General features: G+C 56.9%; 35 protein-coding genes and 1 pseudogene. 23 read left to right on the forward strand and 13 right to left on the reverse strand.

The features are described from left to right. Positions 1–732 precede the first annotated feature (732 nt). The 5 genes and pseudogenes from FHS27_RS28630 to FHS27_RS28645 all read left to right on the forward strand — a co-directional run bounded on the left by FHS27_RS28630 (position 733) and on the right by FHS27_RS28645 (position 3,642). Positions 733–930, forward strand: a complete 198-nt coding sequence (locus tag FHS27_RS28630; RefSeq protein ID WP_184309506.1) for a hypothetical protein — start codon at positions 733–735, stop codon at positions 928–930. Positions 931–1,024: 94 nt separating this feature from the next. Continuing rightward, positions 1,025–2,185 (forward strand): annotated as a pseudogene (locus tag FHS27_RS28635) (transposase). A gap of 14 nt (positions 2,186–2,199) precedes the next feature. Then, complete coding sequence (locus FHS27_RS31470; RefSeq protein WP_315854739.1) at positions 2,200–2,523, forward strand: crossover junction endodeoxyribonuclease RuvC; 324 nt, start codon at positions 2,200–2,202, stop codon at positions 2,521–2,523. Next, complete coding sequence (locus tag FHS27_RS31475; RefSeq protein ID WP_315854740.1) at positions 2,520–2,774, forward strand: crossover junction endodeoxyribonuclease RuvC; 255 nt, start codon at positions 2,520–2,522, stop codon at positions 2,772–2,774. Before FHS27_RS31470 ends, FHS27_RS31475 begins: the two co-directional genes overlap by 4 nt. A 172-nt stretch (positions 2,775–2,946) precedes the next feature. Continuing rightward, positions 2,947–3,642, forward strand: coding sequence for a hypothetical protein (locus FHS27_RS28645; protein ID WP_246421203.1), 696 nt, complete (start codon positions 2,947–2,949; stop codon positions 3,640–3,642). A gap of 340 nt (positions 3,643–3,982) precedes the next feature. Here the strand turns inward: FHS27_RS28645 and ftsH are convergent, their stop codons facing one another. Beyond that, positions 3,983–6,241, reverse strand: coding sequence for an ATP-dependent zinc metalloprotease FtsH (ftsH, locus tag FHS27_RS28650; protein WP_184309508.1), 2,259 nt, complete (start codon positions 6,239–6,241; stop codon positions 3,983–3,985). Positions 6,242–6,443: 202 nt separating this feature from the next. Between ftsH and dxr the strand changes: the two genes are divergently transcribed. After that, complete coding sequence (dxr, locus tag FHS27_RS28655; RefSeq protein WP_184309510.1) at positions 6,444–7,757, forward strand: 1-deoxy-D-xylulose-5-phosphate reductoisomerase; 1,314 nt, start codon at positions 6,444–6,446, stop codon at positions 7,755–7,757. A gap of 61 nt (positions 7,758–7,818) precedes the next feature. Then, positions 7,819–9,939, forward strand: coding sequence for a site-2 protease family protein (locus tag FHS27_RS28660; protein ID WP_009093447.1), 2,121 nt, complete (start codon positions 7,819–7,821; stop codon positions 9,937–9,939). Between the two features lie 17 nt (positions 9,940–9,956). Here the strand turns inward: FHS27_RS28660 and FHS27_RS28665 are convergent, their stop codons facing one another. Further along, entirely contained in the window at positions 9,957–10,424 is a 468-nt protein-coding gene (locus tag FHS27_RS28665; protein WP_184309512.1) for a hypothetical protein, read from the reverse strand. On the opposite strand from FHS27_RS28665, the gene FHS27_RS28670 reads away from it, so the two are divergent. Then, positions 10,392–15,071, forward strand: coding sequence for a DUF4332 domain-containing protein (locus FHS27_RS28670; protein WP_184309514.1), 4,680 nt, complete (start codon positions 10,392–10,394; stop codon positions 15,069–15,071). The genes FHS27_RS28665 and FHS27_RS28670 overlap by 33 nt on opposite strands. Before the next feature lie 50 nt (positions 15,072–15,121). Here FHS27_RS28670 and FHS27_RS28675 read toward each other — a convergent pair whose 3' ends face one another. Then, a complete protein-coding gene (locus tag FHS27_RS28675; RefSeq protein ID WP_184309515.1) occupies positions 15,122–16,654 on the reverse strand; it encodes a tetratricopeptide repeat protein in 1,533 nt (510 codons plus the stop codon). Next, positions 16,654–18,213 (reverse strand): sigma-70 family RNA polymerase sigma factor, encoded by a 1,560-nt coding sequence (locus tag FHS27_RS28680; RefSeq protein WP_009093450.1) that lies wholly within the window; start codon positions 18,211–18,213, stop codon positions 16,654–16,656. Before FHS27_RS28680 ends, FHS27_RS28675 begins: the two co-directional genes overlap by 1 nt. An 879-nt stretch (positions 18,214–19,092) precedes the next feature. Here FHS27_RS28680 and FHS27_RS28685 point away from each other — a divergent pair. Continuing rightward, a complete protein-coding gene (locus tag FHS27_RS28685; RefSeq protein WP_184309517.1) occupies positions 19,093–19,632 on the forward strand; it encodes a hypothetical protein in 540 nt (179 codons plus the stop codon). Positions 19,633–19,884: 252 nt separating this feature from the next. On the opposite strand, the gene FHS27_RS28690 is transcribed toward FHS27_RS28685, so the two are convergent. Beyond that, on the reverse strand, positions 19,885–20,154 hold the full coding sequence (locus tag FHS27_RS28690) for a hypothetical protein (protein ID WP_184309519.1): 270 nt from the start codon (positions 20,152–20,154) through the stop codon (positions 19,885–19,887). Between the two features lie 50 nt (positions 20,155–20,204). Here FHS27_RS28690 and FHS27_RS31285 point away from each other — a divergent pair, with 50 nt between their 5' ends. Further along, complete coding sequence (locus FHS27_RS31285) at positions 20,205–20,465, forward strand: hypothetical protein (RefSeq protein ID WP_184309521.1); 261 nt, start codon at positions 20,205–20,207, stop codon at positions 20,463–20,465. A 708-nt stretch (positions 20,466–21,173) separates the two neighbouring features. Here the strand turns inward: FHS27_RS31285 and FHS27_RS28700 are convergent. Beyond that, positions 21,174–21,803, reverse strand: a complete 630-nt coding sequence (locus FHS27_RS28700) for a hypothetical protein (RefSeq protein ID WP_184309523.1) — start codon at positions 21,801–21,803, stop codon at positions 21,174–21,176. Between the two features lie 311 nt (positions 21,804–22,114). Between FHS27_RS28700 and FHS27_RS28705 the strand changes: the two genes are divergently transcribed. The 4 genes from FHS27_RS28705 (at position 22,115) to FHS27_RS28720 (ending at position 31,409) form a co-directional block, all read left to right on the forward strand. Then, on the forward strand, positions 22,115–26,071 hold the full coding sequence (locus FHS27_RS28705; RefSeq protein WP_221225469.1) for a protein kinase domain-containing protein: 3,957 nt from the start codon (positions 22,115–22,117) through the stop codon (positions 26,069–26,071). 207 nt (positions 26,072–26,278) lie between these two features. Next, a complete protein-coding gene (locus FHS27_RS28710) occupies positions 26,279–29,458 on the forward strand; it encodes an NAD(P)-binding protein (RefSeq protein WP_184309524.1) in 3,180 nt (1,059 codons plus the stop codon). 54 nt (positions 29,459–29,512) lie between these two features. After that, positions 29,513–29,983, forward strand: a complete 471-nt coding sequence (locus tag FHS27_RS28715; protein WP_246421205.1) for a DUF3237 domain-containing protein — start codon at positions 29,513–29,515, stop codon at positions 29,981–29,983. 235 nt (positions 29,984–30,218) lie between these two features. Continuing rightward, on the forward strand, positions 30,219–31,409 hold the full coding sequence (locus FHS27_RS28720) for an OmpP1/FadL family transporter (RefSeq protein WP_184309529.1): 1,191 nt from the start codon (positions 30,219–30,221) through the stop codon (positions 31,407–31,409). A gap of 176 nt (positions 31,410–31,585) precedes the next feature. On the opposite strand, the gene FHS27_RS28725 is transcribed toward FHS27_RS28720, so the two are convergent. Then, entirely contained in the window at positions 31,586–32,869 is a 1,284-nt protein-coding gene (locus tag FHS27_RS28725) for a glucose-1-phosphate adenylyltransferase (RefSeq protein ID WP_184309531.1), read from the reverse strand. Positions 32,870–32,896: 27 nt separating this feature from the next. Further along, positions 32,897–33,976, reverse strand: a complete 1,080-nt coding sequence (locus FHS27_RS28730; RefSeq protein WP_221225470.1) for a ferredoxin--NADP reductase — start codon at positions 33,974–33,976, stop codon at positions 32,897–32,899. A gap of 176 nt (positions 33,977–34,152) precedes the next feature. Between FHS27_RS28730 and FHS27_RS28735 the strand changes: the two genes are divergently transcribed. From FHS27_RS28735 to feoB, 4 genes are all read left to right on the forward strand, one after another. Next, complete coding sequence (locus tag FHS27_RS28735) at positions 34,153–35,709, forward strand: hypothetical protein (protein WP_184309533.1); 1,557 nt, start codon at positions 34,153–34,155, stop codon at positions 35,707–35,709. A gap of 2 nt (positions 35,710–35,711) precedes the next feature. After that, entirely contained in the window at positions 35,712–37,241 is a 1,530-nt protein-coding gene (hemG, locus tag FHS27_RS28740) for a protoporphyrinogen oxidase (protein ID WP_184309535.1), read from the forward strand. Positions 37,242–37,636: 395 nt separating this feature from the next. After that, positions 37,637–37,867 (forward strand): FeoA family protein, encoded by a 231-nt coding sequence (locus FHS27_RS28745; RefSeq protein ID WP_009093466.1) that lies wholly within the window; start codon positions 37,637–37,639, stop codon positions 37,865–37,867. After that, positions 37,864–39,924: a ferrous iron transporter B gene (gene feoB / locus FHS27_RS28750; protein ID WP_184309537.1), complete on the forward strand. Its 2,061-nt coding sequence runs from the start codon at positions 37,864–37,866 to the stop codon at positions 39,922–39,924. The genes FHS27_RS28745 and feoB overlap by 4 nt, the downstream gene beginning before the upstream one ends. A gap of 171 nt (positions 39,925–40,095) precedes the next feature. Here the strand turns inward: feoB and FHS27_RS28755 are convergent, their stop codons facing one another. The 3 genes from FHS27_RS28755 to FHS27_RS28765 form a co-directional block, all read right to left on the reverse strand. Continuing rightward, positions 40,096–41,406, reverse strand: a complete 1,311-nt coding sequence (locus FHS27_RS28755) for an HD-GYP domain-containing protein (RefSeq protein WP_315854743.1) — start codon at positions 41,404–41,406, stop codon at positions 40,096–40,098. A 625-nt stretch (positions 41,407–42,031) separates the two neighbouring features. After that, on the reverse strand, positions 42,032–43,870 hold the full coding sequence (locus tag FHS27_RS28760) for a sulfatase (protein WP_315854744.1): 1,839 nt from the start codon (positions 43,868–43,870) through the stop codon (positions 42,032–42,034). A 125-nt stretch (positions 43,871–43,995) separates the two neighbouring features. Then, positions 43,996–45,432, reverse strand: a complete 1,437-nt coding sequence (locus FHS27_RS28765; RefSeq protein WP_246421207.1) for a sulfatase family protein — start codon at positions 45,430–45,432, stop codon at positions 43,996–43,998. 799 nt (positions 45,433–46,231) lie between these two features. Here FHS27_RS28765 and FHS27_RS28770 point away from each other — a divergent pair. Then, the gene (locus FHS27_RS28770; RefSeq protein WP_246421209.1) at positions 46,232–47,662 is read left to right on the forward strand and encodes a sulfatase family protein; all 1,431 of its coding nucleotides are present in this window, start codon (positions 46,232–46,234) and stop codon (positions 47,660–47,662) included. Between the two features lie 282 nt (positions 47,663–47,944). Here the strand turns inward: FHS27_RS28770 and FHS27_RS28775 are convergent, their stop codons facing one another. Next, positions 47,945–48,931, reverse strand: a complete 987-nt coding sequence (locus FHS27_RS28775) for an alpha/beta hydrolase (protein WP_184309546.1) — start codon at positions 48,929–48,931, stop codon at positions 47,945–47,947. A gap of 372 nt (positions 48,932–49,303) precedes the next feature. Between FHS27_RS28775 and pflB the strand changes: the two genes are divergently transcribed. The 3 genes from pflB (at position 49,304) to FHS27_RS28790 (ending at position 54,445) form a co-directional block, all read left to right on the forward strand. Further along, positions 49,304–51,619, forward strand: a complete 2,316-nt coding sequence (gene pflB / locus FHS27_RS28780; protein ID WP_184309548.1) for a formate C-acetyltransferase — start codon at positions 49,304–49,306, stop codon at positions 51,617–51,619. 164 nt (positions 51,620–51,783) lie between these two features. Beyond that, the gene (gene pflA / locus FHS27_RS28785) at positions 51,784–52,656 is read left to right on the forward strand and encodes a pyruvate formate-lyase-activating protein (protein WP_184309550.1); all 873 of its coding nucleotides are present in this window, start codon (positions 51,784–51,786) and stop codon (positions 52,654–52,656) included. Positions 52,657–53,305: 649 nt separating this feature from the next. Next, on the forward strand, positions 53,306–54,445 hold the full coding sequence (locus FHS27_RS28790; protein ID WP_246421212.1) for a tRNA-uridine aminocarboxypropyltransferase: 1,140 nt from the start codon (positions 53,306–53,308) through the stop codon (positions 54,443–54,445). Here FHS27_RS28790 and FHS27_RS28795 read toward each other — a convergent pair. Further along, a complete protein-coding gene (locus tag FHS27_RS28795) occupies positions 54,396–55,133 on the reverse strand; it encodes a thioesterase II family protein (protein WP_184309552.1) in 738 nt (245 codons plus the stop codon). The genes FHS27_RS28790 and FHS27_RS28795 overlap by 50 nt on opposite strands. A 305-nt stretch (positions 55,134–55,438) precedes the next feature. On the opposite strand from FHS27_RS28795, the gene FHS27_RS28800 reads away from it, so the two are divergent. Beyond that, the gene (locus tag FHS27_RS28800) at positions 55,439–57,655 is read left to right on the forward strand and encodes an AMP-binding protein (RefSeq protein ID WP_246421214.1); all 2,217 of its coding nucleotides are present in this window, start codon (positions 55,439–55,441) and stop codon (positions 57,653–57,655) included. The last annotated feature ends 16 nt before the right edge of the window (positions 57,656–57,671 follow it).

The raw sequence follows: 57,671 nt of genomic DNA on the forward strand, positions 1-57,671 counted from the left end.
GAACAGCTCCTCCTGAAAGGTTGCTTCCAACAATCCGTCACGCGTCCATTCCACCACCAATACAAAACCGCCGCGCTAGCGGCTTACTTGAACCAACGGATGCACACGGAGCGGCGGTGGCTAGTTTTCACAAGTGGTTGCCGTGTCGCCGCCGCCCGGTGATCCTGGTCGTTACCCGAATTGACCGCTGATACACGCTTTGAAAGGAATCGAAATGAAGACTGAGGGGTCCACGCTAACTGCAACAGGCAAGTGCCTCGCCTTGATATGCGTGTCATTGCCAATGGCTTCAATTGGTCTGGAACTTGCCTATCGATCTTCGACGGGCGATGATCGCTCGCCAGCTCTACCGGTACTTGTCTTGCGAGACTCCGTAGGCGGGCTTGTTGCCTTCCAGTTTTTTGCGTTTCTAGCCCGCCGATTTGGATTCGCAATTCGGACGAATGACATTGCAAGTGAGCGCGGGGCATTTGCTCCGAAACCTCGACCAGATTTTGCAGACGTGTCCGTTGATGGTAAGCGAACCTACTACTGCTCAATCTGCAGTAAGGATATGGAGATCGACGATGACGATCGATGCGTTGGATGTCGCTATGCTGTCTAGGTCAATCGTACATCGATCCGGGTAACCATGTCGTGCAACGGAGCACGGCATAACGCGTTTACAAATGGAAAGCACATTGGCCGTGCCCGCTGACGACCACCGTTACATCCACCGAGGAGCCTCTCAATTTGACACGTCCCTTTTCGATTGTTGGCGCTCTTTGTTTTTCACTGCTCTACGCTTCGATTGGGCTAATACCGGAAAGCACGCACCTGCTTCCGCCGAGCGGAATCCTGCTGCTCGCTGTCATCCCATTGATGCTAATTGAGATTCCGTTTGCGGCCTGGCTCCCACACGCTCGCGCGGGATTCATGGCGGACATCTAACCATTAAACGGTGCCACCCACCATCCGGTTGACAGTGGTGGGTTTTTGGTTAGGTTGGTCTTTGTAATCAGGACACCCTTTCGGGATTTGACGTATGCCCAGGCCGAAACGAGAAGAGCAGTTTGCAAACAGTGAAATATGCATTGTGCATGCGGTTCAGAGGTGTGTGCGCCGCGCGTTTCTGGCTGGCGTCGATCGTGAGTCAGGCAAGGATTATTCGTTCCGCAAGGAGTGGATTCGCCGGCGAATGGAGGCTCTTGCGTCGGTTTTTGGTATCGATGTGCTTTCTTACGCTGTCATGAGCAATCACTTGCACGTGATTTTGCGCAATCGGCCTGACGTTGTGGCTAGCTGGAGTGATGGGGAGGTTGCGATTCGCTGGCTGCGAGTGTTTCCTGGCCGGAGGATGGAAGAGCATCTTGCCGAGCCGACCGAACATGAGGTCAAAACGCTGGCGGGAAACGCCGAGCGAATCGCGGAGATTCGTCAGTGAATGTCAGATATTTCTTGGTTCATGCGGTCGTTGGCGGAACCGATTTCTCGGATGGCCAACAAACAAGATGAATGCACCGGTCGGTTTTGGGAGGGGCGCTTCAAGGCCCAACGAATTGTTGATGAGGCGGGATTGCTCGCGTGTAGCATGTACGTCGACTTGAACCCGGTGCGTGCGGCGATGGCGTCGGATCCCGAGAAGGCGCCGCACACCTCGGCGTTCGATCGTATCCAAGCCGGTCACGGGAAGCGAATTGACTCAGCTGCGTTCGACCTCAAGGCAGTTCCTACCGAAGAGGCGGCAAAGCGAATTCGTGAAACGCCTGTCGATGAGCTTCGCGTCAAGCAGAAGGCTAAGAAGCGGAATCCAACGGGGAAGCGAATTCGTCGTGATGCTTGGCTGGCGCCTTTGACGCTATCGCCGGAAAAACTGTCCACTGACGCAGAATTGAATCGTGATGGCTTGCGAGCGAGCGATAAGGGGTTTCTGCATGTGTCGATCCGTGACTATCTTCGGTTGCTCCGTTGGACTGCAAAACAGGGCATTGCCGAAGCGTCGGAGAAGCTTCCAAAATCGCTCGCAACGACGCTGAGCCAGATCGGGATTGACGCATCGATGTGGCGTGATTTGGTATGGGAGTGGCAGAGGTATTTTGGGAAATCGATCTGCGTGGGGTCTCCAGCCGCAATGCGCCAGGATGCTGAGCGATGTGGCAAGCATCACTATTCAGGTCAGGCGGCGGCATCAGCCTGCTTTACTTGAGGCTTGTGCCATTCGTGCTGTCACTCGTAACACCCACCATCTGGTTGTTGGGAACGCAGCACGTAGTCGATCGTCCCGATGTTGCCCAGTGCATATTAGGTATCGATCCGAGGCTCAGCGCGACCGGTTACGCGGTGATCCGCCGCGACGGTGGCAGCCTTCTGCTGATCGAAGCGGGGGTGATTCGCAGCCGTGCTCGCGATCGGCTGGGGGCTCGTCTTAAGGAGCTCAGCGATGGGGTGCGTGAAGTCATCGCGGCCCATCCGATCGACGCGATGGCCCTCACGCAATTGTTCTCGAGCAATTGTTCTCGCACTACGAGCGACCTCGAACCGTGATACTGATGGGGCACGCTCGCGGTGTGATCTGTTTGGCCGCGGGCGAAGCCGGATTGCCGATCGCCAATTATGAGCCGACGTGTGTGAAGAAAGTCGTCACGGGCAATGGCCGCGCGAGTGAAACGCAGATGCAACAAGCGGTGAAGCTGCAGCTTGGGCTCGAAAATGTCCCTGAACCAAACGAAGTCGCTGATGCCATGGCCATCGCCCTCACCGGGCACTGCCTCACCGGCAATCCGTTGAGCGTTTGAGCGACAAATTGACGCGGCTGCTTTGCCTTCCTCATTTCTGGGGTGTCAGAGGCAAATTCGATAGCGGTTTTCGCTGCAGAGGCACTCGATTCAATTAGGATGGTAAGAGACGATCAGGCGATGCCCATTGCGTCGCTCCCACCCCATTCCCCCGCCTTTGAGAGTCCCTCCCATGATGAAGATGCGCACGACGGCCGTGCTGGCCATGGCCATTTCCTTTGCGTCCCCCGCAATCGCCGGTAACTGCTTTCAGAAAGTCACTTGTTGTCCCTCTAGTCAGAGCCAGCCAACGTGTGCGTCGGCGCCGGTAGAGTCATGCATGCCGATGGGCGGCATGTCCGCTCATGATATGGGGAGTGTTGATAACCCAAGCGAGCTGAACGTCGCTCTGACAACGGAGTTGGTCGCTTTGCGAGAGCAGGTCGCCATCGCCAATGAATCGCTCGCCGAGAATGAGTCGAAGATCGACGAAGCCAACCAAACGATCGCTTCGATGCAAGAAGAAATGGCGTCCGTTAAAGCGAAGTTGGCTGCTCAAACTCAGCGAGCCGACACGGCGGTGGCCAGTCTCGCTGCGGCGGAGATGGCATCTCAAGAAACGCAAGATGCCGCTCAGGAGCAGCAGAAGAACCTGCAGCAGCAACTCGCCAATGTCAGGAAGAACATGCAGGCGAAGAATGCCGAATTGAGAAAGCAGCTCAAGGCCAGCCAAGACGATCTCGCGAAAGCGAATTCGGAGCTCGCCAACGAGCGAAAAGAACGTGAGGAAGAACGACGGCAGCAACAGGTGGCCGCCGAAACGCCTCCCGTCACCCCTAAAGAAGATGAAGCGATCGAAGGCGAAGCACCCGCGGACGACCAAGGTTAAGGCTTCAGGCCGTTCGGTTGATTGATATTCCGAGGCCAGTTGTAATCAATTCTGGTCCCTGATCATGCAAAGCTCGATTCGGGGCCAGTCAGCAGGCTCGCGACTTGGGAATCAACGCGTCGGATGGACGATTCCCAATTCATAAGTGGCAATTCTACTGTTGCCGCCGGTCGGGATAGCCGCTCGGCGTTTTAGCCTACCCGAGCGGATTCTGTTCGCTAGCAACTCTGTTGGCGGCATGCCGCGACGGCGTTGCTGTTGATCCTGTGACACTTCCGTTGTCGAGTTATGTTCGGCGGTGGAAGTGTCGGGGCGGTGCTGGCGTGTTGAGAGCGGAGGCTTAACTCGACTGAACGCTGTCGTCGGTTTTGCGTGGCACGATTTTGGCCTTCGGTTTTTCGTTGACCGTACCTGGAACCAGCCAGGGGCCTGCGCTGTGTTCGCGGATCAGTCGCATCAGTTCTTCGCTGTCGATCGCTTCGACCTCGAGGAGTCTCTGTGTGACGGCTTCGAGAACTTCGCGACGTTGTTGCAAAATCTCGCGAGTCTGGACGAGCATGTCTTCGACAATTCGAGAGACTTCCTTGTCGATCATCTTCGCCATCTCTTCGCTGTGCACGACTTGGTACTCACCCATGCCGCCGTTGCTCAGGAAAGGTGACCGCGTGCTGCGCCGGAGATTGATCCGGCCGATCCGACTCATCCCGTAATCCATCACCATGCTGCGTGCCGTTTCGGTGCAACGCTCGAGGTCGTTTTGGGCCCCGGTGCTGATGTCTTGGAAGATCATTTCTTCGGCGAGCGTTCCGGCCAGCATGACTTTCATCTGGCTCTCGAGTTCGCTCTTGGTCATCAAGAATCGTTCCGACTCAGGGCGCTGCATCATGTAACCGAGCGCGGCGAGTCCTCGCGGGATGATGCTGACTTTGTGCACCGGGTCGGTGTTGGGGAGTGCCGCGGCGACGAGCGCGTGTCCGGATTCGTGATAGGCGACTCGAATCTTTTCGTCTTCGTTCATCACGCGGTTCTTCTTTTCGAGTCCCGCGGTGACTCGTTCGACGGCGTCGTTGAATTCTTCCATCCCAACGGCAGGCCGTTCGTTGCGTGCGGCCAGCAACGCTGCTTCGTTGACGAGGTTCGCGAGATCGGCTCCGACAAAACCGCTCGTGATCGACGCGATGCGGCGCAGTTCGACCGATTCGTCGAGCTTCACGTTCTTCACGTGCACCGACAGAATCTGTTCACGTCCCGCAACGTCGGGACGATCGACGAGCACGTGACGGTCAAAACGACCGGGACGCAGCAGTGCGGGGTCGAGAGTTTCGGGACGGTTGGTCGCGGCGATCACGATCACGCCCGAGTTTGATCCGAACCCGTCCATTTCGACCAGCAACGCGTTGAGCGTTTGTTCGCGTTCGTCGTGACCGCCCACGGTCGAACCGCTGCGGCTCTTTCCGAGTGCATCGAGTTCGTCGATGAAGATGATGCACGGAGCGCGGCTGGTGGCTTGGGTGAACATGTCGCGAACACGTGCCGCACCGACGCCGACGAACATTTCGACAAAATCGCTCCCCGAGAGACTGAAGAAGGGCACGCCCGCTTCGCCTGCGATCGCTCGCGCGAGCAACGTTTTCCCGGTGCCCGGAGGTCCGACCAGCAGCACGCCCTTGGGAATGCGGCCGCCGAGGGATTGGTACTTTTCGCTGTTGCGGAGGAAATCGACCACTTCACGAACTTCGTCGACGGCCTCTTCGATTCCGGCGACGTCTTCAAACGTTGTCGGTAAATCATCTTCGCTGTACAGCTTTCCGCGACTCCGAGAGAAAGACATCGGTGAACCGACGCCGCCCATGCGACGCAGCATCACGATGCCCAACGCGATCAGCACGCCGATCATCAGTAATTCCGGCCAGTGGTTTTCGAGAAAACGGCTGGGGCGATCGTTGTCCCACGACACGCCGGATCGTTCGAGCAGCGCGATGAAGTCCGCTGCGATCGCGTCGTTGGGGTACCCTCGGATTGTCAAAAATTCGACCCGAGTCGGCTTCAAGTTCGCATCGCTCGGTCGGCCCGTGAGCAGCCGGTAGTCGACTTTTCCGGTGATCCGATCATCCGCCACACGGATATCCGCGGGGCGACTGAATTCATAAGACACTTTACCGTCATCGCCAGGCACGATAATCCTGGCCACGGCGACGCCGTCACGTTTGACAACGCTCGTGGCGGGAGCGATTTCGTTTGCGGATTCAGGGTCTGCAGCGGACGCTACGTCAGTCGATGGCGTTTCCGTGTCGGATGCGTTCGGTGAGGGGACCTCGCCGGTCGAATCGGGCTCGGTGGCTGATGATTTGGAAGGTTCATCGTTCACTGTGCGCGTTGCAGGGACAGGCTGCGTCCGTTGTTCTTGGGCGGCTTCGCGAAGCTGGGCAGTTTGGGCGAGAAGGTTTTTGAGATCGGGGTACGCGAGACGTTTGCGGTCGTCGGAAACCAAGAATGCGCTCACCAGCACGGCGACGGTGATCACGATCAGCACAAACCAGATGTTGCCGCTGCCACGGTGTTCGGAAGATCCACGTGAAGATTTCGGGTTGTCACTCATTCGAAACGCTTGAAAAGGCAAAGGGACGAAAAGACCAAAGTTAACCGGCGCACGGGGTTTTTGGCCACCGTGAGCCGTTTCGCGACCGTCCAGCCGTCGTCCGCCGTGAGACTGGATCGGTTATCCGGATTGTGATTCCGGGGCTGCTTGTGCATCATACGGGCCACTCAAGGTTTTTGTTAGAAATAAAGAAGGTGAAAAGATGACGGACGGACGCCGGATCGCAATTCTGGGAGCGACCGGCAGTATCGGTGCGGCCACGCTCGATGTCGTCGCGAACCTTCAACGGCACGCCCCCGACGCAGGTTGGCGTGTGATGTCGGTTTCCGGTCACAGCCGGATCGAGGAGCTCGTGCGGTCCGCTGAAGCCGCATCGCCGAAACCGCGGACGATCGTCGTTTCGGATGGACAAAAAATCACCGAGGCGGAAGAAGAAATTTCGCGTCAGGGACTCACCGGACACTGCCAACTCGATACAGGAGCCGACGCGTTGGTTCGTGCGGCGACGGATCCAGAGGTTGACACTGTTGTCGCCGGGATCGTGGGACGGGCCGGGTTGGAATCGACCCTCGCGGCCGTGCAGGCCGGCAAACGCGTGGGGCTCGCCAACAAAGAAACGCTCGTGATTGCGGGTCCGGTCGTGACCGCGGCAGCGACGAGCAGTGGATCGGAATTGCTGCCCATCGATAGCGAGCATTCGGCGATCTACCAGTGCCTCGCCGAAGCTCGCGGTCTCGCGTCGACCAGATCCGCGTCCCAACCAGTGTGTGATGCCAATGACTCGCGGGCCACCGCGGAAGCGAACGGGCGATGCGATTTTGGATCGCCGAACCACGCGTTTCCGGGCGTCCGGCGGTTGATTCTGACCGCGAGCGGGGGCCCATTTTTGAATTCATCGCGTGAAGAAATTGATGCAGCCACGCCCGCCGAGGCGCTCAATCATCCGACCTGGGACATGGGTGAGAAAATCACGATCGATTCAGCCACGATGATGAACAAGGCCCTCGAGATCATCGAAGCGAAATGGTTGTTTGACGTGCCGGCCGATCGAATCGAGGTCGTCGTGCACCCGCAATCAATCATTCACTCACTCGTCGAATTCGAGGACGGCAGCGTGATTGCGCAATTGAGCCCTCCCGACATGAGATTGCCGATCCAGTACGCTCTGACATACCCGCATCGTCTTCCGTGTCCCGCTCCTCCGCTCGAACGGACCCAACGATGGGACATGAGCCTGATTCCGGTCGATCTCGAGCGTTTCCCGGCACTCGAGCTGGGATTTGAGGTCGCTCGCGTCGGTGGGACCGCCGGCGTCGTGCTCAACGGGGCCAACGAAACAGCGGTTCCTCTGTTCCTGAGCGGAAAAATTCGCTTTACTGACATCGCCCGTTTGTGCAAACAGACGCTGCAAGACCACAATCATGAGTCGGCCCCGAGCCTCGCCCGGTTGCTCGAACTCGACACATGGTCACGCCAACGAGCGGCCCAACTCGCCGAAACCATTTCCGTCGCGTAACCGTATCTCGTCATTGCTCTCCTGATTTTTGCCCTCCCGATTTTCGCCGTAGCCACTCCTTATGTCATTGCTGTCTGATTTTTCTCTCTTCGCCTCGCTCCTGGCGGCGACCGATGAACCCGGTTTCCTCGCCTCGCTCCTGAGCGGCACGTGGTTGTGGACAAAGGTGCTCGTGGGCATCGGATTGGTCATCTTCGTCCACGAATTGGGGCACTTCCTCGCCGCCAAACTGTTCGGCGTGAAGTGTGAAAAGTTCTACGTCGGCTTCGACGTGCCGCTACAACTCGGGCCGATCAAATTCCCACGAACGCTCGGTAAGTTCACCTACGGCGAGACGGAGTACGGGATCGGGATCATCCCGCTAGGCGGCTACGTCAAAATGCTCGGCCAGGACGATGATCCTCGGAAAGCCGAAGAGGAAGCCAAGCGGATCCGCGAAGGCGGCGAGGACGGCGAACCAGGCAAACTCGACCCACGAAGCTATCCCGCCAAAACCGTTTGGCAGCGGATGGTCATCATTAGTGCTGGTGTTGTGATGAACGTCATCACCGGGATCCTCTTTGCCGCGATCGCTTACTTCTATGGTGTGCCTTACACGCCGGCGATCGTTGGTGGCGTGACGCCCGGCGGCGCCGCATGGACCGCGGGTGTTCAACCCGGTGGGTTGGTGACGTCGATCGCGAATTCCGAAGACGATGATCAGATGCATTTCACCAAAATGCAGACCGCGATCATGACCGAGGGAATGGACAAACCCGACCAACCGATCCTGGTGCGTTTTTCCTACGGGAAAGAATCGCGTGAATACTCGCTGATGCCGCAACCGCACCCGCTCGAACCGAGCCTGCGGATGATCGGTATCCACGGGCCGATTAGCGGCAATTTGCTGCGATCGATCTACGCGATGCCCGGCAGTTCGGCGGCTGAAGTCTTGACCGATGGCGACGCGGGAGCCCAGGTCATCGGATGGAACGGAACCCCCGTCGACCGCGAATCGATGATGCCGATTGCGCCATTGCTCAACGAGATTTACAGCCAACCTTCCGAACCGATCAGCCTGACGCTATTGCGAGCCGACGGAACTGAAAACACTGTCAACCTCGCGCCACAGTCAGAGAAGGATTTCGGCATTCGTTTCCGTATCGGAAAAATCACCTCACTGATAAAGGACGGCCCCGCCGAGGTCGCCGGATTCGAAGTCGGTGATCAGATCGTTGCGGTCAACGGTGACGAGTCCATCGACGCATACACGCTCTTGCTGCGGTCATGGCCTGCGGGCGAAGACGTTGAATTCACGGTGCAGCGCGGCAGTGGTGACTCCGCTGAAACAAAGACAATCACCGTCACGCCGAACGAAGGTTTTCAGACCAAGCCGCCTGTTTCTGAGCTCGGCGAAACGATGGCCAGCACTCCGCTCGGTTTGGCGTACAACCCGACCACGATCGTCGAATCGGTCACGCAAAGCGACAGCCCGTTGCAGGCCGGCGACGAAGTGAAAGAGGTGCGAATCCGTTTCCCCGATCAAGCCGCACGTGACGCATTGGCTCGTCAACTCGGCGAAGCGACCATGACCAAACTCACTGAAGGGTGGGAACTCGGTGCGACCATGCCGCTGGGAATCCTGATGGAAACGGTGCAGGTCCTGCCCGTCGATAGCGAAGTGTTGGTCAAGGCGACACGCCCGCCTGAAGGATCGGTCATCGAAGCAACGCTGAAAGTGCAAACGTCCGGTCGCAATTGGTACGAACGAGGTCTGAACTTCAGCGACGTCGAACAGATTCAAACCGCTGACTCGTTCGGCAACGCCCTGGCCTTGGGACTGCGAGAAGGAATCCGCGGCCTCGAAAACGTCGGCCGGTTCCTCGGCATGCTGGTGTCGGGCAAAGTGCAAGCGAAGTTCCTCGGTGGTCCGATCCGCATCGCTCAAATGGCGAGTTACGAAGCCGAACGTGGGATTTCGGCGCAGTTGCTTTTCCTGACCATGCTCAGCATGAACTTGGCGATCCTGAACTTCTTGCCGATTCCGGCTCTCGACGGAGGGCACATGCTGTTCTTGATCGCTGAAGCCATTCGTGGCAAGAAGCTGGACGAGGCGTTGGAGATGCGGCTCACCTTCGCGGGAGTGCTCGCGTTGTTGGCGCTGATGATCTTTGTGTTCGCGAATGACATTTTGCACCTGTAGTAGGGGCAGGTTGCAGGTTACTGCTGGCTGTTGTTGGTTGCTGCTGTTGTTGGGTGGTGGGCCGCGTGTTGGTTAGCGTTGCGGCCTTTTGAGGCCTGGTCATTGGCCGGCATGTTGCTGCCGTGAATCACTGCGTGCCGGTGTGTTGGCTTTTGATCGGGTGAAAAAAATTCCGTTTTGTTCACCACCTGGTTTGGCGGGTGGCGGATTGCGGGGCTCTGAAATGCCGCTTTTTCCGCTGGAATGGCGTGAAACTGGAGTGCCGAACGGCTGATTTCAGTTTCACGATTTCGGCCTTTCGGAAAAATCCCCAATTCGGCTAAAGTTCCCGCTGGAAATAAACACGGCGCAGGAACCCGCTCTGAGCAGGACAGCCCAGAACCTTCGCCAATGTCGGCCGGCCCATTTTGAGGCGTCGGTCGCTCGCACCCAAGGAATGGAGCGTTTGCACGATGTTGTTGGATCGAATTGAAATCGACAGTCATGGCCCGTTGAGCCGAGTCGAAATAGGCCCCCTTTCGCACCACTTGAACGTGCTCGTCGGTGCTCCAGGTTCCGGCAAGACTGCGATCTGTCGATTCGTTCGCGACTCACTGATCGATCGTGAATATCCCCGCGGAATGCTGAGCGGATCGGCCGGGCGAGTCGTTTGGGTTGACCAAAACGGCTGGATTCACTGCCGCCGCGAACAAGACGGCACCCCCGGTGGTCGCCGCAGCGTTGAGTTCGAACCACGCAGCGAAACGGCTGGGATTTGGGACGGCTACACCGAAGGTTGGTTCGACGGACCCGCCGCCAACGATCTCCACCGCGACACGGCGTTCCGTGCGGACATTGCATCGCAAACGGCATCCTCGTATCGATCGTCGCTCGCGTCACGGTCACTTGGCGGGATCCGCATTCCCGAATCCATCGTCGATGGCGTGATGGTCGACACTACCGTCAGCAGCGTCTCGCGAGTGGTTGCGTCCTGCGTCGCCGCGGGGCTCGATCGCGAAGACCTCGCTCGCCTGCCGTTCGAAAACGAAACCGCCCAATACGCTCAGTACGGATTGGCCGACAACGATCATCGTGACCGCGACGATCAACACCGCCGAACACTCCGCAGCGAACTCGCGGACGTCGAAGCCGAACTGGCTAAGCTCAACGCGGTCGCACAACGCTATCGCTCCGACGAGCACGTTTCTGCAACCGTCGGTGCTGACATTGAACGGCTCGGCCTCGAGCGAGCCGAATGTGTTCGTCGCCGAGATGATTTGGTCGCGCGTCGCGAAGCGGCTATTCGCGTTCGCAGTCACTACCACGCTCCGGTCGTTCCTTACACGAGTCCGTTTGGACCGATCGACGCACGTTACGGTGAGCCCGGTTACAACCCGACCGTTGCCGCCTCTGCCGGGACATGGGACGCCAACGCACCTCGTCTTCGCGTGCTTCATCAACGTGCTGATTCATTGCGGTCGCGTGCCGCGGAGCTACAGCGCTGGATTGCCGAGCTCGATTCGCAGTCCCACTCACGCTCTGCGTATGACGCGTCGCTGCATGGTGGGCTCGATCTCCATGCATCCGATTACACACTCCCACGCCACTGGCAAACGACGTCGTCAGATCACTTGCAGAATCGCATCCGGCAAGCGGACCGCGAAATCGTTTCGCTTCGCCGTGTGCTCGCTGATGTTCGTGGATTGCGTGACCTGCTCGGTGCGACGATGCGATCGGCAACGCCGCACGTTGATTCGTACGACTGGCTCAACGACAGTTGGATGCGTGGACGCCGGTACGATCATTTTGTCCGTGCGATGGATCATTACCGCAGCGACCGGCCTTGGGGCGATTTCTACAATCATGCCTATCAATCGCTGCGACCGGTTGATGATCTCGCGATGCGAATCGAAGCCACCACCCGGCATCTCGATTGGTTGCTTTCGCGATTCGATATGCCTGGGGCAACCATCGACTCACGCACCGCAGATCCTTACACGTGGATTTACGAAAACGAACGCGGCGGAACCATCGAAGCCTCGCTTCGCCGTGTCCGAGATCAACTTCGCCAACGCGACTACTTGAGTGCCTCTCACCTCGACTCGACGATCGTTGAACTGACACGGTCGCTCGACCACCTGATGGTCCACCGTCGGCGTGTCGTCGATTCGCTCGCCTCGCAACACGGCAATTGGAAGCGTGACTTCGCCGGTCTTTCCGGTCATCAACTCGATTGGGTCAGCGAACGCCGCGCCGCGAACGAAGAGCTCGCCAGCATCGAAAACGAACTGCGTCGTGTCCTTGATCAAACCGCGACCCTGCGTCACTCGCAGCGATATCTTCCGATCGTTGATCCGATTTACCCGATCGGTATGGGATCCGTCCCAGGTGCTTACGCAACTCCAGGGCTTTACACGGGCATTGACCAAGGCCAGTCGGAGTCGCTGCGTGCCGAAGTCCGATCAATGGACGCAGAGATTTCGCGTTGCAATCAACGGCTCAGCGAAATCGACGTTCAGATTCGGTCGCTGCGTTCGCGTCCCGTCGCTGTTGCCGTGCCGAACGACGAGATCGCTCGTTTGCGTCAACGCCGCGAAGAAATTATCGCTGAACTTAACCGCTATCGTCCCGTCACTCGGCGTGAGTCGTCTCTCGCGGAACTCGCCAGTCGCTGGTTGATTCGTCTTTCGGGCGGTCAGCATCGTGTGATCCGGTGGACCGTATCCGCAACCGCGACCGACCCTTACACCACGCTCGACGCGACCACCGGTGAAGCAGCACGCTATCGTGACGCTGCGGTAAGCGGACGTGCCGAAGGTCGACGCGTGAACGTTTCGATCGATAACATTGACGAACGCAATGTGACCGCAGCCACTCGTGCGGTTGCTTGTTTGGCGACTCGCATGGCCGCCGGCGAATTGCTCGGCCGTATGGGCCACGCGATTCCGCTCGTGCTCGAAACGCATCGCGAAATCTTTGCCGCACGCGATCCGCAATCGTATTCCGCGGACGGGTGTCATCACGCCGCTCACCCGGAAGCCTATCAGCACTGGACTCGCGAAGGCATTAGCGGCGACACGATTGCTTCGGCATTCGCAGATTACGCTGCCGCAGGTCGTCAGCTGTTGGTGCTGACCGAACACGCTCCCCTCGCCGACGTGCTGCGTCGATCTGGGGCTCGGCACTTTGCCCTGCACACGCAACGGATCGTGCACCCGCATCGTCCGCTTTGGCGCGATGGCGAACGCCACGATCGTTATACCGGCCCTCACGCGATCAACGTTGACGGCATGCCCGCTCAAGGTGGATCGAATGAAATGGATTGGACCGACGCCGGTTCGGTCAACCGAGCGTTCGATCGAGCATGGCGTGACAGCGCCGGCCTTCGCGACGAAGCGTCGTACTGTGCGGCCGCGACCGACACGCCCGCAGCCGGTGCCGCCTATCGCGACGGCTATTACTACTCCGACCAAAGCTCAACGTATCCGGTCGCTTCGGAGACCACCGAAGTCCGGCATGCGGCCGCGGGCCAGCTGGTTTCGCAGAGTTTGACTGCACGACATAACGCACCGGGCGAAACGGACACTCCCGAAGTTCCGTTCTTCCTGACCGTCGACAGCCCCATCGATGCCGCACCCTCGATCGATGCCGTCGCTGCACAACGGCTTCGCCGAATCGGGATTTCGCACATCACTCACTTGATGAATCAAGACAGCAATCGCCTCGCCGACACCCTCGGCCTTGCGGGAGTGGATGCCAAGACGGTTCGTCGCTGGCAATCGGAATGTCGATTGATGTGCCGCGTGCCGCAGTTGCGTGGTTTCGATGCTCGCGTCCTGGTGGGTTGCGGTATCACGGATCCAGCTCAATTGGCCGCGATTCATCCGACCGATCTGCTCGATCGCGTGAAGACTTTCTTGGCTACCGAGCGTGGGCAACGCATCTTGTTGTCCGGCACAAGTTACGAGTTGTCTCGCATCACCAGTTGGATCGCGTCGGCGAACCAAAGCGTCCATACCTACACCCGTTCGCGTACCGTTGACGGTCGCCGAGTCCGCACTCGCGTGATCCGCGAAGACGGTGATGCAACCTACGAATCCACATCACGCTCGAAATCGACGCCTCGAACGCGTTACGTCGAAAACAACGACGTGTACCTGACCGACGATGATTTCGATCAAGAGCGATATGAAGTCGAAGTCGAACGTCGCGCTGATCGCATTGTGAGCGACCTCGACGAACTCGCCCGTGACTACGACAGCAGCTACGATGGCGGCTCGCAATCGAATCGCTCAAGTGGTGCTGCCGGAACGTCGTCCTCACGTTCGTACCGATCCTCAAGGTCGTCGCGGAACGGAGGAGAGCGATCCTCACGGTCATCGAACAGTTCCCGCTCGAGTTCGTCATCGGATCGCGACCGCGTTCGCAGTGAGCGAGAGTCCCGTCGCCGTAGCGAATCCAATCGTGAGCGTTCCGATCGTGACCGAACACGGTCGAGTCGCAGCGAACGAGAAAGCCGTAGCACCGTTCGCAGCGAAGGCGGTGACCGTGACTCAAACCGATCCGGCATCCGCAGTTCCGCGTCGGAGAGTAATCGGACCAACCGAGAGTCGAGTCGCAGTTCTTCATACGACCGTGATAGTCGCGAACGAAGCGGTCGCGGCGAAAGCTACAGCAGTCGGTCGAGCGAATCGACGGAAACTGGCGAACGCGTACTCAAGTTCTATCTCGAACGAGCCAGCGACGTGGTCGACGCACCATCGATCGGTCCACGCATGGCTGAACGGTTAAACAAGATCGGTATCTACACCGTGGACGATCTGTTGCAGGCCGATGCTGAAGAAATTGCAGAAGGACTTAGTCACCGCCGAATCGATGCCGCGACTGTCCTGGAGTGGCAACAACAGGCGACTTTGGTATGTCGCGTGCCGATGATGCGAGGGCACGACGCACAGTTTCTCGTCGCTGCGGGCGTCACCACACCGGAAGAACTCGCCAGCAGCGAGCCCGTCTCGCTGTTCGCGACCGTTGAAACAATCGCCCACTCCAACGAAGGCAAGCGTATCGTTCGCGGAGGCAAATTGCCTGACCTCGAAGAAGTCACCGAGTGGATCGAATATGCCTCAGAGCATCGACCGCTCAAGGCCGCCTAAGCGGCAGCCTTCTAAGCATTCGCACGATCAAAGATCGTCTTGTTGACCGATTAGGCCAGCAGACGATCTTTTATCTTTTGTACCGGCTCGTTCCAGTTTCCGAATTCGGATTGCCGGCTGATGACGGTGTTGGGATACCACGGCGTTGAGTCGCCGCTCATTAGCCATCGCCAGTCCGGCACCCGTCCTAGCAGCAAGTGTGTTCGCACGCCGAGGGCTCCTGCGAGGTGCGCGATTGCCGTGTCGGTCGTCACCATCGCATCGAGGTTGCACAGCACCGCTGCGGTGTCCATGAACTGCCCGGTGGATTGATCGAGCGTGTTTGGCAGTCGGATGATCGAGGCGGCAAAGTCGACCTGGTCGAGTTGCTCGATCCCGTGACCGAACTGCATGTTGACGATGTCGAACGCATTGGACTCCACGATCGGGCGTAGTACCTCTAGCTCAACGCTGCGGTAGACGTCGGCGTGATGCTCACGGTTGCCTTGCCAGTTGATTCCGATCAGCGGTTTTGGTGCCCCGTCGCTCGCCGACTGCGGGCGATTTGATGCGAGCCAATCGCCCCAGTGCTTGATCGATAGGTCTGACACGTTGAGGTATCCGGAGACCCGCGACGGATTCGAGTGCTCGCTTATCGCAATCTCATTCGACGTGGACCCTTCGTCCGCAAACAGCGACTCGCCGAAAAACATTTGCTGGTCGCGTTGGTAGAGCCCGTCGAGGATTTCCAGAAACGAGCCTTGGAATTCCGCTTGAGTCAGGCTGCCGTGCAGCATCGACATTCCGGCACTCAAAACGTCGCCACTGTTTGCGGCCGGCAGCACATCCGCGACAAGCTCATCCACCCCGGGCGCCGATGAGAACAGCGGGATCAGTTTCTCGTTGCAGATCACAATGACCGTTGCCCCTGCCTCTTTGAGCGCCGACGCAACGCGAATGAAATGGATCGCATCGCCGAGGCCTTGTTCGGGATAGATCGCCACGACGCGATTCGCGAGCGGTTCCCCTGCCCACACCGGCACGTGGATGCCTGTCACTCGCCATGCTTCCGCGACGGCAGGTCGGCCGACGCCTGGCATTTGCCAGCGCCAACGGAACTCAGCAAAGCCGCGTTGGTAGTCGCCCATCAGCAATGAGATCACACCGAGATTGCGGTGCAGTTCTGCATTCTTGGGATCGATTTCGAGCCCTTGGGCGTACCATTTCAAGCCACGCTCGACGTCACCGTTCCAGACCCACAGGGTGCCACGGTTTTTCAGTGCCGAGAGATAGCCTGGTTGTTGCTCGAGCGATTTCGCGAAGCAGTTTTCCGCTTCCTCGATTTCGCCCAGCATCCTCAAGGAGTTACCGAGGTTGTTCCAGGCGATCGGAAATTGGCTTTTGATAGCCAACGCTCGTCGATAGGAGTCGACCGATCCGGCGAAATCTCGCAGATCGAACTGAGCAATCCCGAGATACACCCACGCTTCGGCAGAGTCCGGGATTTGATCTAAAACGCCGCGATACAATTGCATCGCGGCGGGGACGTTTCCACTTTGGTGAATCTGCCAGCCTTGCTGAAGAACTTCGCCAATTGATGGCATTAGTCCAAGAATCCGACCAAGTCTTGGCTGCGGCTAGGCTGCTGCAGTTTGCGAACCGCCTTGGCTTCGATCTGGCGAATCCGCTCGCGGGTGACCTTGAAGATGTGGCCGACTTCCTCGAGCGTGTAGCTGTAGCCGTCGCCCAGACCGTAACGCAGTTTGATGATCTCGCGTTCGCGGTAGGACAAGGATTTCAGCACGCCGGTGATTCGTTGGCGAAGCATCTCTTGAGTCGCGCCGATTTGCGGGCTCTCGGCGGTTCCGTCGGGCAGCAAGTCACCGAACTGGCTGTCTTCGCTGTTGCCAACCGGTCGATCCAACGAGATCGGGAAGCGGCTCATCGTGAGAACACGACGGGCTTCTTCGATCGTCACGTCAGCACAGCGAGCGGTTTCTTCGATCGACGGTTCGCGTCCGAGTTCTTGCAACAACGCACGAGCGACATTACGCACTCGGCTCATCGTTTCGACCATGTGAACCGGAATCCGGATCGTACGGCTTTGGTCGGCAACGGCACGCGTGATCGCTTGGCGAATCCACCAGGTTGCGTAGGTGCAGAACTTGAACCCGCGGCGATATTCGAACTTGTCGACGGCACGCATCAAGCCGGCGTTGCCTTCTTGGATCAGGTCGAGGAACGACAAACCGCGGTTGCGGTACTTCTTGGCGATCGAAACGACCAAACGAAGGTTACCTTCGCTGAGTTCGCGTTTGGCCTGTTGGTACTCGCTGTAAACGCGACCGAGCATTTGGCAACGGTTACGCAACGAAGTCGGGGTCTCTTGGCACGCAGTCAGGATCTGACGACGTTCGTGCAGCAATTGATCGCGAACTTCGCGGCCGTGTTTGGTGCGTTTCTGATCGCGGATCAGGGCATCGATTTCGTCGAGACGACGCGAGAACTTCTCCAACATCGCGATACGTGTTTCGATCCGCTGGGTCCGCAGGCCGAGTTCTTCGATCAAGCGAACGGCGCGACGACGACGACGTGCGAGTGCCCGCCATGCTTCGGCGCGGCGACGTGCCGGCGTGCTCTTGCTCATCGCGACCTTCCAGTCGTGACGGTTGCGGCTCAGGAGAGTCTGCAGGGTACGCAGGTTGTGCGGCAAACGTCCGACGATCTGTTCTTTCTCGAGCCGGTCGGTCACGCTGACTTGAACGGTACGGTCGAAAGGCAGTTGGCCGCGGTAGACCTTCTTCAGCGTTTTGTACGCTTCGACGAGAACGTAGTGGTTTTCGAGCAATTTGGTACGGAAGCGACGACGGGTTTCTTCGATCCGTTTTGCCAGTTCGATCTCTTCGCGACGAGTCAACAATGGGATTTCGCCCATTTGAGTGAGATACATCCGAACAGGATCGTCCGACCAAGTTTCCGATTCATCGATTGCGATCAACTCATCAGGGCTTTCCAATTGCACCTGACCGTCGCTAACGTCAGCAACATTGACGCCCGTATCGTCCTCGTTGTCATCAACGGGAAGCTTACGGAAACCGCCTGAAACGACATCGGTGTTTGTTGCCGAAACGTCGTCAAAATCATCCATCATCGGATCGAACAAAGTATCAACTCCTTCAAGGTTGTGTGTCTATTTCATATTTCAGGTGAGGTTCGCCACAGGGTTCCACCTGGACTTATTCACCGTTCATGCTGAGACGTCTGAAGACATCTCGTTATTGTTGTTTTCTACGTGCGGGTAATTCGAGCCCGAGTGTAATTCGACGAAACGCCAAAACGAGTCGTGTTGCGAGAGATTGCAGGCGTCGATGAATGAAACTACTTCAACGCTGAAATCCTACCCCTAAATTCTTCATTGCGTTTTGCAGATCAATCTTCTGGTACTATCAACTTAGCACCCACATGCCTGCCTGCCTGAATGACCTTCTTAATTGGAAAAACATTCCGGTTGGCTGGACTCCCCGGTCCTATCGAACGTATCGTTTCCGAAAGCTGTGCCTTTGGAATGCGAGAATGATAGCCCAAGGAAAAGCTGCTTCGGTGAACAAAGAGAACGACCCATTATTTGAAAACCTTTCGCCCTTTGAGTCGTAGTGAGATGCGATTGTGCAAGCGACAATCTCACCGTGATGGCGTAACGGGTAATTGGTTTTCAAACACCATCCTGGATAAACTGAGGAACCACGCACCGTTGGGTGGCGCGAACCCATTCCGGTTGGGTTGCGAAGACGAACAACAGTTCGTTGTGGTGGTTGTCGCGAATCATCTTTGAATGTCCGGTCGGGCGATCGCAACGCGGGCACCTGACGGGAGCGACTGGTCGTGTGTTAACCTCAGCACATCGCAATGTTAGTCTGTCGGAGCTTTGGGTCTACCCGTCACACCCGCTAAATGTGAGCGTTACCGGGGGGGACGTCCTCCTCCAACCAACGTTCGCCACCCTTCATTACTGTTTTTTTCTCGTTTTTGTTCAGGTTCGACGATGTATCAATTGACATGCCCCAAGTGCGAGGCAATCAACGAGGTTTCTACTGCCAAGGCGGGCGGGGAGATCCCGTGCTCAGCGTGTCACGAGACCATCGCCGTTCCCAAACTCGGCGAGCTGCGGAACCTACCGTCGGCCGAGCCGACGTCGCAGGAGCGTGCCGCATCCACCGCCGCGGGGCTCTCCGGTGGACGATCGATGGCCTTCGCGGGACTCGGGTTGGTATGCCTGGTGTGCCTCCTTGGAGCCGCGTTTTGTGGCGTCAATTGGTCTAATATCGAGGTTCCGATCACCACGGAGCGGCACCTTGAAATGCTGGAGGAATCCTACGCCGAATCCAGTTCCGCCCAAATGATTCGTGAGTTCGAAGACATCACGAAATACGGTGTGGACATCCCCACGCCTTTGGAATACCGCACGATCGAACTGCGAAAACAAGCCTGGGCACAGAAAACAATGGCGTTCGTCGGTGTCGCGGCATTGGCGTTTGTGTCAGCGATTTTCGTGGGGCGAAAGCCCCGTGCGGAAACCGCATGATCGGAATTTGACGGATCCTCGACTTGGATAAAGACTCCTGGGCCAATGCGGCAATTTCTCACCCATTTTGAGCGTCGTCATCGACAGCGACTACAGGACACTTGGTAGACCCGTCTGAAGCCGGCCATCGCGGCGTTCTCGGCGTTGGAGATGCCGAAGGTCAATCTCTAGTAGCAGCATTAAAAAACCTCGCATGATTTTCATCACGCGAGGTTTTTTGTTTTGGTGTGCTCTCTCTAAAGAGAGACGCGATTAGATGTCCGTTGCGGCATCTGGCGTTGGAGCTGGAGGAGCTGGCGGAGCAGCTTCTTCGTCGCTGCTGCTAGGGACGGCGTCGCCAGCGGCAGGAGCGTCGGCGGCTTCGTCAGCAGCGGGAGCTGGAGGAGCTTCGGCGGCAGGTTCCTCTGCAGCGGCTTCTTCAGCAACAGGAGCAGCGGCGGCTTCGCCGGTCGTGACGCTGCCAGGAACGAGTGTTTCGCCTGGAGCGAGGTCGAAACCTTCGCTGCTGACGGAGACACCCATTTCGACTGGAGCCGATTCGACTACTACCGAGGCGTCGCCACCGCAGCAAGGTGCTGCTTCAACGACAGGAGCGGCTTCGCAGCAAGGTGCTGGTGCTGGCTCGCAGCACGGCTCAGGAGCTGGTACGCAACATGGTTCCGGAGCTGGCTCGCAGCAAGGTGCTGGTTCGCAGCATGGTTCTGGAGCTGGTTCGCAGCAGCAAACTGGCTCGCAGCAATCGTCTGCCTTCACTGCACGCAGCTTGGCGAACAATCCGCCACCGCCACAACGAGTTGGCTCGCAGCAGTTGTTCTTTGCGAAAAGTTTCTTGAACAAACCACCAGCTTGTACCGGTGCGCTCAACGTCAAAGAGGCGGCCATGACCAAAGCAAGGGCGGCCGTTCCTTTCACCAAATTCCGAGTCATCTAATTCTCCCAAAAGGTTCGGAGTTTTCGGTGCGATCTGAGGTTCGCACACACAAAACAAATGAGGTGCTATCGAGCACCTCCGTAATTTCTGTCACGGGACCCGATCGCACGCTGCGAACGAGACCTGAAAAGGAACAGGCAAATCCCGGTCGGGATCGCAGTCGCCACAACGGCTTCCGCACTCAATTCTGTTCTCAATGCGTGCCTACAGTAACTTCAGCGCCACCGATGTCAATTGCCCAGACCACCTAAATAGACAACTCGGCTTAGCCTTTCCGCCCTGCTCCCGCCTCCAGAAATCTCCGGTGCCACAGCCTGATAGGACTCGCAGGTGATCTAGAGAGCCGGTTTCGCAGCGACGGGCTCCCGCATTTAGCGAAATATCGCGTTTCCGAGAACATTCGGTACACGCTCGCTCGGCAGGAGGTCGAGCGAGGGCAGGGCCGACTAGAGGTCGATGGCCTCCCGGAAAAGCCAAGAAAAAGCGTTTCAACGCACGCTGGGACCCCCATCCACGAAAAAAGCCCGCCCGAGACCCAACTTTGGGTTGTCTCGGGGCGAGCTAAATGACGTGTTAGGTCCGAGTTCGAGTCGACGGGATCGACTCGAGTTTACCTCACTTCGCTAGCGTCCGCCTGAGCGGGCGATGCGGCGGTTTGTTCAGCGGGTTGTCCACCTAGGATTTTTGCCATGTGTTCTCCATTTTCGAAATCGAGAATCAATGGTGGTTCCTGGGCACTCATTTCGAGAACCAGTCCCGAGATTTTCCAGCCATCATTCTGCAGCACGACCGACCAGACGACTTGATAGCTTTCAGTCGCAGAGACGGCGGCACCTGAGGCATCGCGAACGGCCGGTTCCGTCCAGATGCAGTGCACCAGCCGACCGGTGAATCCCTCGCCCGCGACGCTTTCGTCGACTGGCATCGGGGTGCTCCGGGTGATTTTGAAATGGGCGTCCGGCGATCCGATGGGCTGGACGACCTGCCCGATACGGCTCAACTCCGAGCGAGCCCGGTCGGTGAGCAACGCCATCGCATTGTGGTTTTCACCGCCCCGGCGAATCCGATCGAGAAAATGGCTCACCACGGCCTCCGCCTCGGACGCCTGCGGCGCACTTTGGCCAACGGCGGTCGCGTCGGGGGCTGCGGTTTGTGCCGTCTCTTGCTTGCTGCAACCGGCTTGCAATGAAACCAGGATAAACGTGAGCACGCATCCGGAACTGAGAATGTGACGCTTCATTTGTTGGTAACCGCTGAGAGTCCGTTCTTTTGGGTGAGTAAATACGATCGAATTGGCCGATCACCACTCCCCTTTACGGATCGAGCCCCGCTGCCGTCAAGAGAGCCCGCTCGCTTTCATGCCGACGTCCGCCTTATGGCGGCCTGGCTCACATGAGATCGATTTAATCAAAACTTGCCGATTCCCAATGTTCGCCCGACACTAGCGGTTAGTTGGGGGGCTATTATATGTCACACAGGGGGCTAGAATCAAAATCAATAGGATAAGGGTTTACCCTTATTTCTCTCTCGCCTCTGTTTTCCCGTGCACGCATGCTCCCTGTGAATGAATTTCTCGGTACGCATCGATATGAATTGAGGGGAGTGATCGGTCGTGGCGGGATGGGGGTTGTCTACAAGGCGTATGATCGCGAGAGAGATACGTTCGTCGCGTTAAAGACGATCCGGGAGATCGATCCCTCGTCGCTGTACCACTTCAAGAACGAGTTTCGCTCGCTCGCCGAGTTGGTTCACCCCAACCTGTTGCCGCTCTACGAACTCGTTTCCGATGGCGAGCATTGGTTCTTCACGATGGAGTTGGCCGAAGACGCGGTCGATTTTTATACGCACGTGCGGGCGATCAAAAGTGCGGACGCCATCGCGACGGAGGAATTCGACGGAAAACTCTCGGTCGAATCGTCCGACCCGACACGCCGCCAAGACAATGCGACGAGCCCCGATGTTACCCATCGAATGAATATGACGTCGGCAGCGAGCGAGGACACGCAAGAAGGACACGATGACACGCAATCGGGGCACGAGAACGACAGCGACGACACATTCAATTGCGATGCACCGGTAGAGACTCCGGCACCTCGTTTGGCGCCGCTATCCGCCGATGTTTATGACCGGCTTCGCGCGTCAATGAGGCAACTCGTCGATGGGGTCTGCGCTCTCCACGACGCCGGGAAGTTGCATCGCGATTTGAAACCCGCGAATGTATTCGTTCGCTCCACTGGACGCGTCGTCTTGCTTGACTTCGGATTGGTTGCAGAGTTAGCGAACGAGCCGTCGCCGGAGTCGAACGAGCCAAGCAGTCTGAAGGCGGCTCACGAATCGTCCGCGCCTTCTCATCAATCGATCAGCGGTCGCATCACGGGCACGGCAAAATACATGGCGCCGGAGCAAGCCGCCGCTGGCAGGCTGACGACTAGCACGGATTGGTATGCGGTCGGTGTGATGTTGTTCCAAGCGATCACGGGACAATTGCCGTTCGACGGACCTCGCAATGCCGTGTTGCGAGACAAGCAAACGCGAGACGCCCCGGCACCGTCGGAGATCATGCAGGGCGTTCCTGAGGATTTAGATAGCCTGTGCGTTGATCTGCTGCAGCGTGATCCTAAGAACCGTCCGTCGGGGATTGAGATCGCAGCGCGGTTGGCTCCCGAGAACCCGCCGACGGCAGTAGCTGCAGAAATCTCCGGTCCCATTGAACTTCCGTTCGTTGGACGGGCTGACCACCTCAATGGACTCGACGACGCGTTCAAACGAACACAGCAAGGCTCCACCACCGTGGTTCGTGTGCACGGTCGATCGGGAGCGGGGAAGTCGGCGTTGGTGCAACACTTCCTCGAACGGATTCAACTCGCACCGGACACCGTCGTGCTGGCCGGACGCTGCTACGAGCAGGAATCGGTGCCGTACAAAGCCGTCGACAGTCTCGTCGATGCGCTCGCTCGGTATCTCATGCAATTGCCCGAAGAGGAGGTCGTCACGTGGCTGCCTGAATCGATCGCCGCGTTGGCACGCATCTTTCCTGTGCTGCAGCGTGTCGATGCGGTGGCCCGCGCGGACACGAGAACGGCGGAGATTCCTGACCTGCGTGAATTGCGACGTCGCGCTTTCGGAGCCCTCGGTCAATTGCTGCGAGAGATCGGCCAGCGATGCGATCTCGTGTTGTCGATCGATGACCTGCAATGGGGCGACGTCGATAGTGCAAACCTGCTTGCCGAGTTGCTGCAACCGGTCGACGCGCCCAAGATGCTGGTCGTGCTGAGCTATCGGAGTGAATACATCGTTTCGAGTCCGTGCTTGATTGCGTTGGATGAGCAGGCCAACCCGATGATGCAGCAGTCCGTGATGCCGGTCGAGGAGTTGACCGCCACGGAAACACGCAGCCTCGCCGAAGAACTCCTGCGCGACGCGTCACCGACGATGCGAGCGTCGATCGATTGGATCGTTGAGGAGTCGCACGGCAGTCCCTTGTTCGTTTACGAATTGGTGACGTACGTCAGTGCCGGTGGTGATTTGGGTTCGGACGCCTCCGAACTAAACCTCGACGACGTGCTGTGGGACCGGATTAAAGGGTTGCCTGAACCCTCTCGCAAACTGCTCGAGGTCATTTCGGTTGCCGGACAGCCGACGCCGATTTGTGATGCTCATCGCGCGGCCGGTTCAGACCTTCCGTTGATCAAAGCCCTCCGCGATCTTCGCGGCGGAAGGTTGATCCGCAGTACGGGGCCACGCTTGATCGATCAGGTCGAAACCTTTCACGACCGGATTCGCGAAAGCGTCGTGTTGCACCTGCCCAGTTTGGAACGCAAGAACTGCCATGCTTCCCTAGCGGAATCGTTGCGGCAGTCCGACAACGCTGATACCGAAACGATCGCGGTTCACTTGCACAAGTCGGATCAATACGAAGAAGCGGCGAAGTTCTATGCAGCGGCGGCTGACGAGTCCGCGCGGGCACTCGCGTTCGATCGTGCCGCGAACTTGTACCGTTTGTCTTTGACGACACATGCCCCAAAGGGTGAAACCGCGTGTGCGTTGTATACCAAGTACGGCGACACGCTCGCGAACGCGGGACGTCCGCATCCGTCGGCGTCTCAGTATTTGATTGCGGCCGAGCTGACCGACGGCTTGCCACGCATCGATTTGGAACGCAAAGCCGCCTATCAACTCTGCGCCGGCGGGCATCTCGATGAAGGCCGCGAGGTTCTCGACCGTGTTCTTAAACGGGTCGGAATGCAACTGCCGAACTCGCAAAAGAAAGCTCTCTCGCTGTTGTTGTGGCGGCGATTGAAACTACGTTTACGTGGGACGCGGTTTGATGCCGAGTCGGCGATTACGGCCGCCCAACGTGCCAAGATCAATGTCACGTGGTCCGCTTCGGCGGGGATGGGGACCAAGAACATTGTCGTTTCGCCCGCGTTCCAAACGTTGAACTTGCTGTTGTCGCTCAAGAGCGGGGACCAGTTCAGTATCGCTCGTGCGCTCTGTTGGGAAGCGACGTACACGGCGCACGACGGAATCGGCGCAATGCGTTATTCTCGCAAACTGATCGATGAGGCGGCCGAGATCGCGGCGCAGCTCGAGTTGCCGTATATCAATGCGATGGTCGAACTGGCCGAGGGAGCGTGTGGTTTTCTTACCGGTCGATGGCGTACCGGCAGCACACGTTGTGATCGGGCAATCTCCATTCTAAAAGACCGTTGCACCGGAACGTCATGGGAAATCGGGCAAGCGGCGACGTACATGTTGTGGTGCATGTCGTGGGAAGGCCGGTTCGGCGAGATGTCCGAACGTTCGTCTGAAATTCTCGAAGACGTTCTCGATCGCGGTGACCTGACCACGGCGGCGAACCTGCACTCTTACATGACACCGTTGTCGCATCTCACCGACGGTGATGTCGGTGCGGCACGCGAAAGTCTCGCCGAGTCGCTCTCGAAGTGGTCGAGGAAGGAATACAACATCCAAAACATGACCGCGCTGATGGGCGGCGCGAGCGTGCATCTTTATGCGGGTGAATACGACTCGGCTCACGCGAGGATGGTCAATGAATGGGGTGAGTTGAAACGCAGCCTCATTTTGCAAGCTCAGATTTGTTCGGTGGTGCTTCCCGAACTGCGTGTCCGCAGCGCGTTGGGGAGTTATGTTCATCTCCGGCAAGATCCGAGTTTGCTGCAAGATGCGAAAAAATACCTTCGCAAAATGGAACGCAAACATATCCCGTATTCGGTCGCGATGGCCGCACCTCTGCGAGCCTCGGTGAGTTACATCGATGGCGACCGTTCGCGTGCGCTCTCGCAACTCCGCGAGGGCATCGAACTGCTTGAAAGGCAGGACATGAACTTGTTCGCCGCCGCCTCGCGATTCCGGTACGGACAGTTGCTCGGGCCCGGTAACGGAGAGGCTCATCAAGCCGAAGCGATCGAGTGGATGAATTCGGTCGGGATTCGTGATCCTTTGGCAATGATCACCGCTTATACGCCCGCGTTTCCGAAAATCTGAACCCGCGAATCGAACCCACCTTGTAAAACGGCAGTCTGACTCCCCATTGCAGGGGCAAGATGCTCTATGCTGGTTTCCAATGAGTCGCCTGCCTGCGGGCAATGTCGTCACAACGAAGTGGTCAATCGTGCCGCTCGATCGAGACACCCGACGTCGCGATTTCCAACCACCTGTCAACCCAACCACCTCTAAACAAAGAGAAGCCAAATGGGAAAGCAAAAGATCGCAGTGCTCGGTGGCGGACTGGGGGCACTGAGTACGGTTTACGGACTGACTCAAACGGCCGATTGGCAGGACCATTACGACATCACCGTTTATCAAGTCGGATGGCGACTCGGTGGAAAGGGGGCCAGCGGACGTAATCAAGAACCGGGGATGGGCAACCGGATCGAAGAACACGGGCTTCACATCTGGTTCGGCTTTTACAACAACGCCTTCAGGATGATGAAGGACACCTATGCCGAATATCACCAGAAACAACTCGCGCCGGCATCGCCTTATCAATCCGTCAACGATAACCAACCTGCCTTCAAACCGCTGAACATGGTCACGGTGATGGAGGACGTTGAATCGGATTGGCACCCGTGGACCAATTCGTTCCCACGCAACGACGAAACCCTCGGTACCGAAAACAAGTTGTGGACGCCTTGGACGTTGATGAAGACCCTCGCGGCGTGGTTGAAACGCCTCTTCGATGATTTCCTCTCCACCTTCGATCTGCCCGCCGTCCGCACTCAAGCGAACGCCAACGCGGGCGACGTCGAAGGATGGGTGAAAGCTGAGATTCGGAGTCTCGATGCCCGCCTGCTCAACACCGCGGAAGACTCAGGATTCAGTTTGCTCCACATGGCCGAGAGTGTCATCGAAAAGATGAGCGACGATCCGCACGAACATTCACCGCATCAATACAACCTCATTGATTGGTTGTTGACGAAATTGCGAGACGCAATCGAACATCTTCTCAACGGCGTTCTTGCGGACCACACCGAATTGCGGCGATTGTTCATCACGCTCGACCTCGGTTCGGCAGTGTTTCGGGGCGCGGTGCGTGACGGTGTGTTTGTTCGCGGTTGGGACGAGATCGACAAATTCGACTTTCGCGAATGGCTCGATAGCAATGGATGCCATTCGTCGGAATCGGCGCCCGTACGTGCAGCGTACTCACTCGTTTTTGCATACGAAGGCGGCGATACGGATCGGCCGAACTTTGCCGCCGGTGCCTGCACGCGAGCCTTTGCCCGAATCCTGCTGACTTACAAAGATGCGATCCTTTGGAAGATGCAAGCCGGAATGGGCGACATCGTTTTCTCACCGCTGTATCTCGTTCTTAAAGAGAAAGGCGTGAAGTTTGAATTCTTTCACAAAGTCAGCGACATCAAACTGAACTCCGACAAATCGGAAGTCGGTGAAATCAAGATGGAGATCCAAGGGACGCTCAAACCGAGTTGCAATGGCGTCTACGATCCGTTGATCCATGTCCATGATTGCCCATGCTGGCCGAGCACACCGCTGTACGATCAGATCGAAGAGGGCGAGCAATGGAAGGCTGATGGAGTGAACCCCGAGTCGATCTGGTGCGGTCCCACACCGGTTGGGAATCGCACGTTGGTTGCCGGCCAGGATTTTGACAAGGTTGTTCTCGGGATTTCGATCGGGGCATTACCTCACGTCGCCAGTGAACTGATCGAGCATGACCAGCGATGGCAAAAGATGGTCGAAAAGGTCAAGACGGTGCAGACCCAGGCGTGCCAGTTGTGGTTCAACGAGACCACGCAAGACATGGGTTGGGAACCCTGGTATCCGGCCCCCGGAAGTGGCGAATCACCGCCACGCGAGCAAGCGTTGGTCGGCGCATACGAGGAGCCACTCGACACTTGGGCGGACATGTCTCAGGTCATTCCCGCAGAAGAATGGCAACCGGGCGATGACGTTAAGAGTATCGCGTATTTCTGCGGCGCGATGAGAGACGACACTCCGTTTCCCCCCATGCCTCCACCGAACGATTGCGAGTTTGTGAAAAAGCAGACTGCGGACGTCCGATCGAACGCGTATAAACTGGTGACCGAGCACATACGGCCGTTCTGGCCGAACGCGGCACAAGCGAATAATCCGAACGCGTTGAACTGGGACGTGTTGGTTGATTCAGCCGGCGGTTCCGGCGAAGCAAGGTTCGACGCTCAATATTTTCGAGCGAACATCGCACCCACGGAACGCTATGTGTTGTCGGTGAAAGGCAGCACTGCGTGTCGCCTTCGTCCCGGCGAAAGCGGATACAACAACCTCGTCTTGGCGGGAACGTGGACCTACAACGGGCTCAACGTCGGGTGCGTCGAGGCGGCTGTCATGTCCGGGCTCGATGCCGCATCGGCTCTCCATCAGAGTGCGCCAGGGGCTAATAAAACCAACGTGACGGTGACCAGTTCACCGCCGCCGACGTACGTCGTCCGCGGCGGTGAAATCGCGTTCCCGGGGTCATACGACTTTCCCAATGTGACTCTCAATGCGTTTGCGATGAAGTCTGACCGGAACGCGTTGCAGCGACTGTGCGACCGATCGCTCAATGGCCCGACCGGTGGCGACACGCGGTACCTGCCGTTGTTGCCTGGGTTCATCATGATGGCTGCCAACTTCCCGATGATTCGGGTTAATCCCGGTGAAGCCAACGCGTTTGGATCACCCGAAATGGATTTCAATCTCACGTTTCCCGTTGTCAGAATGCATCGAGTCGGTAACGTCGATATCGTCGACCGGATCTCATGGTTCTTTCCGTATGTGTTCGTCAATAACTCGTGGGCGACGGTGTCGGGAAGAGAGGCATACGGATTTCCGAAACAGGACGCCGAGCTCACCATGCCGGTGTCGCCGACGGACCCTGCTGTGTACCGCGTCAACGCTCGCTATGTGGAAAAGTTCGGTGAGTCGGCGGAAACCCAATCAGGCGTGCTCATCGACGTAAGCCGTCGCGATGAAGAGTTGCTCGGTGCACCCGAGGCGATCCTCGGTACGTTTGCCAGTGTGATGGAAGCGTTGCTTTTGCCATTGATCACCAGTGGCCCCGAAGTCACATTGCCGGGTATCGGGGCAATCGAAGAGGCGTGGGAGTTGCTCGTCGACCACGAGGTTCTGTTCACGTTTTTGAAACAGTTTGCCGATGTCGGTAGCCGTGACAACGCTTGCTTCCAATCGATCGTCGAAGCGCCGCTGAAGATCAAACAATTTCATCGTGCAGGTGTTCTGCCGGGAAACTACCAGATCAAGGCATGCGAATACGCCAGCCATCCGATTGTCACTGACTTAGGCATGCAGGCGGCTACCCAAGATTGTCTCGCGGCGGTCACGATGACCGTTGATGCGGAACTGCGTCTCGGCAGCACGGTGTGGCCGTAGTGGTCGCACACCGATTCATTCAACTTCAATGATTTATCCCCAATGGAATCAAACATGATTGACTACAAGATGGAGCCCCTCTTCTCGTACACCGCGACGATCGGAGGCCCCGAAATTGTCGGGCCGGTTTTGGGCGGATTGCGCGTGAACTTCAACCTGACCGGCGGCGAAGTCACCGGTGAACGAGTCAACGGCAAGATTTTGCCTGCCGGTGGTGACTGGTTGCTGATGCGAAACGATGGGATCGCGGAAGTGGATGTTCGGTTGACGATCCGCACCGATGATGAGGCTCTGCTCAACGTGCACTATCACGGAATGGCCGACCTCGGTGAGAACGGTTTTGAGGAGTTCATGGCCGGTCGGGCGCCGGTCCCCGGCACGGCGCTCCGCATTTTTCCGCGTTTTCAGGTCGCCGCGGAGAACTACCTGTGGCTCAATCGGCTCGCCTGCGTCGGAATTGGCGAGGCTCATGTGGATTTCGCGACGGAGTCCAAGATGAAATTCGACATCTACGCGGTCAGCTAAATTTGGGGCCGTCTGTAACGATTGCGACGATCGGTAGGAGGGGAAACCTGTTCAGTCATATTTAAATCTAAGATCAGGCGTTGATGCGTGCCCCGACGAGACGATCGACCATTGTTAGTGGTGCAATCCCTACTGGAATGCGATTGCCCACGACCGTCGCAAACGTTGCGACAGGCTGTAGACAACGGATTGTCTGCAGGGGCTTTATTGCAGATTCCGTCCAGGAGGGACTCACGTGTCGACGATCCCGAGACTCACTCGATTTTTGATTTTTGCATCCGTGGCCGCGGTCGCGGCCCTGTCCGTTCCCGATACCGCGACCGGTCAGGGGGTTTATCTGACGGGCGTTGGCCCGGTCAACCGTTCCATGGCGGGTGCCGGGACGGCGGCTCCGCTCGACGCCGTCGGGGCGCTAGCGTGGAACCCCGCATCGATTTCCGGACTCGCCAATAACGAAGTCGGATTTGGCGTGGAACTCCTGTTTGCCGACGTCGAACTGACGTCCAGTCTCGGTGGAGGCACTGAGGGTGATGCAGGGGCAGCCGCGGTGCCATCGATCGGATGGGTTCACCGGATGAGTGAAGACTCGCGGTGGACCGTCGGGTTGGGATTGGCGGGCGTCGCCGGATTCACCAACAATCAGCCCTCCGGCAACCCCGTCCTGGGCGGTGCCCCCGCGTATGCCGCGTCGGAGTTTTTGCAGATTGCCCCAACGGTTTCATTCCTCGTCACTGAAAAGCTCTCGATCGGTTTTGCCCCGCTGATCAATCTCGGTGAAGTCGGCTTTGATCCCATCGGCCCATCGGTGATCACCCCCGCCGCCGAAACCGCCCAAGGCAACCGTAAGCACTGGGGGATCGGATTCCAGGCCGGGATGTACTACATCACGGACAACCATTTTCATTTTGGTGCGAGTTTCCGAAGCACGCAGTGGATGGAGACGTTCCGGTTCTTCACGCCGAGTGGATTGGTCAAGTTTGATCTCGACTTGCCCATGATCGTTTCTCTCGGAACGGCGTACACGGGTTTTGAAGATTGGACTTTTGCGGCCGACTTCCGATATATCGGATACGACGATGCGGACGGGTTCAGCGAACTCGGATGGAGCAATCTGTTTGCGGCTGCGTTTGGCGTTCAAAAACGAATGAGCGATCGCATCTATCTGCGTGGTGGTATCAACTTCAATCAACCACCGATCCACGAGAGCGATGTCGCTACCAACGTGATCAGTCCGTTGATTCAGAAGTACAACATCGCAACCGGTGGTTCGTATCGATTTGCGAAGAACGTGGACCTGAACCTGTCCTACGTTTATCTCGGTCACAACAGTTTGACCGGAACTGTTCCAACCGGGGGCGGACCGGTCACGGTGCGAAACGACGTCTCGGCTCACTCGTTGATCACCGGCGTCACGGTCCGCTACTAAACGCGTGCCGTCGGCGAACCTACCAACGCGAAACGCGAGCAAGTGAATGCAGATTCGCTTGCTCGCGTCGTGCGTAAAGATCAGGAATTGCTCGCTGGCGGTTTAGGCGACGTTTCGGTGGTCCCGTTGAAAGGGAGAAGGTAAACGCCTGATTGGCAAGTGTCCTGCCAGCCCGTTCAGCCTTGGAAGTCGTTTTCGATTTGGCCTTCTTTGACAACGATGCTGATGCCATCGCGAATTTGCAGCGGCTCGTCTTCGCCCTGGTGATCCACGCCGGCCGAGTTTGTGATTCGGACGTTGGTTCCGATCCGGCAGTTTTTATCCAGGATCGCCCCGGAGATATAGCTCCCTGAGCCGACCCCGACGGGGAGTTTGCCTTCACGAGCACAATCACGCATTTCGATGAAGTCGGCCCCCATCACGACGCTGTCTTTGATCGTGACGTTGTCGCCGATCACGGTCCGCAGTCCGATCACGCTGTTTTCGATCGTGACGTTGTCACCGATGCGACATCCGTCTGCGATCAGGCTGCCTTTGATCGTGGTGGTTCCCATGATCGTCGGCGGCAAGAATCGCGGGCGACTGTAGATCGGTGCGTGTCGATTGCGAATGTCGAACGGCGGGTTCTTGCTCGCCAGCGAAAGGTTGGCCTCGTAGAACGATCGGATCGTTCCGATGTCTTCCCAGTAACCATCGAAGAGGTGCAGTTGCACTTTGTGGGTGTTGATCGCTTCGGGAAAGACTTCTTTCCCGAAATCGCTGTGCAGGCTGTTCTCGAGCAAGTCGACCATCAGGTCCTTGTCGAAGATGTAGAGCCCCATGCTCGCGAGCAGATCGCGACCTTGGCTCGGGATGCCCCGCTCATCGATCCAGCTCGGGTCCATCCGCACCTTGGCGATTTCTTCGGGCGTTTGTGGTTTTTCGACAAACCCACGAACTTGACCGGTGTCATCGACCTGCATGATCCCCAGAGCCGAGGCGTCTTTACGGGTGACCGGGATACCGGCGATGGTCGCGGCGGCACCCGATTCGATGTGCGTCTTCATCATCTCGCGGAAATCCATCCGGTAGAGCTGATCGCCGGAAAGGATCAACACATGTTTGATCCAACTTTCACGCAAGTGGACGAGGTTTTTGCGGACCGCGTCGGCGGTGCCCTGATACCAATCCGTGCCCGAATTGACAGTCTGCTGTGCCGCGAGCAGTTCGACAAACCCGCCACTGAAATGGTCGAACGTGTACGTTTGCCGGAGGTGACGGTGCAAGCTCTCGGAAAGGAACTGAGTCAACACGTACGCGCGATTCAGGCCGCTGTTGATGCAGTTACTGATCGGGATGTCGATCAAGCGATATTTCGCGGCCAACGGCACTGCCGGTTTGGCCCGAATCTTGGTAAGCGGAAAGAGCCGGGTGCCGCGCCCGCCACCAAGAATCAACGCGATCGTGTTACTGAGGTCCATGTTGTCTGCCCTGTGAGGAAGAGGTGCTTACCAATATTTTTCAAAACGGATTGTCCCGGCTCGATGCTCATGAACATCGTCGCTAAATCCTGCCGCCCGCAATAACGGTAGCATACCAGGATTCTCGGGTGCATCGGCACCCGGGGGAATGTATCCGATCATGTCCGGATTGCCGCATAGGAACACATGCGTATTTGATGGGGCGAGCGGATCTTCGGCCAATTCGGCCAACCTTCCGCTGGTAAACATCGTTTGCAAATATTGCTTGCCAACAAATTGTGGATGATCGGGTTGAATGTTTTCGGGTTCACGAGTTGTCATCGGAAGGTACAGGTAATTCGCGTACTGACGCATCAGCACTTTGTGCTCGTTGATGTAGGCACAGTCGTGGCGATAGCGAACACTCGTGGCGATAACGATTCGCCCGCGATGGCCTGTCGCGAGTAGCTTCGCAGCCATGGCATTGTGGGGGGCTTCCCCGGTGCCTGTTCCGAGAAACAGCATCGTGTCATCGGGATCGTATTCGCCGAGTTTGTACTTTCCGGTGATCTTTCGCTCCATCACGATCCGGTCGCCCGCGATTTTGCCAAACAGCCGAGGTGTCAGTGCCGGTGGCTTGCTGACCACGGTCGCTCCCTTGCGAACCAACGTGATGTAGAACTCGAGGTAGTCGACCGAATCCTGCGTCGCCAAACAACCCTTTTCATCCAACATCGGGCAGGAAATCGAATACGCCCGTCGGACAATCTTGCGAGCTTTGTTAATCGGCACATCTTCCGGTTGAGTGCCGACGAGCCTGGGTTCCCAATTTCCCAAACCGAGTGCGACGTATTGCCCCGGTTCAAAAGGTGGGATTGGGCTGTCGGGACGGATTCGAAACTTCGCCAAGTCGTCCGTCACATCGATCCGCTCGATGATCGTGGAGTTGTAGAACCGCTCGCGTAATTGCCGCTGTTCTTCAGGATTGGGCGGCTTGTCGAGGGGGCCGAACTTTGCCTCCTGGTCCGCGTTCACCTGTGTTTGACCAACCCCATCACTAGGTGAAGTCTTGGTCGTCGCCGATTGATCGTTGGTCGGTGGGGTGTCAGGAGCACTCACGAAGCTCATTCCTTTCGTGATTCATGGCGCGGTCAAGGTCTCGAAGCGGTTACTATAATGCAATGCGATGGAGCCATGGGGAGGCGTCCGCACGGAATCCGAGCTCCCCGCTTCGCTGCCTGCCATGTTTGGCATACCGACCTTGCATCGCCGCCTAATCATTGTTCTTTATCTGGGCTTTTGACATGCACCTTTCTTTTTACAACTTTGCATCCTCCGTGATTCACCTGATCCCGCAGAATCGATTGACAAATCGTCTCGCCCCCTCGCCGGGCAACCAATTTCACCTACCCGGGGCACTGATTTGTGCCGCCGTGATTGCGACTGCCACAATCCCGATCGCAAACGTCAACGCCGAGACGTGGACCAGCCTCAGCGGTGACCGTTCGATCGAAGCCGAAATGGTGGGCATGTGGGACAACCAAGTCGTCTTGATCCTCCCCAGCGGTCAACGCATTAATGTTCCCATCAACAGTTTCGAAGCGAGCAGTCGTATCCAAGCAGGGAAGATTGCCGATCGGCTGCAACGTGAACGTGAAGCGTTGACCGAAGAAATCAAACGCATCGCCGCGATCGAAGCGGCACCGGCGCCCGAGCCGATTCCCTCGCCTGAGAATGCTCCCGCGTACTCTCCACCCAGTGCCGACATGGGACCTCAGGAAGCGTTCGATGCGATCGCCCAGCAAATCCGAAACGGGCATTTCGTTGTTATCTACGACGCATTGCCGCCGAAGTACCGCAGCCAAATCGATGAACTCGCACAACTCACCTCAAACAAACTCGAACCGCAGGGACTCGCCGATTCGTTGAACCAGATCCACCGACTCGCTGATTTGATCGTGACGAGGCAAAACTGGATTCGTACCCACCACCGCCTCCACGATCCGGCGAGCGATGCCGACGACCTGTCACCGATCGGTGAAGCGTTCAACAAACTCGTGCTGCCGATGGCCGGTTTGCTGCGGACCGCCTTACTCGCCGACGAAGTTTTGTTGGACCGAATCCGCAGCGAAGGATTCGGGCGATGGCTTCACGAACGGGATGAAGTGATCGCGCCGTATCTGGCCGTGTTGATGGATTCGTATAGCTCTCCCTCGATGCAATGGAGTTTGCTTAAAACGAAAGACGACACCGCGATTCTCGAAAAGCCAATCCCGCAAACATCCGAGCGAAACCCGTCTCGTTCCAACAGCAGTCAGTCACGCAAGATCGCTCTTACGAAAGTCGACGGGTATTGGATTCCGTCCGCGATCGCCGAAGGTTTCGACGAATGGTTTCAGCAGCGAACCGAGGAATTGCAGGCGGTCGAAGACGCTTCCATGAGCGTTTCGCAATGGCTCGGCGGTCAATCCGTCAGTGTCCCGACCTCGCCGACGCGACCGACTCGGAATTCTGGATCTGGATACGACCAATACGGTGATCGGAGCCAGTATGACAACCGGAGTGAATACGATGAAATGGAATACATGGAGGATGAATTCGGTGGTTCATCGTATCCCGGTGGCCCGTCAGGCTATCCCGACGATGACATGTACGGATCCTCGGGTTCGGCCAAGCCGAAGATGATCGAACCACCGGCAATCACCGCCGAGATGATCGGCAGCGTTCTGCAATCCGTCGGAGGATTCGTTTCAATGACCGCGCCGCTCGAACAGGCGACCGACGCGGCTTCCTTTCATCGTGCGGTGGACCAAATCACCGGTTCGATTGAAGGCGTCCTGTCGATGGCGAGTGGCTGGTAAGTATGACGGTTCCCCGTATTGCTGTTGCTGGCGGTGGGCTCTCCGGGCTCGCCGTTGCCGCGCACCTGCGATTGATTTCAAACGAAACGTCCACGCCGCTCGAGGTCTCCCTGTTTGAGTCGTCTGATCGGCTCGGCGGCGTCATCAACACCGAACGAATTGTCAGCGACAGCGGACTTGAGTTCATCGTGGATCATGGCGCGGATATGTTTGCCATGAATCCACCGGCGGCGATCGACCTATGCCGCCGACTCGGTGTTGACCAAAAATTGCTGCGTCCCAATCCGGAAGGACGCGGGGCCATGATCGCGCGGGGCAACGGTTTGATTCCGATTCCCGAAGGCTTCGTGCTGATGCGTCCGACGAAGCTAATGTCGATGTTGACTACGAAGCTGCTGTCCCCTGCTGGAAAACTCCGTTTGCTTCGGGAGCGATTCGTGCGTCGACGCGACTCGTCGGTGAGCGACGAGAGTGTCGGCTCCTTTGTCCGGCGCCGCCTCGGCCGTGAATGCCTCGATAATATTGTCGCCCCGTTGGTCGCTGGAATTTACACCGCGGATGTGGATCGACTCAGCATGGCGGCGACCATGAAACCGATCTGGGAGATGGAAGCCAGTGACGGTTCACTCGCCCGTGCAACCATGCGACGGATCCGTTCGGGTGACGATTCGACCGAACGCGGCAGCAGCGGCGCACGTTACGAACAGTTCCGGGCGTTTCCCGGTGGGATGATCGAATTCATCGAAACACTTGCCGACTCAATCGGCAACGCCTGCATCCACACCCGCTCGCCGATCGAGTCCCTGCAACGGACGACTTCGGGCTTCGAAGTCAAAGTCGCTCACGCGTCGGATCCGGCTGACGCGTCGTTCGATGCGGTCGTGCTGACCACGCCGGCGCCGGTCACGGCAAACCTGATGGCTCGCCTACAGACCACTCTCGACGACACGGTTCAATGCGAGGCCGCCGCAATGGTCGAATCAAATCTACGTTCGATTTCGTATGCCTCGACCGCGATTGTTGTCATGGCGATCCCTCGCGAACGGATTTTGCGAATGCCCAAGACGTTCGGCATCGTGGTCCCGCCGCGTGAACGTCGCTCGGTTCTTGCGGTGAGCTTCGCGAGCGAGAAGTTCAGCGGACGATCCCCCGATACTCATGTCATCATCCGATCCTTTGTCGGTGGCGTTCTCCATCCCGAAATTCTGGAGAACGATGACGGGGCTATTGTCCAAATTGTCGCCCGCGAGCTTGCCGATCTGATCGGGCTCGACGATTTTCAAAATGTTCAGCAGCACGCGGCATTCGTCAAAGTCGTCCGCTGGAATAAGGCGATGCCACAATACGAAGTCGGTCACCTCGATCGGGCCTCAGCGATACGCTCCGGAATCGACCAGATCCCCGGCGTCGAGTTGATGACCAACGCCATTGGCGGCGTCGGAATCGCTCCTGTCATCGGAGCGGCCGAACGAACCGCCCGCCGGGTCGTCGCGCACGTTACTCGCAACGGGCCAATGAATCCGACCCGCTAGGGCATTTCAAATGTTGACGTACCTGTTCGCAGTGGCTGGATCGTCAGATATGCGGTTCCCCCGAAAGCTGGCATCATCGATGACGTCTTTTTAGGTAACGCTCCACCGCGGCATTTATCCCATGGAAATTCCGGTCGCTGGCTTCATCCTCGATCGCGTGATAGCCGATCTGAAACCACGGGAAGCGATTGAAAGAGGTTTTTTGAGCGTTGTCCGTCGCTTGCGTGGCCGGAACGCCCTAAACCGTTGACAAAAAATCTCGCTATTCCCCCCGGATTCAGTTGCAAACCCACTAGGCTCCGGCGTCTCAGACGTTTAAACTGCCTCTAACGAGAATCATTCTCAACTAGAAGATTTCCCTCCTTCGCCCCGATCTCATTGGCAGCCCTACGCTTATGTTCAGCGAAATCACCTTGGATCACTTCATCGGCACCACCGGTGAGATCGCACGCTTGGATCTTCCCGAAGCGTGTGCGATTCGGCTGAAGTCACTCGGTTTATTCGAGGGACAACAGGTGCAGCTCGCCCGAGGCGGCAACCCGATGATCGTGAAAGCAGCTGGCGGAAAAATCGCAGTTGCCGGCGACATCGCCAAAGGCATTTACATGCGAGTGGCTCATTCATGAGCACTTCGGTCGACTCGACCGAATCGGAATTCTCAGACGCGTCGGGGGACAAGAAGTCGGGCGACAAAGTCGTTGCGATGTTGGGCAATCCGAATGTCGGCAAAACGTCGATGTTCAACCGCCTGACAAATCTTCTTGCCAAAACATCAAACTTCCCTGGCACGACGATTGATCGTCGGATCGGCCGGGTTGAGCTGAGTAGCGGTAAGTCGATCACGCTGGTCGATCTGCCGGGAATGTATTCGCTCGAAGCATCCTCCCCCGAGGAAAAAGTCGCACGCGATTTCGTTCTCGGACAATCTGATCAAGTTCCCGATGCGGTTTTGATCGTCGTTGATGCAACGAACCTGCAGCGAACGTTGTTCGTCGCACGTCAAGCGTTGCAGCAGGGGCGACCGACACTCGTCGCGGTTAACTTTATCGAAGCGGCGCGTCGTCGTGGAATCGAAATTGACCTGAACACGTTGGGCCGAAAATTAGGTTGTCCGGTGGTCGGTGTTTCGGCGCGGACGGGCGAAGGTTTCGATCGCCTCAAATCACAGCTCGCCATCCTGCTCGCCGGACCCGCACTCCCGTTGTTGATCACGGGCGGCTCGCCGGAATGTCCGCCGACGCCCGCCGAAAATGTGTTGACAGTGATCACCGATGACGAGTCCTGCGGCTCTTGTCGTGTGTGTCCGTTCGCCGACGGACATCAATGGGCCTCCGCGCTCGCTCGCGAAAGTATCCGTGACGGCAGCGTCGTTTCGGACGAAACCGCTGACAAAGTTGACCAGTTCCTGACTCACCGGTTGATCGGTCCGATCGTATTTGCGCTGGTGATGGTAGTCGCCTTTTCGCTCGTCTTTTGGTTCGCGCAGGTTCCGATGGAATGGCTGGACAACGGCTTTGGAATGTTAGCGTCATGGGTTAGTCGCTTTTTGCCCGAAGGCGATATCCAGAGTCTGGTCGTCGATGGGATCATCGGCGGTGTCGGTGGCGTGATGGTGTTTCTGCCACAAATCTTCATTCTGTTCTTCATGCTCGCGCTGTTGGAGGATTCCGGCTATCTCGCTCGCGCCGTTGTTGTCGTCGACCGGTGGATGCGTCGTGTGGGGCTGCCTGGACAAGCGTTCGTGCCTTTGTTGGCCGCTCATGCGTGTGCGATTCCGGCGATCATGGCGACCAAGGTGATCGAGAGTCGTCGCGATCGATTGGCTGCGATCATGGTCATTCCGCTGATGACGTGTTCGGCCCGATTGCCCGTTTACACGATCATCGCCGCGATGCTGTTCCCGAGTACTCCCGTCTACGCCGCGATGTTGTTTGCGTCGGCATACGTGCTCGGCATGGTGGCCGCTTTTGTGGTCGCTTTCCTGCTGAAGCTCACCGTCCTGCCGGGTGAACCATCGCCTTTGATTTTGGATCTGCCGCCCTACCGAGCACCGTCGCTCAGAAACGCCTTGCGATATGCGTACGAACGCGGATGGATGTTTTTGCGTGATGCCGGGACGGTGATTCTGGTAATCTCGATGATCATCTGGGCGTTGTCGACCTACCCGAAACTCTCCGACGAAAGCTTTGCGGAAGAGATGTCGTCACGCAATGTCGCCGTGGATCAACTCAGTGAAGATGAGCTCGCGGGAGTCCGAGCGGCGGTGGATCAGGAACACGCGATCATCGGTCGGCTCGGACGTGTCGTCGCGCCCGTCTTTGAACCGATCGGATTCGATTGGAAGATCAGCGTCGGCGTCATGACCAGTTTCGCCGCACGGGAAGTCGTCGTTTCGACCCTTTCGATTCTTTACGGACTCGGGCCTGAACCGGACGACGAATCGAGTCTCAAGGATCGGTTGTCGTCGGCAACCTATGCTGACGGTCGCCCGGTATTCACCACTGCGACTTGTGTCAGTTTGTTGGTCTTCTTCGTGCTTGCGATGCAGTGCCTTCCGACGCAAGCGGTGACGAAGAAGGAAACCGGTTCCTGGAAGTGGGCGGCGTTTCAATTCGTCTACATGACACTGCTGGCGTACGCTGCGGCATTTGTCGCGTATCAGACGATCTCGATGATCAGCTAGCGGGGTTTGTCCTGCGAGCGGAGTTGGGCGACTCTCGCGGTCTGCGCACAACCACCAGGCCGCTTCGCTGCTGCGTTGGCCAACGATCCGCATGTGTTTCGATTCGCGAATTCGTGGCGGGGCAACCACAGTTAACGGATCGAGATTTCGGCGTTCATTCCCAGGAGTCGCTCAATCAAAGATTAGCTCATCCGCAGGGCTCCAGCGCATTGTCTCCATAATTGTTCGAGGTAATCGTGCTTGATTGCGCGCCGGATCGGCGACCGGGTGCACCATCGCTTCGGTTTCCATCGTCAGGTCGATGCGAGTTCCGTCTTCGCACTGCAGAACCGGGTGGGCATAACCTTCGAGAGGACGACGAATCACCTCGGCAGTCATTTCTTGGTTGAACTGAACGCGACTGCCTAACGGGAACAATGACTCGACTCGCAAGAACGCGCGTACCACCTCGGGATCGAACAATCGATAGCGAGCTTGGTACAGGATGATTCCGAGCGCATCGTGGGGCACCAATGCGCTGCGGAAACTTGTCCCGATCGTCAGTCGGAGATACGTGTCGCAGACGTTGAGAATCCGTGCATACAGATTCGCACGCTTGCCTTCGATGCCAAACGGGTAACCCGATCCGTCGAACTGTTCGTGAACTTGCTCAATGGCGATCAGAACTGAACGCGGAATCTCAGAGACTTCACGCAAGCAATTCGATGAATTGATTGGATGTTTGCGGTATTCCCACATCTCTTCGTCGTTGAGCGGGCCGCGACCGGGAATGATCAATCCCGGGTCCATCGTGTACAAGCCGATGTCGTGCAATAAGCCGGTGGTTCCGATTTCCAGAATGGTCGGTCCGTCGAGTCCCAGTTCAGTGCCGACCGCCATCCCGAGTACGCTGAGTTTGACGCTCCGGTCAGTAAGCGACATTGATTCTCCGGCCGAGATCACGTCAGCGACGGTCTGGTCGTGGTCGTCGACGATCGCGCTGGCGAACGCTGCTGACAGATTTTTGAGTGCTTCGATCGTTTGTAATTTACGGCTGCTAATCTCAATACGAATTTGTTCGAATTCGTCTCGTGCCAGCTTCACATGCCCACGCAAGACTTCGCGGCGAGATAGGTTGATCGATTCGTGATGCCGGTTGACTAGGTTCTGCTTTAGGGGAATGCCTTTTGCCCATTTTGACGGGTGACCGTTGCGAAACGTCTCGTCTTTCCTTGGCGATGCATTGCTTCTTCGCCGTCGTTGATTCGGTTTCTCGGTTGAAATGTCACGACGGCGTAGTGTGTCAATTTCCTCGGCGCTGACTGCGAGTTCCTCGATATCACGATCGATCAACCCCTGAATCAATTCAGCGGTGATCGTCGTCCCTGCTCCTAAAAGAAGCAGTCCGTTATCGTCCTCGAGTGGAAAGCGACAAACGGCGCCGACGTGCAACTCGTCGATCGGCAACATCACCATGTCGCTATTTCCTTTCGCAGTTTTCACCGCGTTGTACATCGTTTGCCCCGATAGCAAGGAAAAATGGCTCGGCTCCATAGAAACGTGAAAAAATCGCCCCTCATAGTGCCGTCTGATAGAAGTTAGGTTTTTCCTGACGCACAATTTGCAGGCGTGACATTTCCGCACAGCAATCAATCATCGGAGTGCGGTCGCCAGTCCGGTGACGCGGGTCGTGGCGATTAGGTGAATCGACTGGTACCGGATGTTGCAAAATTGTTCGACCACGTATCCGTCATAATCACTTTTCTCGCTGCAACTGTATTGTCGCGGAAGGCCTGGTACTGAGCTCCCTGGCAACCTCATGACGGTATCGAGACGTGGCCAGATCGAGGCACGACCCTATCGCATAGCCACCTTATTCGTCACGCAGTCGCATTGCCTGCGCGTGCGCGGCGACAACGAAACGCCTGCCGTGGAAGCGATTCGTTTTTGTGAATGACATCGGTTTTTCAACGGTAGCTCTGTTCGCAAGGACGTGATCCACCGTCGGGCGACGTTGGCGACAACAATGATGGAAATGCTCTCGTCAGGCGAGCGACGCGAGACATCGTTCCGTCTGACCTCGGGCCATGCATGCATCGAAATATTGAGAGTCGACGACGACCGCGGCCTACTGCTTCTTGTCCTGCGCCTTGAATGCACGCTCCGAAAACGGAGTCTTAGAGCGATTCGATGGAGGAATGTATGGATAGCTGACCAGGAATTGGTTTTCATCAATCAGATTGAAAAGGTAGTGCGTCGTTCCGGGCGGAAGCGTCGCTGTCACGCGATTGCCGTCCAGCGTCGCGGGCATTCGATACCACTCCTCGTAACGGTGGCCTCCATTGTCGGTGTAAATCAAGTTTGCTTTGACGACCTTCGCCCCATTTTCCTCGATCGTCGCCCACACACTATCGCCATCACGTCCGTGATCGATCGGTCGGCAAACCTTGTTATCGTTGGGGAGGCCCTTGGGGAGTTTCGAGTTCAGCAAGGGAGGGCTCGCCTTGCTGTCACTCAGTTTCTCCTCGAGTTGTCGATCCAAGGACTGGGCCAGTTCTGGCATTTTTGCCGCTAAGTTATTGGCTTCCTCAATGTCCACGCGTTGATTGTCCGCGTCATAGAGCTGGTATAGCTCCAATGGAACGTTGCCTTTCAATAAAACATCGTTCCAGTTCCGGATCAGTTTGTAACCGCCGACGCGGATCGTGGACTGCATCGAGGAATGGGGGAAGTGCCAAAACATCGTATCGCGTGCTTCTCCGTTTTGGTCGACGATCCGCGATGCGTCCGTTAGATCCGAGTTCAGGAACGGTGACAAGTCCGCACCATCAAACTTAACTCCGTCGGGGGTTCGTGTTTTCGTCCAGGCCAAGATCGTTGGATAGAAATCCAACCCATTCGCCATCGCTTCCGTTTCGACTCCTTCGGCAATGCCGGGGCCACGGATCAGTAAAGGAACACGAACGCCGCCCTCCTTCGCGTTGATCTTGCCTTTGTCGAGCGGATAGTTGTCGGTAATCACTTCTCCCGGATGCCGCTCCATTCCGCCGTTGTCGGATGTGAAAATCACGTACGTGTTTTCGCTCAGCATGTGACCCGGCCAACGCGGATCCTCCGTGTTATCCAGGTAGTGGAAGATCCTGCCGACGTAGTAGTCGAGCATCTCGACCATTGCCCCGTAGAACGGATTCTTCTGCCCTTCGATTTCCCAGTGCCCAGGATCGGTGGGGAACGGAACGTCCATTTTTTCGCAGTACTTCTTCAGCAATCGTTCGCATCGCGTGTGAATGGGAGCGTGAACGAGCCAAGTCGCGTGATAGAGAAAGAATGGTTTCGACTTATTCTCTTCGAGGAACGTGAGGGCATCCGCCGAATTCTGGTGAAACGGAAATCCGTTTTCATCGAGACGATAGGGATCGTTTTCGTCGTTCGTGGCAAAGCCCGACAATCGATTCGGACGTGCTGTCTTCGTGACACCGCGGTCTGCCCTCGTGTAGTCGAATCCTTGGTCGTCGGGTTGCGGAAAGGCATTGTGGTTAATCGCAACATGCCACTTGCCCGCGTGTCCCGTCGTGTACCCGTTTTCCTTTAACGCTTCGGCAATCGTCACGTCGCTCAGTGGCATTCGACCGCTGTACCATGGCGAGATCAGTGCCGAGTTGGCGTTGTACGCCGACGGTGGTGCTCCACCGACGACGTGCGTTTTCTGTGCTCGTGCGGGATGTTTTCCTGACAGGATCGCGGCCCGCGACGGGGCGCACGTGGGTGCCGGTGAATACGCTTGCCAGAACTTGACTCCCTGGCCGGCGAAGCGATCGAGGTTGGGAGTCTCGTAAGGACATGGCTCATCAATGTCGTAGCACCCCACATCCTGCCAGCCGAGGTCGTCAGCCAAGATCAGCACCACATTCGGTTTGTCAGGCCGGTCGTCCGCTAACACATCGGCAGCACCGATTGCCGTCGACACTGTCAAACAAAACAGAAGTACTCGCAGGGGAATCGTCTGGCACACGGGAACTGTCCTATCAAGAGTCAAGAATGGTCGGGTTGCAGATGTCGGAACGCTCGAAGTTTTGAACGTTCCTTTACGATTCACTTCTGTGGATGATCACGCAGTGACGAAAAAGTCATTGCGTTTGGTTTGGGGGGCAACGTCTCTTTCCATTCTGAAATCTTCTTAAGCAATTGCGAAACAATCTCTGGATGAGATTCCTTGAGATCGTTTTGCTCATAGGCATCGTCCACAATGTCATACAGTTCGACGTGCGACGCATCATGGTTGGTCAGGAGTTTCCAGTTTTGATCCACGACGCAAAAGGCGACCCAGTGATGCGGGTTGCCTTGCGTGGGTGTCCCCTTGTTTGCCATCTTCCAGAACAGGGGTTGGGCTCGACCCGTTTTGGTTTCTCCGAGTAATCCGTTCAATTGGCTGATCCCATCGGGGGCGTAGCCTTCGGGCAGTTTCGCGCCGGCGACTTCGCAGAGCGTCGGCAACAAGTCGACTGCGGAAATCATCAGTTGATCCTCCACTTTTCCGGCGGCGATTTTTCCCGGCCATCGCGCCAGAAACGGCACGTTAATGCCACCCTCAAAGAGTGACGCCTTATAGCCTTTGCGGCCCGACGTGATTCCCTTGGACGCAGCGATGCCGTAGCCCGCTCCTGTCGCAGTGTCGTACATCAACTCCAATTCCTGGGCCGATTTTGCGCGAGCGGGGCCGTTATCGGAGCTAAAAATGACAAGTGTGTTGTCGGTCAAATTCAACCGATCCAGCGTGTCGAGAACTTCTCCGATGCGTTCGTCCGCGTGTGCGAGCACGGCCGCGTAGATTTCATCCGCCTCGTCCAAGCCGCTGTCGCGATAGGCCCAGCGGTATTTCGGAATCACGTGAAACGGTGTGTGTGGTTCGTGAACCCACAAGTTAACGAAGAAGGGTTTGCCTGAATCGACGCTGCTCTCGATGAAATCGATTGCGTTGTCGGCGTCTTCGTGTACGGGCATTTGTTCCCCCGAGCAATTGAACGCACCATAACGGTCATAGCCGTATTCGCCGGGTGACGGGGAGTCCGGAATCATGTCATTGGAAAGGTGCCATTTCCCAAAATGGGCAGTCGCATATCCTGCGGATTGCAAGAGTCTCGGCATCGTCACCGCGTCGGTGTCGAGCCAGTCGGGCATGTTGCGTTTCGCGTTACTGGGGACCCAAGCAAAGTGCCCATCGATGTTGAAACGTGCCGGGAAATGCCCCGTCATCACGGCCGTACGGCTCGGTGAGCACACGCCACTGGCAACCGTGAAACGATGGAAGTCCGTGCCCTCGCGAGCCAACCGGTCGATGTTCGGCGTCTTTACATAGGGATGATCGTGACAGCTAAGGTCACCCCACCCCCAATCGTCCGCAAAGATGAAGAGAATGTTGGGTTTCGTTGTCGCTGCATCGTCGGCAGACACGATGCAGGCATTTTGCCACGCGAACGCGAAACAAATGAGCAACGTGATCAACACCGGGCGTGACATTCGTTTTCTCATGGGTGAACCTTTTTTGTTCTCGTTGTCTTTGTTCGAGCAGAATGATCTCGGGGATTCGTATTTCGACGATCAAAATCGTGCTGCCGTTCTGCGATGAGCGGCGATCTTTGCTTGCCGACACGAACGCAGACCAGTGAAAGCTCCTGTTGTGTGTCTCGCTGTGGTTTCAAGTGGTCTCAAACTATGCGGGACGTTGACATTGCTTATCGGCGCTAGGGGGAAGGTGGGGTGTGGGGGAGGATGGCACGGCGTAAGGAACTTCCTTCTCGAGTTGCCGTCGCGGCAATCAACACCGCATGGCGACGACAAGGAGGCGTGTGAAAGCGAGGCATGTGAATGCAGTCCACTTGAAAACCATTCTCAATCGGCAAGAAGCCGCATTCGATGACGTTTTCCGCCACTGCGATGCGTATTTGCGTCACCGGTGTGTGGGTTCAGGGGGCATTGTAGTGGAGGCGTTGTGGGTCAGGTGACCGTTAAGCGAGGGTGGTGGATGTTGGTATGATGATTCGCGACAGCGGTGGCCTGTGTCGGGAAAAGATTTTTCGCCGAGCCGATTCCTGTAAACCAAAGTCGATACACTCCATTAAAATGATCGTTGCGTATTGACTGCCGAGTGAATGCGGACGGTCGCTCGCGACGGCAGAGACCGTGATGAAATCGGTGCTCTGAGTAAAACGGCATTGTATCGTGCGAGTCGATTTTGCCCGTGCGGGCAGAAGTGCAATGGGATGTCAGAGCACCGTTTCCGATCACACGCGTCCGATTCCCTACACCAACCCCTTGATGAATCATGCTCATGATTACGCGAATCGTCACACTGCTTTTGATCCTGTCGACCTCGATTGTCGCGGCGGATCAACGTCCCAATATCGTGATCATCATGGCCGATGATCTCGGATACGGTGATGTCACTTGTTACGGGGCGACGAAGATTCAAACGCCCAATATTGATGCGTTAGCAGCCGAAGGCATCATGTTCACCGACGCGCACGCGGCCGCATCGGTATGCTCGCCATCGCGATACGGTTTGATGACAGGCCGCTCCCCGTGGCGTCTGCATCGGAAGGGAAATGGCTACAAACTCGAGCCCGGCCGCATGACGCTCGCATCGTTGGTGAGGCAACACGGATACCAGTCGGCAGCCGTTGGCAAGTGGCATCTCGGATACGGGGGGAACTGGGAGGCGCCGTTAAGCCCCGGGCCGCTCGAAGCCGGCTTCGATTATCACTTTGGTGTTCCCACCAATCACAATGACAAGTACCGAGCCTTCGTCGAAAATCATGACTTCGTCGGCCTCGAACCCGGCCAGAAACTCGAGGTTGTCAAAGGTCAAGTGTTTCCGTCGGGCTTAGCGGAACCTCGCGTCGAAGACCAAGTCGACACGCGGCTCACTGCCGAAGCGATCAAGTTTATTCGAAAGAATGCCGAGAATCCGTTCTTCCTTTATTTCACACCATGTGCGCCACACACTCACGTGACACCGGCGGCCAAGTTTCGTGGAACGAGCCAAGCGGGCATGCTCGGTGATTACATCCAGGAGCTTGATTCTCATGTTGGTGAGATCGTCGACACGCTCGATGAACTCGGGATCGCCGACAACACACTGCTGGTCTTTACCAGCGACAACGGCAACAGCCCGAAGGATTTCAAGGGCACTCAAAACACCGTTTTGAACTTGGCCGATGATTCGCACAACATCCGTGAAAAATTCAAAACGGCAAAACTCGACGCGCGAGCGCTGGGGCACTACACCAATGGTCCCTGGCATGACGGAAAAGGCTCGCCTTACGAAGGCGGGCATCGCGTCCCGTTCATTGTCCGCTGGCCGGGAAAGGTCACTCCCGATTCGATGTCGACGCAGTTGCTCATCCTGACGGACATGATGGCGACCATGGCAGAGATTCTTGACTCCCCACTGCCCGATGCCGCGGGGGAGGATTCCTTCAGCATCGTACCTGTGTTGCTGGGTACGGAACCGAAGACACCGCTGCGCGAGGTCGCGTTCGTTCAAGGTGACACGAAAGACAATGCGATCGCGATCCGGTCTGACGATTGGAAATTGATCGAATCGCACGATAAGGGAACCAAGTCCCACGAACTGTTCGACTTGTCCGAGGATCGAGCCGAATCGAAGAACCTCGCCAACAGCAATCCTGAAGTGATTGAGCGATTATCGGCGGCGCTGGCGAAGGCACGCGCGGACGGGCGGACACGACCGACTCAATAACATGTCGGCCGCGAGTCCGCAGTAGGGCGTTTAGAGAATCCGCTAGAATCGAGGTCGCTACCGTCATCGGACGGTATACCACGTCTTGGCAAACGTAGTGATCTCAAGAGAATCACGCTATTTGCAGAAACACGCAGGAGTCCGTAATTTCCACGGCGCGTGTTCGATGTGTCGTCGCTTTGTATCGCCCCTATGCAATGTCAACGCGCGTGATGGTCACCCGGTCCCGCGGGCGAAACGCGGATGGACTGAGACTTCTCCAACCGTAGGATTCCCTTCGACCTAAGGGCGTTCGATCCACGGGTTTTCGGACTTGCTAATTCGAACATTCTCTTTCAAGAAATCGACGATGCCTGGGATCACGGTAGACTCATCGTTGATGAGTGCCGGCCCGCTCAGGTTGGTTGCTGGCAGAAGCATCGAGAACCCCGAAGCGGCTCCGCGGTTGAGTTTCTTCTTCACCGTTTCAAGTCGGCTGCCCATTCGTTCGGACTCCTTGCCCTGCGAGCTCGCTTTGCCGGCCACGATCATGGTAGGAAGTCGAACCAGGTTCGCATCCGTCACAGGTGTGTTCATCGAAAGACCGTTTAGGTTTTTCTCAGGTGAGACGTAAACCATTGCCTTCACGTCCTGGCCTTGCTTCATTCGCCCGACGCTCGGAATTTTCCAATCTCGGGCTGCCCAGTAGCCAGCGAGGATTGCCCCTTCTTCGACACCGACCATGCACAACGCGTTAAGATTCAAGCGACCCGCATTGTTTTCTTCTTTCAAAAACTGCTTCGCTTCCTCGATGTCGTAACGCACGATCGCTTCGACGTCGCGGCGTCCCATCGTGCTGAGGTTGAATTCTTTCTCGGCGCCCGAACGGTCGGTGTACTTTTTGCTGTTTCCATGCCCGCGGTATTCGATCACCAGTACCGCAAAGCCTGCTTCTCGCAGCGAGACGCATAATTTCAGATACGGCGCACCTTGCCCTTTCCACTCATGAACGAGGATAACGGGAGCTCCCTCTTTGCCGAGTTTCGAGGGGAAATAGAACGAGTTCAGTTTGATGTTGTCTTTCGTCGTCAGAATTTCCGGCCGTGGCTTCAGCGCGGGATCCTCTTCTTCTTTCGCGCCTTTTTTACCGCGGGCTTGGGCAGCGACAGGAGACGACAGGAGCGAGACCGAGAACGCGGCAACTAGACCGAAAACGATGACGGTGGTTGTGCGGCAAAATCCGAAGCGTTGGCGAGGAATCTGGAGGTTAATTGGGCGACGTTGAGGCATCGTGATCCGTAGCGTGGGGAAATGGGGGGCGGCGACGAGGTTCGAACGAGAATAGCCCCTCATTCTAACTGAAATCGATAGTTGTTGCAGGCAATCGGTCCGGGTCGCACACTCGATCAAAATCGCACACTTGTCGACTGGACAAACGGTACGGATGTGCGACCACGCACTGTAATGTCAGTGCGTCAAACTGTCTCGACCGGCGACGGGCTTCGATTGCCCCCTAGGGTGGCGCATCAAGGTCGGCGTACGCCCCCACGCTGCCACGCCCTTATGGCGGCACCGAGATTGCAACAGTGCGCCGGGGAAAAGTGAACGCTATCTAGCTTCAGTACTGCTATTCCAATTCATCTGATGGAGCCGATTGAAACAATGTCTACCACCCTGCCGAACGCCCCCGTCGTATCGTCGCAGAAAGATCTGCAATCAAACGATCTTCCAACATCCAACCAAAACGAGGGCGACGCTTGGCGGCAATTTCGACCTGGGAATTGGGAGAACGAAATCGATGTTCGCGACTTTGTCCAAGCCAACTATACACCCTACGAAGGAAACGACCGCTTCCTCGCCGAGCCGACTCAACGCACTCGGCAACTTTGGGACGATTTGAAAGTCCTGCTCGAACAAGAACGCCAAGCGGGCGGTGTTCTTGATGCCGACACCGAAATCGTCGGAAAACTGACCTCGCACGGTCCCGGATACATTAACAAAGACCTCGAACAGATCGTCGGCGTTCAAACCGACGCACCTCTCAAACGGGCAATGCTCCCGTACGGCGGAGTGCGAATCGCACAAAAAGCACTGCTCGCACACGGCCGCGAAATGGACGCGGCGACGGCAGACATCTTTGCCAAACATCGCAAAACACATAACGATGGCGTGTTTGATTGCTACACATCAGACATTCGCAAGGCACGAAGTGCCGGGATCGTCACCGGATTGCCCGACGGTTATGGTCGCGGGCGAATTATCGGCGACTATCGTCGTGTCGCCCTCTACGGCGTCGATCGACTGATCGAGGACAAAAAACAACAGTTCCATTCGATCGAGGATTTCTCGTTCAGCGAATCATGGGTGCGTGAACGCGAAGAGTTGCAAGACCAAGTCCGAGCGTTAGCGGACCTGAAGAAAATGGCAGCCGTATACGGGATGGACATTTCCAAACCCGCCTCGAACGCCCGCGAAGCGGTCCAGTGGACTTACTTCGGTTACCTCGGTGCGATCAAAGAGCAGAACGGCGCCGCGATGTCGTTCGGACGCACCAGCAATTTCTTCGACATTTACTTCGAACGAGACATTGCTGAAGGAACGCTAACCGAAGAAGAGGCCCAAGAGATCATTGATCACTTGGTCATGAAAATGCGGATCGTTCGCTTCATTCGAACCCCCGACTACGACGAACTGTTTTCGGGCGACCCGACTTGGGTAACCGAGAGCATCGGAGGTGTCGGCGAAGATGGTCGACCCTTGGTGACGAAGACCAGTTTCCGAATGCTGCACACGTTGGTCAATCTCGGCACGGCTCCGGAACCCAACCTCACCGTCCTTTGGAGTGATAATCTCCCCGAGGCCTTCAAGGACTATTGTGCCAAAGTTTCGATCTCGACCAGTTCGATTCAGTACGAAAACGACGATTTGATGCGACCCTATTGGGGCGATGATTACGGAATCGCGTGCTGTGTTTCGGCGATGCGAATCGGCAAACAGATGCAGTTCTTCGGTGCCCGTGCCAACCTCGCCAAGGCGATGCTGTACGCGATCAATGGCGGTCGTGACGAAAAGAGCGGCGAACAGATCGCTCCTGAGACCGAACCGATCCGAAGCGAGTATTTGGATCTCTGGGAACTCGATGCGAAGTTTGACACGGTATTGGATTGGTTGGCCGAAACGTATGTGAAGGCACTCAATATTATCCACTACATGCACGACAAGTACTCGCCCGAGCATCTGATGTTCGCGTTGCACGATCGCGAAATCTATCGCACGATGGCAACCGGAGTCGCCGGATTGTCAGTTGCAGCGGACTCCTTGTCGGCGGTTAAAAACGCACGCGTTCGAATCATTCGAAACGACGAAGGGTTGGCCGTCGATTACGAAGTCGAAGGTGACTATCCCGCGTATGGCAACAACGATGACAAAGTCGATTCGATTGCTTCGGAATTGATGGAACGTTTCATGGAAAAGGTTCGCCGACAACCGATGTACCGCGGCGCGGTGCCGACACAATCCGTGCTGACGATCACGTCCAACGTTGTCTACGGCAAGAAGACTGGCAGTACGCCAGACGGTCGAAAAGCCGGTGAACCGTTCGCCCCTGGAGCGAACCCGATGAGCGGCCGTGACAAGAAGGGTGCGATCGCGGCAATGGCCTCTGTCGCCAAAATGCCTTACGAACACGCTCAAGACGGTATCTCCTATACGTTCTCGATCGTTCCCGACGCGCTCGGCAAAGACGCCCAAATGCGACAAGACAACCTTGTCGGTTTGTTAGATGGATATTTTGCTGAATCAGGGCACCATATTAACGTCAACGTGTTCGACCAAGACACGCTTGTTGACGCCATGGATCATCCTGAAAAGTACCCGCAACTAACGGTCCGGGTATCGGGCTATGCGGTGAACTTCATCAAGTTGACTCGAGAACAACAGCTCGATGTGATCAATCGAACGTTCCATAGTACGATCTAGTGTTGTTTTTAAGCTAAGCTTAAAAGGGTCTTAGAACCGGATGACTCGCGTTTTGCCGCTGAAGTAACTAGCGGTACGACGCGAGCCGTCCGGTCTCGCCTTGAAATTACTTGCGGGCGTGGTGGCCCGCCTTTACTTTGCTCATCACACACTAGTTCGAATTAATGGAAGATCGGATACATTCCCTCGCTCACCACGATTGCGATTCTGGGGCATCGTTGCAACACAGTTGCTCGCTTGACCCATCAATCGCGTGTGAACGCGAACGCCCCCAGGAAGTGGTCGCAGCGGAAAAGGCGTCCGACTCGTCGACGTCCCAAAACGGTTATATTCACTCCATCGAAACATGCGGTACTGTTGACGGCCCTGGCCTGCGGTATGTGATGTTCTTGAGCGGATGTCCGCTGCGTTGCCTGTACTGCCACAATCCGGATGCACAGGGCAAACCGCACGGTGAGATAAGAACATCGGAATCGGTGATTAAAGAAGTCCTGCGATACCGCAACTTCATTCGCCGTGGCGGTATCACAATCAGCGGTGGCGAACCGATGATGCAGAATGAATTCGTGCATGATGTGTTCCGCCGAGCCAAAGCCGAAGGCATTCATACCGCCTTGGATACTTCAGGATTTTTGGGGCACCGAGCGTCAGATGCAATGCTCGAAAGCGTCGATCTGGTATTGCTGGATATAAAGGGGTCGGATCCCAAAACTTATCGCGAAACCACGGGCGTCGCTCTTCAGCCGACTCTCGACTTTGCACGGCGGCTCAGCGATCTTGGTAAATCGATGTGGATTCGATTCGTGCTGGTACCCGGATTGACCGATGATGAAACCAACGTGCGGGGCGTCGCCAAGTTCGTCGCGGGACTGAAATCCGTCGAACGCGTTGAAGTTCTGCCGTTCCACAAATTGGGCGAATCGAAATACGAACAACTCGGGATGCGATATCAACTTGGTGACACACCCGCGCCGACGTCAGGACAAGTTGCCCGCTGCAGAGAGATTTTCTCTACTGAAGGGGTGACGACTCATTAGGTTAATTCGCTGCTCTTTTGCTTCGTGGCGAGGGAGATATCCGCGTCTTGTGTATGAGCCGTTTAGAATGTTTTTGAGACATTGGGCCAATGGATTCGTTGGCGGAAGATTTTGATGAGTTGCGCGGCTTTAATGTATAGGCTTCGGCGTGGGGATTATGGATTGACGCAAGTGTTCTTTAGCCTCACTATTTTCTACATCAACAGACCGCGAGAATGAGTGCGCATCGGTGACGAGCGTGCGGGCTATCGACGTTACCACATTTTAAAATACCGGACGGCCCGTGCCCGATGCCCCCCGTTTGAAAGCCACGCAAGTGGTTTGCAAGCGGTAAGGTGCGGGTCGTTCGTGTTCTCCACCGTAAGGTCACCTGATTGGTCGCAAATCCGATTTGTTCCCGTGAGTGGTGATTGCCCCCGCGCAGCGTGTGATCGGATGGGGCAATAACGCAGGTCTATTCGTTGTGTACCGAGAGTCGGTCCCTTGCTAGACTTCTCGCCCGAATGCTTCGGTCGGCTACGGGTTTGAGACCGTATTGGACTGCATCGGTCGCGACGCTTTGTCGTTTCGGACGCTCGGCATGGAAGCATCGAATTCGTATCGCGTAATTTGCCGTAATGGCATGCCGACAGCACCCTGTGAAACGCTCATGACGCCGCCACTCCAACGATGCCTTCGCTGTTACCGACCGCACCGGATGTGCTTTTGTGACGCCATCGTACCGGTTCGCAATCAAACCTCGGTTCTGATTCTGCAGCATCGTCGCGAACGGTTTCATCCTTTTAACACCGCGAGGATTGTTCACGAATCGTTAGAACGTTGCGATTTAATGGTGGCGTACAACGCTGAACTCGCTGATCAATTTCAGCAGGCTGCGTTGCCTGAAAACACGGGCCTTTTGTATCCCGGTGCCGACGCAAGACTATTGAGCGATCTGCCTCCCTCGGATCGTCCCGAACATTTGGTCATTTTAGATGGCACCTGGCATCAAGCGAAAACGCTGTTTCGTGATATACCGCGATTGCAAACTCTTCCGCAGTATTGTCTAGCACCATCTTCGCCGGGACGATACCGAATCCGTCGCGAACCCAACGAACATGCATTGTCGACCCTCGAGGCAACGGTGTCGGCGTTGATGGCGTTGGAGCCAGAGAACAGTGAGTTGCCACTCTTGATTGATGCCTTTGACCGAATGATCGGTGATCAACTCGGGCGTCATGCCCCGACCGTCGACGAGCCGCCCAAAACGAATTGGCGAAGAAACGAGAAACGCAGACGCGGATCCGCGAATGTGCCTCGTGTTCTCGGCGGTGATCTGAATCGAGTCGTGGTGGCATATGGAGAAAGGGACAACCATCGGCCTACACCGATTTACTGGACCGCAGTTCGGTTGGGCACCGGAGAGCGATTCGAGTGTGCGATTGAGTCGGATTCTTATGACGAATCGCAGTTCATGGATCACCTGCAACTCGATCAACAGGTTATCGAACGAGCGATCAGATTGGACGAATTTCGTAACGCTTGGCGAGCGTTCCTCGAGCCTGGCGATCATATCGCGATGCGTCATCATGGGACCGCCCGCTTACTTGCCGAGGCCGACGCTGAGTTCGCGCCGACGGTTATCTTGAAGGCGGTCAACGCGCCGGGGGCCCGGATGGACGATCGAGACAAGCCGATCCCGCCGGGCCGATCACGGGCGTCGGTGCGATTGCAAGCCGCAGTCGATTTTGTCCGTCAACTCAATTCGCTGTCTCAGATCGTTGACCCGCAATCCGTAGCACCTGTTTGAAATGCGATAGCGGGAAAAAGTGGTCACCCACCATCATTTGCATTCTGAAATCGGCAGTGGTGTGCGATTGCCAGTTCTGCATTTGCGCGGGCGTGATGCGAGTGTCATCCGTGCCCGCGAGAGCCGTGATCGGAATGTCGATCACCTCGTCTATGGATGCTTGGTAGGACTCCAGCAGCGTTAGATCCCGGCGAACGGTGGGCAGGAACATACGCATCGCCTCTTCGTTCTCGCGGAGTGCTTTGGGCACGCCGCCGTAGCGAAGGTCCAGCTGCTCGGCGAATTCCCGGTCGCTCAAATGAACGATTGAGTCGCATCTTGAAATCCGATCCGGCGACGACATCGCCATCACGACCAACCCGCTCGCTTGGCGGCGCTTCGCCACGCAGTACGCCAGCAGTGCGCCGAAACTGTGGCCGACCAAAATGGGCGGTTGTTCGTTCACGGGGAGTTCGGCAACCAAGGCGTCCACCAATTCGTCGAGCGTCTCCGACATCGGATCGGCGAAACGTGCCTCTCGACCAGGAAGAGTTGCGACAAAGAGATTCGTGTGCGGTGGAGTCTGGCGGGCGGCACGGATCAGGGGGGAACATCCGCCGCCGGCATGCGGAAACCAGATGATGTTCTCAGTCGAGGCGATTCGCTCGCCGACGCGACGATACCACTTCGAAGGTTTGTCGGAGGTCATAAACAGATTTAAAATTCAGGTCTGCGACGGGCGGAAGAGGGCGTGACGATGGGCAGGAAATCGCGTTGCGAAACGCACGGGCGGCTGGATGTGGGTGTCAAACGAGGCAAGACGGGAGGGTTACGCATGCCTGGGTTGGGCGTTTGTGTGTGAAAGAATGCAATCGTTCGAAGGATTGGCTTCTCAACCGCCCCGAATGGGTTTTATGCTGTAACACGATCGGCGGCTTCACGCTGCCTGACAGATCGACCGCGATCTTTAGCGAGCTGTTTTCTACTCGATTCACCTCGGATTACCTACCGCCCATGCACCGGAACACAGACTCGGCTGTTCACCCTCTTTCGCACCGACCGTCGTTGGTGCACGTGCTCCGAGAGCGAGCGTCACGGCACCCCGATCGAGCCGCGTTGTCGTTCATCGATGACGACCAAATCGAGACGACGCTCACGTACGCCGGTTTGGAATCGCGTGTCTTTGAAGTGGCAAACCGTATTCTCGCACCGGGATCCGACTCGAATCCACGACCAGAACAATCTCAGGCCGGTGTACGTCCGCAGCCGGGCGACCGAGCGTTGCTGTTGTTCCCACCCGGTCTCGAATTCATTGTCGGGTTGCTCGCGTGTCAGGCCAGCCGCGTGGTGCCGGTTCCGACTTGTTTTCCGAAACCCGGTCGCGCGATGCCGCGGTTAGACGCAGCGGCCAAAGATTGCCTTCCGAGTTTGCTGCTCGCCGATTCGAAAACGATCGACGGTATCGATGCCAAACGTATCAGCGACGCGGTCATGGATCTGCGGTTTGTCGCAACCGATGCCACCGTCGTAGCGAAAAACGCATCGCCTGATCGGACTCAAACGGCCGCCGGGCCGACCCAATTGCTGGCGGAATCGATTGCCAACAACCGTTTGTCGGACCTTGCGTTCTTGCAATACACGAGCGGGTCGACCAGTTCGCCCAAAGGCGTGATGGTGTCGCATGAGAATTTGCTGACGAATTTGGAATCGATCCGTAAGTCGTTCGGGCTGACGGTTTGCAACGACGCGGATGACGATCTCACTCGCGGTGTTTTCTGGCTGCCGCACTACCATGACATGGGACTGATCGGTGGCATTCTCGAGACCATTTTTATTGGCGGCCACACGACGTTAATGTCACCTCGTTCGTTCCTGGCCAAACCGCTGCGTTGGTTGACTGCGATCGCGGATCGAAAGGCAACGGTCAGTGGTGCACCGAATTTTGCGTACGAGCTGTGCATCGATCGCGTTTCACCCGACGAAGCTGCGGAGATCGACTTGCGTTCATGGCAGGTTGCCTTCTGTGGCGCCGAGCCGATTGCGGCGGCAACGCTCGATCGATTTGCCCAGCGTTTCAAGGTCTCGGGTTTTCGTCACGAGTCGTTGTTGCCCTGCTACGGCTTGGCCGAGGCGACTTTGTTGGTGGCGAGCGACCGAGCGGCGACACCGTATCGAAAACTGCGGCTCGACCGAGATGGCTTGCGGGCCGGACGTGTCACTCCTGTTTCTGACGATCACCCACGGAATCTGACTCGCGCTATCGTCGGTTGCGGTCAGCCTGCCGGTGACATGCAAATCGAGATCGTCGACCCGGTGCGGCGAACGCGGGTGAACGAAGGCGAGATTGGCGAAGTTTGGCTTTGTGGGCAATCGATCGCTCGAGGTTATTGGCAGCGTGAAGACGATAACGAGGTGCAGTTTCGTGCTTCGATCAATGACGACGCAGACGCGCGCGAGTTTCTTCGCACCGGTGACTTAGGATTCGTTCACGGTGGTGACCTCTTCATCACCGGACGCTGCAAAGACGTGATCATTTTGCGTGGTCGCAACTATTACCCGCACGACATCGAAGCGACGATCCATCAGGCACTCGGCGAGGACGCGGTACGGTGCGTTGCCGTCGCGACGGATGCCTTTGTCGGCGATGCAATGTCTGTGATCGTTGAGGTGGCACGCCACGTCGACGATGTCAGGCTGCCCGAGATCGTTCGCCGCGTCCGGCGCCGAATCATCGATGAACATGAAGTCGATGCCCGGCAAGTCGTTCTGGCTCGGCCCGGGGCAATCCCGATCACAACGAGTGGTAAGTTAAAACGGTCAGAGTGTCGTCGTTTGCTGCAGTCGGACGAGATCGCGGCTCGATATCAATGGATGCGATCCATCATTACCGACGACAGCGTCGCGACTCAATTGCCGCCGTTGCCCGAACATGTAGATGAGCGAACCATTGGGAGTGCCATCGACCAGATTCAGTCATGGTTGATGGCGTGGTTGGTTGCGCGGTGTGGGGCGATCCCAGGGCACGTTACACCGGAGACTCCGTTTGCCGAACACGGGCTCGATTCCATGGCGGCGGTCGAATTAAGTGGTGAATTGGACGATTGGTTAGGCGTTGAATTGACGCCGATTTTGGCGGCGAATTATCCAACTCCAGCACAACTAGCAGTTTATCTCGCTGAGGAAATGCGAGGAGCCGCAACCAAAGCCGACTCCGGCCTCGTAGGAAATTAGAGTATGCTGATGGTGT

This window comes from Aporhodopirellula rubra (assembly GCF_014192335.1).
Taxonomy (GTDB): Bacteria; Planctomycetota; Planctomycetia; order Pirellulales; family Pirellulaceae; genus Rhodopirellula; species Rhodopirellula rubra.

What these genes read in the sequence shown, in the direction of transcription:
- FHS27_RS28670 (WP_184309514.1), top strand. Translation starts at nt 10,392, where the DNA reads ATGTTGTTGGATCGAATTGAAATCGACAGTCATGGCCCGTTGAGCCGA.
- FHS27_RS28675 (WP_184309515.1), bottom strand. Translation starts at nt 16,654, where the DNA reads ATGCCATCAATTGGCGAAGTTCTTCAGCAAGGCTGGCAGATTCACCAA.
- hemG (WP_184309535.1), top strand. Translation starts at nt 35,712, where the DNA reads ATGACGGTTCCCCGTATTGCTGTTGCTGGCGGTGGGCTCTCCGGGCTC.
- FHS27_RS28685 (WP_184309517.1), top strand. Translation starts at nt 19,093, where the DNA reads ATGTATCAATTGACATGCCCCAAGTGCGAGGCAATCAACGAGGTTTCT.
- FHS27_RS28660 (WP_009093447.1), top strand. Translation starts at nt 7,819, where the DNA reads ATGTCATTGCTGTCTGATTTTTCTCTCTTCGCCTCGCTCCTGGCGGCG.
- FHS27_RS28735 (WP_184309533.1), top strand. Translation starts at nt 34,153, where the DNA reads ATGCACCTTTCTTTTTACAACTTTGCATCCTCCGTGATTCACCTGATC.
- FHS27_RS28770 (WP_246421209.1), top strand. Translation starts at nt 46,232, where the DNA reads ATGATTACGCGAATCGTCACACTGCTTTTGATCCTGTCGACCTCGATT.
- FHS27_RS28665 (WP_184309512.1), bottom strand. Translation starts at nt 10,424, where the DNA reads ATGACTGTCGATTTCAATTCGATCCAACAACATCGTGCAAACGCTCCA.
- FHS27_RS28725 (WP_184309531.1), bottom strand. Translation starts at nt 32,869, where the DNA reads ATGGACCTCAGTAACACGATCGCGTTGATTCTTGGTGGCGGGCGCGGC.
- FHS27_RS28795 (WP_184309552.1), bottom strand. Translation starts at nt 55,133, where the DNA reads ATGACCTCCGACAAACCTTCGAAGTGGTATCGTCGCGTCGGCGAGCGA.
- FHS27_RS28705 (WP_221225469.1), top strand. Translation starts at nt 22,115, where the DNA reads ATGCTCCCTGTGAATGAATTTCTCGGTACGCATCGATATGAATTGAGG.
- FHS27_RS28730 (WP_221225470.1), bottom strand. Translation starts at nt 33,976, where the DNA reads ATGAGCTTCGTGAGTGCTCCTGACACCCCACCGACCAACGATCAATCG.
- FHS27_RS28690 (WP_184309519.1), bottom strand. Translation starts at nt 20,154, where the DNA reads ATGGGTGTCTCCGTCAGCAGCGAAGGTTTCGACCTCGCTCCAGGCGAA.
- FHS27_RS28645 (WP_246421203.1), top strand. Translation starts at nt 2,947, where the DNA reads ATGATGAAGATGCGCACGACGGCCGTGCTGGCCATGGCCATTTCCTTT.
- FHS27_RS28775 (WP_184309546.1), bottom strand. Translation starts at nt 48,931, where the DNA reads ATGCCTCAACGTCGCCCAATTAACCTCCAGATTCCTCGCCAACGCTTC.
- ftsH (WP_184309508.1), bottom strand. Translation starts at nt 6,241, where the DNA reads ATGAGTGACAACCCGAAATCTTCACGTGGATCTTCCGAACACCGTGGC.
- feoB (WP_184309537.1), top strand. Translation starts at nt 37,864, where the DNA reads ATGAGCACTTCGGTCGACTCGACCGAATCGGAATTCTCAGACGCGTCG.
- FHS27_RS28715 (WP_246421205.1), top strand. Translation starts at nt 29,513, where the DNA reads ATGATTGACTACAAGATGGAGCCCCTCTTCTCGTACACCGCGACGATC.
- FHS27_RS28745 (WP_009093466.1), top strand. Translation starts at nt 37,637, where the DNA reads ATGTTCAGCGAAATCACCTTGGATCACTTCATCGGCACCACCGGTGAG.
- pflB (WP_184309548.1), top strand. Translation starts at nt 49,304, where the DNA reads ATGTCTACCACCCTGCCGAACGCCCCCGTCGTATCGTCGCAGAAAGAT.
- pflA (WP_184309550.1), top strand. Translation starts at nt 51,784, where the DNA reads ATGGAAGATCGGATACATTCCCTCGCTCACCACGATTGCGATTCTGGG.
- FHS27_RS28800 (WP_246421214.1), top strand. Translation starts at nt 55,439, where the DNA reads ATGCACCGGAACACAGACTCGGCTGTTCACCCTCTTTCGCACCGACCG.
- FHS27_RS28700 (WP_184309523.1), bottom strand. Translation starts at nt 21,803, where the DNA reads ATGAAGCGTCACATTCTCAGTTCCGGATGCGTGCTCACGTTTATCCTG.
- dxr (WP_184309510.1), top strand. Translation starts at nt 6,444, where the DNA reads ATGACGGACGGACGCCGGATCGCAATTCTGGGAGCGACCGGCAGTATC.
- FHS27_RS28710 (WP_184309524.1), top strand. Translation starts at nt 26,279, where the DNA reads ATGGGAAAGCAAAAGATCGCAGTGCTCGGTGGCGGACTGGGGGCACTG.
- FHS27_RS28765 (WP_246421207.1), bottom strand. Translation starts at nt 45,432, where the DNA reads ATGAGAAAACGAATGTCACGCCCGGTGTTGATCACGTTGCTCATTTGT.
- FHS27_RS28790 (WP_246421212.1), top strand. Translation starts at nt 53,306, where the DNA reads ATGACGCCGCCACTCCAACGATGCCTTCGCTGTTACCGACCGCACCGG.